Source organism: Methylophaga sp. UBA3192, from assembly GCA_002363955.1.
Taxonomy (GTDB): domain Bacteria; phylum Pseudomonadota; class Gammaproteobacteria; order Nitrosococcales; family Methylophagaceae; genus Methylophaga.
In genome coordinates this window covers 1-56499 of sequence record DEXE01000008.1, presented here as the reverse complement: position 1 = coordinate 56499, position 56499 = coordinate 1, and the positions used below count along the sequence as shown (strand labels likewise).

Annotated in this window: 61 protein-coding genes and 1 tRNA gene (1 of these 62 only partly in view); 24 read left to right on the top strand and 38 right to left on the bottom strand. The window is 44.3% G+C overall.

The genetic code is table 11. The annotated features are described in order from the left end of the window. The 6 genes from B2337_RS13500 to B2337_RS13475 all read right to left on the bottom strand — a co-directional run. Window positions 1–677, bottom strand: the start of a protein-coding gene (locus B2337_RS13500; protein WP_292413845.1) for a sodium:solute symporter family protein. It extends 709 nt beyond the left edge of the window; only the first 677 of its 1386 coding nucleotides appear in the window; the start codon lies at window positions 675–677; the stop codon falls past the left edge of the window. A 128-nt stretch (window positions 678–805) separates the two neighbouring features. After that, entirely contained in the window at window positions 806–997 is a 192-nt protein-coding gene (locus tag B2337_RS13495; RefSeq protein ID WP_292360957.1) for a hypothetical protein, read from the bottom strand. 38 nt (window positions 998–1035) lie between these two features. Beyond that, window positions 1036–1392 carry a hypothetical protein gene (locus B2337_RS13490; protein ID WP_292360959.1) on the bottom strand — a complete coding sequence of 119 codons (357 nt, stop codon included), beginning with the start codon at window positions 1390–1392 and terminating at the stop codon, window positions 1036–1038. Window positions 1393–1470: 78 nt separating this feature from the next. Beyond that, window positions 1471–1905, bottom strand: coding sequence for a phage holin family protein (locus B2337_RS13485; RefSeq protein WP_292360961.1), 435 nt, complete (start codon window positions 1903–1905; stop codon window positions 1471–1473). A 43-nt stretch (window positions 1906–1948) separates the two neighbouring features. After that, window positions 1949–2221 (bottom strand): DUF883 family protein, encoded by a 273-nt coding sequence (locus B2337_RS13480; protein ID WP_292360963.1) that lies wholly within the window; start codon window positions 2219–2221, stop codon window positions 1949–1951. Window positions 2222–2309: 88 nt separating this feature from the next. After that, a complete protein-coding gene (locus B2337_RS13475) occupies window positions 2310–2495 on the bottom strand; it encodes a hypothetical protein (protein WP_292360965.1) in 186 nt (61 codons plus the stop codon). A gap of 215 nt (window positions 2496–2710) precedes the next feature. On the opposite strand from B2337_RS13475, the gene B2337_RS13470 reads away from it, so the two are divergent. Further along, window positions 2711–2875 (top strand): DUF1328 domain-containing protein, encoded by a 165-nt coding sequence (locus tag B2337_RS13470; protein WP_292360967.1) that lies wholly within the window; start codon window positions 2711–2713, stop codon window positions 2873–2875. A 300-nt stretch (window positions 2876–3175) separates the two neighbouring features. Further along, on the top strand, window positions 3176–3907 hold the full coding sequence (locus B2337_RS13465; protein ID WP_292360969.1) for a Crp/Fnr family transcriptional regulator: 732 nt from the start codon (window positions 3176–3178) through the stop codon (window positions 3905–3907). Here the strand turns inward: B2337_RS13465 and B2337_RS13460 are convergent. The 6 genes from B2337_RS13460 to tpx all read right to left on the bottom strand — a co-directional run bounded on the left by B2337_RS13460 (window position 3904) and on the right by tpx (window position 9722). Next, a complete protein-coding gene (locus B2337_RS13460) occupies window positions 3904–4521 on the bottom strand; it encodes a nucleotidyltransferase family protein (RefSeq protein ID WP_292360971.1) in 618 nt (205 codons plus the stop codon). The genes B2337_RS13465 and B2337_RS13460 overlap by 4 nt on opposite strands. Before the next feature lie 11 nt (window positions 4522–4532). Next, on the bottom strand, window positions 4533–5525 hold the full coding sequence (locus tag B2337_RS13455; protein WP_292360973.1) for an XdhC family protein: 993 nt from the start codon (window positions 5523–5525) through the stop codon (window positions 4533–4535). A gap of 2 nt (window positions 5526–5527) precedes the next feature. Further along, complete coding sequence (locus tag B2337_RS13450; RefSeq protein WP_292413844.1) at window positions 5528–7846, bottom strand: xanthine dehydrogenase family protein molybdopterin-binding subunit; 2319 nt, start codon at window positions 7844–7846, stop codon at window positions 5528–5530. Then, window positions 7843–8307 (bottom strand): (2Fe-2S)-binding protein, encoded by a 465-nt coding sequence (locus B2337_RS13445; protein ID WP_292413843.1) that lies wholly within the window; start codon window positions 8305–8307, stop codon window positions 7843–7845. The genes B2337_RS13450 and B2337_RS13445 overlap by 4 nt, the downstream gene beginning before the upstream one ends. A gap of 140 nt (window positions 8308–8447) precedes the next feature. After that, on the bottom strand, window positions 8448–9095 hold the full coding sequence (locus tag B2337_RS13440) for a hypothetical protein (RefSeq protein WP_292413842.1): 648 nt from the start codon (window positions 9093–9095) through the stop codon (window positions 8448–8450). Window positions 9096–9227: 132 nt separating this feature from the next. Then, window positions 9228–9722 (bottom strand): thiol peroxidase, encoded by a 495-nt coding sequence (tpx, locus tag B2337_RS13435; RefSeq protein ID WP_292413841.1) that lies wholly within the window; start codon window positions 9720–9722, stop codon window positions 9228–9230. Window positions 9723–10406: 684 nt separating this feature from the next. Here tpx and B2337_RS13430 point away from each other — a divergent pair. Further along, window positions 10407–12530, top strand: a complete 2124-nt coding sequence (locus B2337_RS13430; RefSeq protein WP_292413839.1) for a molybdopterin-containing oxidoreductase family protein — start codon at window positions 10407–10409, stop codon at window positions 12528–12530. Window positions 12531–12581: 51 nt separating this feature from the next. Here B2337_RS13430 and B2337_RS13425 read toward each other — a convergent pair whose 3' ends face one another. From B2337_RS13425 to B2337_RS13415, 3 genes are read right to left on the bottom strand one after another with little or no spacing between them, the layout of a single operon-like run. Beyond that, window positions 12582–13928 carry a TolC family outer membrane protein gene (locus B2337_RS13425; protein WP_292413837.1) on the bottom strand — a complete coding sequence of 449 codons (1347 nt, stop codon included), beginning with the start codon at window positions 13926–13928 and terminating at the stop codon, window positions 12582–12584. A 15-nt stretch (window positions 13929–13943) separates the two neighbouring features. Further along, window positions 13944–14510, bottom strand: a complete 567-nt coding sequence (locus B2337_RS13420) for an OmpA family protein (RefSeq protein WP_292413835.1) — start codon at window positions 14508–14510, stop codon at window positions 13944–13946. Then, window positions 14507–14971, bottom strand: coding sequence for an iron dicitrate transport regulator FecR (locus B2337_RS13415; RefSeq protein WP_292413833.1), 465 nt, complete (start codon window positions 14969–14971; stop codon window positions 14507–14509). Before B2337_RS13415 ends, B2337_RS13420 begins: the two co-directional genes overlap by 4 nt. A gap of 426 nt (window positions 14972–15397) precedes the next feature. Between B2337_RS13415 and B2337_RS13410 the strand changes: the two genes are divergently transcribed. After that, complete coding sequence (locus tag B2337_RS13410; protein ID WP_292360989.1) at window positions 15398–15538, top strand: entericidin A/B family lipoprotein; 141 nt, start codon at window positions 15398–15400, stop codon at window positions 15536–15538. Window positions 15539–15603: 65 nt separating this feature from the next. On the opposite strand, the gene B2337_RS13405 is transcribed toward B2337_RS13410, so the two are convergent. Then, window positions 15604–15777, bottom strand: coding sequence for a YqaE/Pmp3 family membrane protein (locus B2337_RS13405; protein WP_014705602.1), 174 nt, complete (start codon window positions 15775–15777; stop codon window positions 15604–15606). A 172-nt stretch (window positions 15778–15949) separates the two neighbouring features. On the opposite strand from B2337_RS13405, the gene B2337_RS13400 reads away from it, so the two are divergent. The 6 genes from B2337_RS13400 (at window position 15950) to B2337_RS13375 (ending at window position 21687) form a co-directional block, all read left to right on the top strand. Continuing rightward, window positions 15950–16471, top strand: coding sequence for an ankyrin repeat domain-containing protein (locus tag B2337_RS13400; RefSeq protein ID WP_292413831.1), 522 nt, complete (start codon window positions 15950–15952; stop codon window positions 16469–16471). A 184-nt stretch (window positions 16472–16655) separates the two neighbouring features. Next, window positions 16656–17726: a class II fructose-bisphosphate aldolase gene (gene fba, locus B2337_RS13395; protein WP_292413829.1), complete on the top strand. Its 1071-nt coding sequence runs from the start codon at window positions 16656–16658 to the stop codon at window positions 17724–17726. An 80-nt stretch (window positions 17727–17806) separates the two neighbouring features. Further along, a complete protein-coding gene (locus tag B2337_RS13390; RefSeq protein ID WP_292360995.1) occupies window positions 17807–18811 on the top strand; it encodes a class 1 fructose-bisphosphatase in 1005 nt (334 codons plus the stop codon). Between the two features lie 44 nt (window positions 18812–18855). Continuing rightward, window positions 18856–19713 (top strand): triose-phosphate isomerase, encoded by an 858-nt coding sequence (gene tpiA / locus B2337_RS13385; RefSeq protein ID WP_292360997.1) that lies wholly within the window; start codon window positions 18856–18858, stop codon window positions 19711–19713. Window positions 19714–20039: 326 nt separating this feature from the next. Next, complete coding sequence (locus B2337_RS13380) at window positions 20040–21269, top strand: tyrosine-type recombinase/integrase (protein ID WP_292413827.1); 1230 nt, start codon at window positions 20040–20042, stop codon at window positions 21267–21269. Next, window positions 21259–21687, top strand: a complete 429-nt coding sequence (locus tag B2337_RS13375) for a hypothetical protein (protein WP_292413825.1) — start codon at window positions 21259–21261, stop codon at window positions 21685–21687. The genes B2337_RS13380 and B2337_RS13375 overlap by 11 nt, the downstream gene beginning before the upstream one ends. Window positions 21688–21710: 23 nt before the next feature. Here B2337_RS13375 and B2337_RS13370 read toward each other — a convergent pair whose 3' ends face one another. Beyond that, window positions 21711–22598 (bottom strand): GIY-YIG nuclease family protein, encoded by an 888-nt coding sequence (locus tag B2337_RS13370; protein WP_292361002.1) that lies wholly within the window; start codon window positions 22596–22598, stop codon window positions 21711–21713. A 203-nt stretch (window positions 22599–22801) separates the two neighbouring features. Here B2337_RS13370 and B2337_RS13365 point away from each other — a divergent pair, with 203 nt between their 5' ends. Together B2337_RS13365 and B2337_RS13360 are read left to right on the top strand one after the other, a co-directional pair. Further along, the gene (locus tag B2337_RS13365) at window positions 22802–23008 is read left to right on the top strand and encodes a helix-turn-helix transcriptional regulator (protein WP_292361004.1); all 207 of its coding nucleotides are present in this window, start codon (window positions 22802–22804) and stop codon (window positions 23006–23008) included. A gap of 144 nt (window positions 23009–23152) precedes the next feature. Then, the gene (locus B2337_RS13360) at window positions 23153–24718 is read left to right on the top strand and encodes a YfjI family protein (RefSeq protein WP_292413824.1); all 1566 of its coding nucleotides are present in this window, start codon (window positions 23153–23155) and stop codon (window positions 24716–24718) included. A gap of 68 nt (window positions 24719–24786) precedes the next feature. Here the strand turns inward: B2337_RS13360 and B2337_RS13355 are convergent, their stop codons facing one another. The 7 genes from B2337_RS13355 to rpsU form a co-directional block, all read right to left on the bottom strand. Continuing rightward, the gene (locus B2337_RS13355) at window positions 24787–25608 is read right to left on the bottom strand and encodes an HNH endonuclease (protein WP_292413822.1); all 822 of its coding nucleotides are present in this window, start codon (window positions 25606–25608) and stop codon (window positions 24787–24789) included. A 91-nt stretch (window positions 25609–25699) separates the two neighbouring features. Further along, window positions 25700–28705 carry a DEAD/DEAH box helicase gene (locus B2337_RS13350; RefSeq protein ID WP_292413820.1) on the bottom strand — a complete coding sequence of 1002 codons (3006 nt, stop codon included), beginning with the start codon at window positions 28703–28705 and terminating at the stop codon, window positions 25700–25702. Between the two features lie 197 nt (window positions 28706–28902). After that, window positions 28903–28979: transfer RNA gene (locus B2337_RS13345), tRNA-Ile, on the bottom strand. Window positions 28980–28989: 10 nt separating this feature from the next. Continuing rightward, complete coding sequence (rpoD, locus tag B2337_RS13340; protein ID WP_292413818.1) at window positions 28990–30828, bottom strand: RNA polymerase sigma factor RpoD; 1839 nt, start codon at window positions 30826–30828, stop codon at window positions 28990–28992. Between the two features lie 95 nt (window positions 30829–30923). Then, window positions 30924–32648 carry a DNA primase gene (gene dnaG, locus B2337_RS13335; protein ID WP_292361015.1) on the bottom strand — a complete coding sequence of 575 codons (1725 nt, stop codon included), beginning with the start codon at window positions 32646–32648 and terminating at the stop codon, window positions 30924–30926. A 68-nt stretch (window positions 32649–32716) separates the two neighbouring features. Further along, a complete protein-coding gene (locus B2337_RS13330) occupies window positions 32717–33178 on the bottom strand; it encodes a GatB/YqeY domain-containing protein (RefSeq protein WP_292358689.1) in 462 nt (153 codons plus the stop codon). Window positions 33179–33201: 23 nt separating this feature from the next. Then, window positions 33202–33417 (bottom strand): 30S ribosomal protein S21, encoded by a 216-nt coding sequence (rpsU, locus tag B2337_RS13325; protein WP_014705573.1) that lies wholly within the window; start codon window positions 33415–33417, stop codon window positions 33202–33204. A 152-nt stretch (window positions 33418–33569) separates the two neighbouring features. Here rpsU and tsaD point away from each other — a divergent pair, with 152 nt between their 5' ends. Beyond that, window positions 33570–34586, top strand: coding sequence for a tRNA (adenosine(37)-N6)-threonylcarbamoyltransferase complex transferase subunit TsaD (gene tsaD / locus B2337_RS13320; protein ID WP_292413816.1), 1017 nt, complete (start codon window positions 33570–33572; stop codon window positions 34584–34586). Here tsaD and plsY read toward each other — a convergent pair. Beyond that, the gene (plsY, locus tag B2337_RS13315; RefSeq protein WP_292361018.1) at window positions 34578–35174 is read right to left on the bottom strand and encodes a glycerol-3-phosphate 1-O-acyltransferase PlsY; all 597 of its coding nucleotides are present in this window, start codon (window positions 35172–35174) and stop codon (window positions 34578–34580) included. The genes tsaD and plsY overlap by 9 nt on opposite strands. Before the next feature lie 76 nt (window positions 35175–35250). On the opposite strand from plsY, the gene folB reads away from it, so the two are divergent. Both folB and folK read left to right on the top strand, forming a co-directional pair. Further along, window positions 35251–35604, top strand: a complete 354-nt coding sequence (gene folB, locus B2337_RS13310; RefSeq protein ID WP_292361019.1) for a dihydroneopterin aldolase — start codon at window positions 35251–35253, stop codon at window positions 35602–35604. Then, on the top strand, window positions 35601–36128 hold the full coding sequence (folK, locus tag B2337_RS13305) for a 2-amino-4-hydroxy-6-hydroxymethyldihydropteridine diphosphokinase (protein ID WP_292361020.1): 528 nt from the start codon (window positions 35601–35603) through the stop codon (window positions 36126–36128). Before folB ends, folK begins: the two co-directional genes overlap by 4 nt. On the opposite strand, the gene B2337_RS13300 is transcribed toward folK, so the two are convergent. Further along, entirely contained in the window at window positions 36060–36779 is a 720-nt protein-coding gene (locus B2337_RS13300; RefSeq protein WP_292413814.1) for an SDR family oxidoreductase, read from the bottom strand. The genes folK and B2337_RS13300 overlap by 69 nt on opposite strands. Before the next feature lie 16 nt (window positions 36780–36795). On the opposite strand from B2337_RS13300, the gene B2337_RS13295 reads away from it, so the two are divergent. Further along, a complete protein-coding gene (locus tag B2337_RS13295) occupies window positions 36796–37959 on the top strand; it encodes a class I SAM-dependent methyltransferase (RefSeq protein ID WP_292413811.1) in 1164 nt (387 codons plus the stop codon). Window positions 37960–38037: 78 nt separating this feature from the next. Here the strand turns inward: B2337_RS13295 and B2337_RS13290 are convergent, their stop codons facing one another. Genes B2337_RS13290 through B2337_RS13265 form a run of 6 tightly spaced genes read right to left on the bottom strand, consistent with a single transcriptional unit; the run spans window position 38038 to window position 41506 of the window. Further along, window positions 38038–38910: a hypothetical protein gene (locus B2337_RS13290; RefSeq protein ID WP_292361031.1), complete on the bottom strand. Its 873-nt coding sequence runs from the start codon at window positions 38908–38910 to the stop codon at window positions 38038–38040. A gap of 30 nt (window positions 38911–38940) precedes the next feature. Further along, window positions 38941–39963 (bottom strand): NAD(P)H-dependent glycerol-3-phosphate dehydrogenase, encoded by a 1023-nt coding sequence (locus tag B2337_RS13285; protein WP_292361033.1) that lies wholly within the window; start codon window positions 39961–39963, stop codon window positions 38941–38943. 17 nt (window positions 39964–39980) lie between these two features. Then, on the bottom strand, window positions 39981–40463 hold the full coding sequence (secB, locus tag B2337_RS13280; RefSeq protein ID WP_292361035.1) for a protein-export chaperone SecB: 483 nt from the start codon (window positions 40461–40463) through the stop codon (window positions 39981–39983). 21 nt (window positions 40464–40484) lie between these two features. Continuing rightward, on the bottom strand, window positions 40485–40742 hold the full coding sequence (gene grxC, locus B2337_RS13275; protein WP_292361037.1) for a glutaredoxin 3: 258 nt from the start codon (window positions 40740–40742) through the stop codon (window positions 40485–40487). Between the two features lie 19 nt (window positions 40743–40761). Continuing rightward, a complete protein-coding gene (locus tag B2337_RS13270; RefSeq protein WP_292361039.1) occupies window positions 40762–41181 on the bottom strand; it encodes a rhodanese-like domain-containing protein in 420 nt (139 codons plus the stop codon). Between the two features lie 34 nt (window positions 41182–41215). Next, window positions 41216–41506, bottom strand: a complete 291-nt coding sequence (locus B2337_RS13265) for an ArsR/SmtB family transcription factor (protein ID WP_292361041.1) — start codon at window positions 41504–41506, stop codon at window positions 41216–41218. Between the two features lie 158 nt (window positions 41507–41664). Between B2337_RS13265 and gpmI the strand changes: the two genes are divergently transcribed. The 5 genes from gpmI to B2337_RS13240 are packed head-to-tail and all read left to right on the top strand — an operon-like array spanning window position 41665 to window position 47078. Then, window positions 41665–43197 carry a 2,3-bisphosphoglycerate-independent phosphoglycerate mutase gene (gpmI, locus tag B2337_RS13260; RefSeq protein WP_292413808.1) on the top strand — a complete coding sequence of 511 codons (1533 nt, stop codon included), beginning with the start codon at window positions 41665–41667 and terminating at the stop codon, window positions 43195–43197. A gap of 47 nt (window positions 43198–43244) precedes the next feature. Beyond that, entirely contained in the window at window positions 43245–44354 is a 1110-nt protein-coding gene (locus B2337_RS13255) for a murein hydrolase activator EnvC family protein (RefSeq protein ID WP_292413807.1), read from the top strand. Window positions 44355–44378: 24 nt separating this feature from the next. Then, on the top strand, window positions 44379–45692 hold the full coding sequence (locus tag B2337_RS13250) for a S41 family peptidase (protein WP_292361047.1): 1314 nt from the start codon (window positions 44379–44381) through the stop codon (window positions 45690–45692). Between the two features lie 15 nt (window positions 45693–45707). Next, entirely contained in the window at window positions 45708–46262 is a 555-nt protein-coding gene (locus B2337_RS13245) for a DJ-1 family glyoxalase III (protein ID WP_292413805.1), read from the top strand. A gap of 12 nt (window positions 46263–46274) precedes the next feature. Beyond that, the gene (locus B2337_RS13240; protein ID WP_292361051.1) at window positions 46275–47078 is read left to right on the top strand and encodes a response regulator; all 804 of its coding nucleotides are present in this window, start codon (window positions 46275–46277) and stop codon (window positions 47076–47078) included. 3 nt (window positions 47079–47081) lie between these two features. Here the strand turns inward: B2337_RS13240 and B2337_RS13235 are convergent, their stop codons facing one another. Further along, window positions 47082–47981: a LysR family transcriptional regulator gene (locus B2337_RS13235; RefSeq protein ID WP_292413802.1), complete on the bottom strand. Its 900-nt coding sequence runs from the start codon at window positions 47979–47981 to the stop codon at window positions 47082–47084. A gap of 100 nt (window positions 47982–48081) precedes the next feature. Between B2337_RS13235 and metE the strand changes: the two genes are divergently transcribed. After that, window positions 48082–50361, top strand: a complete 2280-nt coding sequence (metE, locus tag B2337_RS13230) for a 5-methyltetrahydropteroyltriglutamate--homocysteine S-methyltransferase (protein ID WP_292413799.1) — start codon at window positions 48082–48084, stop codon at window positions 50359–50361. 32 nt (window positions 50362–50393) lie between these two features. Here metE and B2337_RS13225 read toward each other — a convergent pair whose 3' ends face one another. After that, on the bottom strand, window positions 50394–51326 hold the full coding sequence (locus B2337_RS13225) for a LysR family transcriptional regulator (protein WP_292413796.1): 933 nt from the start codon (window positions 51324–51326) through the stop codon (window positions 50394–50396). Window positions 51327–51455: 129 nt separating this feature from the next. Here B2337_RS13225 and B2337_RS13220 point away from each other — a divergent pair, with 129 nt between their 5' ends. After that, complete coding sequence (locus tag B2337_RS13220) at window positions 51456–51734, top strand: DUF2798 domain-containing protein (RefSeq protein WP_292361057.1); 279 nt, start codon at window positions 51456–51458, stop codon at window positions 51732–51734. Here the strand turns inward: B2337_RS13220 and B2337_RS13215 are convergent. Genes B2337_RS13215 through B2337_RS13200 form a run of 4 tightly spaced genes read right to left on the bottom strand, consistent with a single transcriptional unit; the run spans window position 51731 to window position 55012 of the window. Further along, entirely contained in the window at window positions 51731–52435 is a 705-nt protein-coding gene (locus B2337_RS13215; protein ID WP_292413793.1) for a (5-formylfuran-3-yl)methyl phosphate synthase, read from the bottom strand. The genes B2337_RS13220 and B2337_RS13215 overlap by 4 nt on opposite strands. Further along, entirely contained in the window at window positions 52428–53012 is a 585-nt protein-coding gene (locus B2337_RS13210) for a DUF447 domain-containing protein (RefSeq protein WP_292413792.1), read from the bottom strand. The genes B2337_RS13215 and B2337_RS13210 overlap by 8 nt, the downstream gene beginning before the upstream one ends. Then, window positions 52984–54459 (bottom strand): DUF6513 domain-containing protein, encoded by a 1476-nt coding sequence (locus tag B2337_RS13205; RefSeq protein WP_292413790.1) that lies wholly within the window; start codon window positions 54457–54459, stop codon window positions 52984–52986. Before B2337_RS13205 ends, B2337_RS13210 begins: the two co-directional genes overlap by 29 nt. After that, window positions 54452–55012, bottom strand: a complete 561-nt coding sequence (locus tag B2337_RS13200) for a flavoprotein (protein ID WP_292413788.1) — start codon at window positions 55010–55012, stop codon at window positions 54452–54454. Before B2337_RS13200 ends, B2337_RS13205 begins: the two co-directional genes overlap by 8 nt. 138 nt (window positions 55013–55150) lie before the next feature. On the opposite strand from B2337_RS13200, the gene B2337_RS13195 reads away from it, so the two are divergent. Continuing rightward, the gene (locus tag B2337_RS13195; RefSeq protein WP_292361066.1) at window positions 55151–56464 is read left to right on the top strand and encodes an NAD(P)/FAD-dependent oxidoreductase; all 1314 of its coding nucleotides are present in this window, start codon (window positions 55151–55153) and stop codon (window positions 56462–56464) included. The last annotated feature ends 35 nt before the right edge of the window (window positions 56465–56499 follow it).

Sequence of the window (56499 nt, the reverse complement as noted above, 5' to 3'; positions counted from 1 at the left end):
GATAATAACGCGATAATCGCTAATGGCTCCGTCGGCAGCGTCAGATGCGCTTCGGGTAAATTAGTTTGCATGGCCTGCCAGCCACCGACATGCTGCAAACCAAAATACAGTGTCATCGGAATGCCGACGGCAAGCACAATAAACTGAATAATATCGGTCCAGACCACCGAGCGCATACCGCCGACTGTTGCATACGCAATAACAATACCGCAGCCAATCAACACTCCCCAGACACGATCTACATCGAGAAACAGATTAAACACATAGCCCATCGCACCGATTTGTGCGCCGAGAATACCTGCGCATAAGGCCAGAGAAAATACGCCACTGAACAGACGTGCTCCCTTGCCATAATGCTCATCCATAATGTCACCGACCGAAATGGCATTGGGATAACGCATCATTTGTGGCGCAATATATTTTGCAACCAATATTTCTTTTACGCTGAAACCCCATAAGGCCACAATATTACTGATACCGACCAGAAATACTTTTTCGGCATTACCCATTGAAAATCCACCGCCGATAAATGAGGCTGATAACGTGGCAAAAATCACCAGTGTGCCGAAGGATTTACCAGCCAGAGCATAATCACGCATGTTTTTTATGCCACGTCCCGCCCATAAACCAATAAGCAAAACAAAAAACAGGTAGACAATTACAACCAAAGTTTCCATATTCAGTTTGTTCCATTGAGTGAGGTCTGGAATGAAGCTTACGTGGTTTTCAGGCATTAAAAAACCACCCGAGCACATTGGACTGGAGTGGTTTGAATGATTCTTCCGTAAAAGCGTTAATTAAGCCATTAAACTTTTACATTAACGATGTTACCCAAGTTGCCCTGTGGCATCGGAACAGCATCGAGTAGCTTTAATACTGCCTGGCCCTGAGCTTCAATCTGATCATTGCTTAATTTAAGCGTTGCGACCATTTGTTGCTGGGCAGATTGCTGTACGGACAACTGGGTTGCCATTGCAGCAACGTTCGTTGTTTCCATAATCGACTCCCTTGTGAACTAAAACTGTTATCGGCAGCTTACTTCAAAACTTTATCGGCAACTTGTTCAATAACAAATCCCAATGTCTGCCGTATTTCGTTTCTCGGTTGCTCTTCAAATTCAGCAATTTCAGCAGCAGAATGACCTTCAGACCAATGCTGTCGCGCGATACGCATTTGATCTATCGTTAATGAACTGAGGACTTCGGCTGTCATTTTATCTTCAATAAACTCAGGATCAACTTCGCTTATTTCCAATTCAAACGGCGCTGGCACTCTTTCCTGCTGCCCCCATCTTTCAAGCAATAGCCCTGCTTTTGTGAGCCGTTCCTTACGTTGATTTTGTAAGGTTTCTATCCGCATTTTACCTGCGGTACGGTTCAGTTTTTTCCCCACAGCACACCTACCTGATATCAACGAACTGAAAGCGAATGTTAATTCACGACAAACTATTATGCTGGATATCAAAAAGCTTTATTTTTCGTCAAAAAAACGTTTAAAAACGTTCTTTGCAGCATTACGCGTCTCTTCATTGTAACCGACAAACAGCCCGGCAAGTAAAGTAGCCATAACGGATTTTCCTGGATGTTGATGAATCATCTTACTTACCGCTGGGGTTATTACGGCTTGCAGAATATTTTCAATATCATCCACATTCGGTGTTTTATCTTTGGGTATGGCTGGCGAAGCTATTTTGGTTCGATAAACAGCAAATTTCGCTATTAATATCACCAAAATAGCTGCCAAGGCATATCCTCCTGCTGTGATAACTGCAGCGATATTGGGAGGGTAGTGAACCAACAATGCCAGATAAACTGCAAAGCCTGCGAACCCGAGCGCAAATATGCCTAACAGCGTTGCCAATGATAATGCCACGGTATTAATTTGTACTCTAGAACGCCAGCTCATGCTTATCTCCTGCTACTCATTTCCACATATATTTTAAGCCAGCTTAACGATCCAGAATTTTTCCAAGAACCAAACCAATACCAAAAGCAACAGCCATGCTGCTATATGGATGGCTTTCAACTTCACCTTGAACTTTGGTAAAAGACTCTTTTACTTGATCCTGCGCCTGTCCTGCAGCGACTTTGACACGATCCTGACTTTCCTTGGCGTAAGCCGTCGTCATTTCTCGTAATGTTTTTGTCACTTCTGCAAAATCTTTACGCAATGTATCCAGTTGTTCCTGAAGTTCCTGATTAGTAGCTTGAGTTGTTGCCATTGAACTATCTCCTTGTAATAAAGTTATCTGCCACAAAAGAAGGCAGTTACAAATCTGACAGCTTAGTTAAGCTGATTACTTCAATCGATTAATCTGTTGCATCCTCAATAGCATCACCTGCTTCTTCAACACTCTCATCTATCGCTTCACCCGCTTCTTCCGCAGGGCCCTGGTTATCACAAGCCGTAATAAAACCAACACTTGAGAGAGCAAAAGTCATCAGTAAAATTTTAGCTAAAATCCGAAAAGAATTAGAATCCGTATTGTTTAACATAATTATGTTCCTCATTTAATAGCGTTTATGGATGTTATTTTACGGAAACGCTGTTAAATATTAATCAGCGTTTGAAAAATGTATATTTTGTCACTTTGACTAGTGTACTCCCAAGCTAACTTTTTAAGTTAAATTTTGCTTTAACCTGTGTTAAGGAGCTTTTTTTATAATCGTCCTATCGTGTAAATCCATTCAACATTAAACAAGGACATACCATGATTAGTTGGGCGTTAACATTTCTAATTGTTGCAATCATTGCAGGTGCTTTAGGACTATCGGGTGTTGCCGGTACAGCAAGTAGCATTGCCTGGATTTTATTTGTTGTTGGGTTAGTCCTTGCACTGATATTTTTTATAACTGGACGCCGACCTCCTCTCTAAAATAATTCAATCTGAATAAATAAAAATACTAACCCATAAATAACTTTTTCGGGTCTGTTTATAAATTTAACACGTATATTGTTACCAGATTGAAATGAAATAACTGTCACCCCAATCATTTAATATTATTTTGAAACGGGTCCCGTTCAAATTAATTTAAATGATTTCCTTTGACACTGCCCGTTTAATGGGTGGTGTCTTTTTTTTGAATCATGCTTAAACCTATATAGATTGACTTAAGCTGGTTCAGGGGTATATTTCACTTCCATCATAAATTCTTAGTGGATATAAGGGACGCTTATGAGTTCATCTTTGCCTGGCAGTTGTATTGTTCATCAGTTTCAAAAGTTTGCAGATCTTAATGAACACGAAATCAGCTTATTAATGGCATTGGAAAAAGATCCTCGGGAGTTCACCGCTGATCAGCCCATGGCAATTGAAGGAGGCAAAGCAGAACGTTTTTTTACCCTTCAGTCAGGCTGGGCCTGTGCGACACGAACACTTGCAGATGGTCAGCGACAGGTTCTGGATATTTTTCTGCCAGGACAGATCCTTGGCCTGCGTGAAATCAGTTTTGATCGCAATCTTTCCGAGTTTCGGACATTAACCGAAGTAAAAGCCTGCCCGTTTCCTCGCCAGCGTTTAACCGAAATTTTTGATCAGGCGCCTCGTTTAACCGATCTGTTTTTCCTGATTCTTGCCCGTGAACAATCCATGCTGATTGAACGGGTAATCAATATTGGTCGTCGCAGTGCAGTTGAGAGACTGGCGCATTTTATTGTGGAAATGAAAGTCAGGCTGAATGTCGATACCGACCAGTTTGAACTGCCAATGAACCAAACGGTTATCGGTGACACGTTAAGTCTTTCATCAGTACATGTCAGCCGCACATTTAAAGTATTACGGGATGAAGGTTTACTCGAATCCCATAATGGCAATATTCAAATCCTGGATCTGGAAGGCCTCATTGAAATATCCGGTTTTGACCGAAATTACCTGGACAGCCACTCTAACTGGGCCAGACAGGATTAAGATTTACTGAAGCGCTCAATCATACTCACATCATTCACATAATCAATATCAGCTAACACACCCTGATAATCCGTTTTGATTTTGTGAATCTTTTCAATATCCCTTTCTAGCAGTTTTTTGGCACCGGAATCTCCCTTCAGTGCCAACAACTCATCCTTATAACAAGCTTTAAAGCCAACAGGATGGCCTCGCCTATGCTCAAAATAAGGTGCTGTAATATCGGCACCCAATATTAAATTCTGATGAACCTGCGTTAATACCGATCTCGGGATTAATGGCATATCTGCCAGACCAATCACCCAGCCATCAGCATTTACATTAGCTGCAATTGCGGCGCTCAGGCTATGCCCCATGCCCAACGTCGCGGTTTGGCATTCAATCACGTTAATTTCAGTATTATGAAATTCAGCAACGTTCTGAATAGTTTGTCTCAATAACGGTGTATCCGTTCTGATAACAACTGATAATGTATCTAACGCTGAAATCCAGGCTGACAAAGTGTGCTGAATTAAAGGCTGTCGTATACCGGCAATGGTTAACTCATATAACAGTTTGTCTGGGCCAAAACGGGATGACTTTCCGGCGGCTAACAGGATTCCTGAGATTTTCGACATCTAAGGCTCGGTTAACTGCAAACTGATTGTGTTTTCGGCAAAAGCTCTGTGGACTTAGCAGGATGATTCCGTCGCAACGCTATTAGCTCGGCCAAAATGGCAATGGCAATTTCCGGTGGTGTACGACTGCCAATCGGCAAACCCACCGGTCCATGTAAACGTTCAATTTCTGTTGCTGATAAATCAAACATCGCCAGGCGTTTACGGCGGTTGGCATTATTTTTTTTGCTACCCAGCGCTCCAACATAAAAAGCAGCTGATTTGAGGGCTTCGAGTAAGGCCATATCATCAAGCTTCGGATCGTGGGTTAACGCCACAATGGCAGTATGCGCATCAGGTTGCATTGCCAAAACGGCATCATCGGGCATCATATTAAGCAGCACTACATCATCAGTATCCCAACTTTCACACATGGCTTCTCTCGGCTCACAAACGGAGACCTGATAATCCAGCGCCTGTGCCATATTGGCCAGGTAAGCCGAAGTCTGTCCGGCACCAATAATCAACAGCCGCCACCTTGGTCCATACACAACCGAAAGTTGCTTTTCGTTTATTTGTACAACCACATCCGTCGCATTGGCATCAGTACAATGACTCACCAATGTAGAAAGCTGTAAATCACGTTTAATCAAACGATGACTGTTTATCGCATGGCGTACTTGATCGACCCAGAGGGTGTCGGTAACCGGTTCAACAACCAGTTCCAGTGTACCGCCACAGGGTAAATTAAATCGCTGTGCCTCTTCCCGGGTCACACCATAGACCATTAATTCGGCTTGATTGCGAGGTAATTCGCCAGACTGAGCCTTGCTAACCAGATCATCTTCAATACAACCGCCTGATACCGAACCAACTAACACGCCGTCTTCGCGTAAAACCAGCATCGCTCCAGGTTGACGTGGACTGGAACCGAAGGTTTTCACAACGGTCACCAGCCATAGAGTTAAATCGGCTTCCAGCCATTTCTGCATTGCTTTAAAAACCGATAAATCAACACTGTCCATGCTCAGCTTTCCAATTGATAACGGATCGGTAAATCGCGGATGCGCTTACCGGTGGCAGCAAAAATGGCATTACATAAAGCAGGTGCAATTGGCGGCAGTCCCGGCTCTCCAACCCCGCCTAGCGGCGTATTGAAATCTTCGGCCGGTAACAAATGCACATGAACTTCGCGAGGCGACTCATTCATTCTGGAGACTTGATAACTATCAAAATTATCTTGCTGAACCGCACCATCTTTAAAACTGATTTCACCTACCATCGCCAGGCTGATACCCATGATGCAGGCACCTTCCATTTGTGAACGTATTCGCTCCGGATTTACTTGTGGCCCACAATCTACAGCAATATCGATTCGTGGAATGGTTAAGTCGCCATCCTCAGAGACTTCTACTTCAACAATTGCCGCAGTATAGGTGACAAAACTGTAATGGGTCGCCAGTCCAAGGCCTCTGCCTGCAGGTAAATCACGTCCCCAGTTGGCCTTTTCACAAACCGCCTCCACAACACGGCGTAATCTTCCCGTATCCAGCGGATACTCCTCTGGTGATTCGCCGTAGTTCCACTCATCTTTTAATTCAACCGGATCAATTTTTCGAGCAGGGCCAATCAGATCCAATAAAAAGGCTTTATGGTCTTGTCCTAATTCATCAGCCATTTCCGCAATAAACGATTGGATAGCAAAGGCGCGCGGAATATTGGCCACCGATCGGAACCAGCCAATACGGGTATGCGCTTTAGCGGCAGGATTTTCCAGTTGAATATTATCAATGGCAAAGGGAATATTCATCACCCCCATGCCCAGCTCAATGGGCATCTGATGCACGGAAGACGCATCAAAAGTCGAAGAAATTGACGGCGCCACAGTGCGATGTAACCAACCTGTGGTTTTACCATCAGCATTTACTGCCGCTTCAAGATGTTCAATCGAAACCGTGTGCAGGTAGCCATTATGTAAATCATCTTCGCGACTCCAGGTGACCTGTACAGCACGCCCATCCATTGCTTTGGAAAGCAAGGCCGCTTCGACCAGATAATCGGGCTTGGATTTACGGCCAAAACCACCACCCAGCAATGTGACATGAACGGTGACATCATCAGAAGATATATCCAGCCATTTAGCGACTGTGTCTTTACTGGCTTGGGGCGCCTGAGTCGGGGCCCAGACTTCACATTTTCCATTCTGAATTCTTGCAGTGGCAACCGGTGGCTCCATCGGTGCCTGCGATAAATGCGGGATGTAATAATCTGCCTTGAAGGTTTTATCAGCGGTTTCTAATGCTTTGCTCACATCACCACTGCTGCGCAACACTTTGCCGCCGGAAGATGAAGCGGATTTAAGCATCTGCTGACGGTATTCATCAGTGTTATAGCTGGCATTTTCGCCATGTTCCCACTCGATTTTCAGTTTTTCACGGCCCTGCATGGCTGCCCAGGTATTTGCAGCAATGACGGCAATGCCACCAAGAGGATTAAAAACTGCTGGCGGTGGACTGCCTTCCAGTGTCACTACCTTAATAACGCCCGGGACTTTCATCGTCTCAGAGTCATCAAATGACTTTACCTTGCCACCATAGACGGGAGGGCGGGCAATCACCGCATGCACCATACCGTCAACCTGAACATCAATACCGTATATAGCCTTGCCAGTAACAATATCTTCACCGTCAATCAACTTGGTGGATTGCTTACCGATATAGCGAAACTTATCCGCTGGTTTTAACTGCAGTTTTTCACGTTCAGGCACATCCAACGCCGCTGCCGCTTTGGCAAGTTCACCGTAACCGATAGTTTTGCCAGAGGATTGATGTTTGATCTGATGATTTTCAGCAAATACTTCATCTACCCCAACCCCCCAATGTGCGGCGGCGGCAGCTTCCAGCATCATTCTGGCGGCGGCTCCGACATTTCGCATCGGCATAAAGAAGTGTCTGACGCTGCGGGAGCCATCCGTATCCTGATTACCATAGCGTTCCTCATCACCGGGCGCCTGGATGACCTTTACCCGATCCCAGTCGGCTTCCAGTTCATCAGCCACCACCATAGGTAAGCTGGTCCGCACGCCCTGCCCCATTTCTGCACGATGACAGACGATCGTGACCGTACCGTCCTCCGCAATTGCCACAAATACCAAGGGATTATCCACCCAGCCATTTGGCATCGCATCACGACCATATTTGGGCGTTTCTTCATCTTCTGCAAAACCGGCAAAAGGCATACCGACAGCCAGCACAAAGCCTGTCAGGGCAAATCCTTTTAACAGATTGCGACGACTGATATTGGTGATTTCAGTTTGCAGACTTTCGTTTTTAAGTGGCTTGTTCATTGTGCACCTCCGCTTTTTGTGGCGGCTAATTTAATGGCATCACGTATTCGGTTATAGGTGCCACAACGACAGATGTTGCCACTCATCGCATTATCAATATCGTCATCACTGGGGTTGGAATTGTTCTGTAGTAATGCTGTTGCGGAGACCACTTGACCCGACTGACAGTAACCACATTGCGGTACCCCAAGCTCAACCCAGGCCTGTTGAATGGCCCGGCCGATTTTATCTTCACTTACCGCTTCAATGGTAACGATCTGTTTGTCTTTTGCAGCACTGATCGGTGTAGAGCAAGAACGGATGGGCTGGCCATCCAGCATTACTGTACAGGCACCGCATAATGCTTTGCCGCAACCGAATTTAGTACCTGTCATGCCCAGCACATCTCGTAAAGTCCAAAGAATCGGCATTTCTTCAGGCAAATTGACTTCATGACTTGCGCCATTGATCGATAATTTCATGGTGAATTTCCTGTTGTGATCTGAAACTGGAGGTCCTTCGCAGACCATTTATAACTGACAACGCTATCAGCTAAAGATTATCGTTTGATTAAGGACTTTTTCCTGTCTGAAAAAAGACAACAAACACCTGATTTTAATCGTTAAGATTTGTTTACCATCGACTCAACCATCCCATTCACAATCCGGGCCGCTTCATCTGTCTTGGTTCCACGGAACGTTGAAACCAGAAGTTTGGCTTCATTATAGGCAGTATCAATTTCCTGCCGGAACAATTCACGAAAACGTTTTCCGCCCATAATAAAAGAACCCTGCTGCTGAGCAATCTGATCGAAAATCTGGCTTTCTGTGGCATTGTGACTTTGTACAATTAACTGGCCAGCCAGGCGACTGAAAACGGGAACCGCCATAACAAAAGTAATCAGTTTATTCACTTCTCGAGGGTTTCGCTGTTTCCAGTATTGTGCATAGGATGCGATCTTACGAAAGGTTCGCCAATCCACTTCCGTCAGATGCGCTATTGGCCCTGATGGCTGGGCACCATTAAACAAATGCTCCAGATCGACGCAAAATGCGTGATAGTCAGGTAAAGCCGCGGAAGCTAACTGAGTAGCAATATTGGCAATATCAGCCTCAAGCTCTTCGCGTGGTTCTAATGTTCTTTCATAGAAGATAACTGCTGAGTGATATTGCTGGGTTATGCCATCCTGCCAAAAACGAATAGCCTTGAGCTTCGGATGAAATTCAGCAATAACCGCCACGGATGCAAAAAGTTGATCTAACTTGTCCATATCACCCAATCATCGTCAGAGTTAATGTCATCATTATCCTTTGAGACTAATCATGGCAAACAATGTTCAGATTACATATAAAAAATCCCGATGGAAACCACCGGGATTTAAGGAGCTTTCAAGCAGTTTTTTTTAGTTTAAAGCACTTAAGGCGGCTTCATAATCGGGTTCATCCGCGGTTTCTGCAACCTGTTCGGTATAGATGACTTTTCCGTTTTCATCGATAACAACAACAGCACGGGATAACAAACCTTTCAGCGGACCGGTTTTGGCTGTCACACCATAGTCTTCCCCAAAGCTGGAACGAAATGCTGAGCCAACCTCCACATTATCAAGACCTTCAGCACCACAAAAACGGGCAAGAGCAAAAGGCAAATCTTTCGAAATACAAACAACTTTGGTGTTATCAAGCGCTGTGGCTTTTTGATTAAATTGACGCACTGACATCGCACAAGTGTCTGTGTCTATCGATGGAAAAATATTCAGCACAATTCGACCATTCAGATCGGATAAATTCAAATCCGACAGGTCATCTTTTACCACTGAAAAGCCGGGAGCCTTGTCACCCACTTTTGGCAGATTTCCAACGGTTTCAAACGGATTGCCTTTCAAAGTTACGGTTGCCATGTTGTTTCTCCTTTTTTTGTTATCAAACAGATCGGCGAGCCTACACCCAAGCCGAGAGAAGTCAAATTAACTAGGGCTTGTTGATCTTTCATAACCGCCTCTGTTGTGACTGAAAATGCACCAATCAAGGCGCGAGGAGTGTAGTTTGTGAGATACATCCGTGTATCTCACCCCTTCGGGGCTGACGCTCAAAAACGTTTATCTCCATGGATCGAGTATATGCAAAAGCAATGTCTGGAACATTGCTTGTCCCGGCGGTTTTGTAGTCGTTCTAAATAAACGACGAGCAACACAGGCCGGCGCGCGCCTCCCTGGCGCGCCGGCATACAGTCCATCCGTGGACATAAGTGTTGCATTTTCAGCCACAACCCACAGGGCTGGGACTATTTTTTCCGCCCCACGGCGTTGGAAATGAATTATGTAGAACACTACATCGCATCATTTCCGCCTTGTTGGACGGAAAAATAGCCTCCAGCAGTGGTGGCTATGAAAGATCAACAAGCCTTCGGGTGAAGCTAACATATTCCTATGAATGATTGATTAACACAGGATAAAGACCAAAAAACCGAGTATAAACAGTGTTATATATTTTTATATTTTGGCTAAATAGCGGGCAAAATTCCCGTTCCAGACTGGTGTATAGTCATAAAACTTGTTGCAGATGATTTCGGGAGGCAAATTGTTATGGCCAGTGTATTGAAAACCACTCATCACGGCGGTTGTCCACATGATTGCCCTGATACCTGTTCGATGGTCTATGAAGTTGAAAATGGTCAGTTAATCTCTGTCCGGGGTAATGCTGACCATCCAATGACCCGTGGCGGCTTGTGCGTCAAACTCAAAGACTACGAAAAACGTCATTACCATCCCGAACGTGTTTTACATCCCATGCGTCGAACCGGCCCCAAGGGCAGTGGCCAGTTTGAACAAATCAGCTGGGATGAAGCACTCACCGAAATCACCGATCGCTGGAAAGCGATTATTGATGAATATGGGCCTCAGGCCATCATTCCTTATAGTTATCTTGGTAATCAGGGACTGGTTCATGGCCTGAATGGCGGCGATGCTTTCTTTAATAAAATGGGCGCGACCGTTTGTGAACGTACCTTTTGTGGTGAAGGCTCGTGTACCGCCTGGCTGTTAACCGTTGGTCCAACTGCTGGCGTGGATCCGGAAAGCTTTATTCATTCTAAATACATCATTATCTGGGGCTGCAATTCCGTCAGCACTAATCTGCATCACTGGCATATCGTTAAAGATGCTCAGAAACGCGGTGCCAAAGTCATTGTTATTGATCCTTACAAATCCAAAACAGCCAAAGAAGCCGATTGGCATATTGCCCCCAAACCGGGCACTGATGGTGCGCTTGCTATGGCAATGATGCACACCATCATTGAGGAAGGATTAGTCGATCAGGATTATGTAGATAACTATACTGTTGGATATGCCGAACTGGCTGAACGCGCTAAACAACGAACACCAGAATGGGCTGAAGATATTACCGGAGTAAGCGCTCACGATATTCGACAGCTTGCTCGCGAATTTGCCACCACTCAACCTGCAGCCATTCGTCTGGGGGTTGCCTTGGAACGTAATTATGGTGGAGGTCAGGCCATTCGGGCTATCAGCTCCTTACCGGCATTAGTCGGCGCATGGCGACATGTTGGGGGTGGCGCTTTACAATTCCCAGTATGGGAACACCCCTATAAATTTGATGTTATCTGTCGTCCCGATTTAATTCCGGAAGGCACTCGGGTGATTAATGCGATTCAGATTGGCCGGGCCTTAACCAATGAAATGAATCTTGATATTCCGATCAAATCGATGATGTGCTGGAATGCCAATCCTGTTACTCAGGCGGCTGAAACAGACAAAATCGTGGCGGGACTCATGCGGGAAGATTTATTTCTGGTATCGGCGGAACATTTTCTATCTGACACCGCTTCATTTGCCGATATCGTTTTGCCTGCATCAATGGGTGCTGAAATGGAAGATATGGTGTTGTCATGGGGTCATCTCTATCTCACCTACAATGAAAAATGTGTTGATTCGCCCGGTGAAGCCATTCCGAACAATGAAATCTTCCGCCGCCTTGCTGCCAAAATGGGCTATGAAGAAGAAAATTTCAAATGGAACGATAGTGAATGTCTGGAAAACTATGTGGACTGGGACTCTCCAGCCTGTGAAGGCATTGATTTAGCCTATCTGCGTGAACATGGTTTTGCACGACTTAATGTGGGTACCAGAGACAATCGGGCACCACATAAGGCCGGAAATTTTCCAACAGCTTCCGGCAAATGTCATTTCCGTATTGATGATGCCACCAACTTTGTTGCCGGCCCGTTCAGACAGATGTATGACGGCTTTCAACCTGGTGAACCGCTGGATAGCCTACCTGACTACGTGGCTTCAAGAGAAACGCCTCAGTCTAATCCTGAACTGGCTAAACGTTTCCCGCTGAATATCATTTCTCCGAAGAGTCATGGCTTCTTGAATTCCTGTTACGCCAATATGGATAATAAACTCAAAGCACAAGGCGATCAGTTTGTGATGATAAGTGCTGTAGATGCCGATCTGCGGCAGATCCAGCAGGGAGATACTGTTCGGGTATTTAACGACCGGGGTGGTTTTGATGCCAAGGCACAAATCACTGAAGATGTCGGCCCGGGAATTGTTGTAGCAACCCTTGGGTACTGGCGGCAACGAAATAACGGTACGGTAAACTGCGTCAGCTCAGCTGAGTTTGTTGATATGGGGCATGCACCCACCTTTACCGATAACCTGGTGCAGGTAGAGGCAATTAGATAAACCTCACCCTAGAAGTTCAGCGGATGTCCTGATTAGGATATCCGCTTTTATTTATTCTGTATCAGCATCCTGATTGGCTACTGTAATCGCTTCTTCACGTTGTTCGATAGCCATTGTTTCCAGCAGTTTTCCCATTGATTGCATCAGCCAGTAACAGGCATAAATCCGGTCATAATAGACTTCGGTATAGTCAATTCCGGCGCTAAGCAATTCATTCTCACTATCCAATAAATCCAGTAAGGTTCGTTGTCCTACGCGAAATTGAAGCGCATAAGCCTCACGGGTTTTTTCTGCAGCTTCAACACGCTGTTCTAATCCGGGTAACCGGCGTTCCGCGTTTTCAAGTGCATTCCATGCAAGACGAACATCCAGTTCAATTTCCCGTTTTGCCCGGTTAATCAGTTCTTTCTGCTGTTCACTTAAATGTTCAATTTGCTCAACCCGAGCCTTGTCCGCACCACCATTCAGCAAATTATATTGCAGCCGGAACATCGCATAGAGGCCTTTATCCTGGCCAGATACGCCATCAAGATTATTGTCTGCAGAGGCACCCAAGTCCAAATCTATTCGCGGATGAAACGCCGACTTTGCAGCGTTTTCCTGTGCCAGAGAAGCCTCATGATTCGCCAGCGCCGTCCGCAAGGTAGGATGTTGGTTAAAAGCAATATTAACCGCATCATCCAAAGTGGCTGGTGCTTTGTCACAGCAGTCATCACCCGGATTGGTAATATTTTCGGGCATCACGCCAACAACTCGCTGAAAGTTGGTTCTGGCATCTTCGATATTACCAAGCTGTGATTCGAGATTGGACTTTGACAGAGCCAATCGTGCCTGAGCCTGATCAACATCTGCCCGACGGCCTACACCACTCTCGGAACGCTGTTGAATTTGTGAAAAAATCGTTTCATGTGATTGCAGATTGGTTTGCGTCAGTTCCAATAGATCCTGCCGACGCAATACATCCAGATAGGCCCCAATCGCCTGCAAACTGGTTCGTTCGGAAATATCGGTTACCGCAAAACCCGCTGAATCAGCAGAAGCGGTAGTACGGTCAACTTCGCTTTTGGTATAAAACCCATCGTACAACATTTGCTTGGCTGTAATGCCAGCCTCACCACGAGTCAGTGTTTCGCTTCCCGGGCGTGTAGCAGGATTTTTGGTATATTCACGCCCATACCCCAAATTCAGGTCAACTTGCGGAGCGTAACCGGCACGGGCTTGATCAATCGTTTTATCAACACTCAGTCGTCGATTGGCTTCGGCCAGAATTTCCGGATTACTCTGTATCGTCTGCTCAACTGCCTGAACCAAAGTCTGTGCCATAAGTGGCGCGTGAAATACCGTCAAGCCGGTAATGAAGGAAGTACAAAGCGCCAGTAATTTAAAGTTTTTGTTCATTTATCCAACACTCCATCAGCGAACGTCGATTTCAACACGTCGATTCCTTGCCTCAGCAACTTCATCGGCTGTTTCAATGAACAACTCTGATTCGCCCATGCCTTTAGTGGTAATAATATTTTCGGGTATACCCCGACGGATAAGCTCTTGCCGAACTCGTTGCGCGCGACGTTCTGACAAACCTATATTGTATTTTTCAGCGCCCATAGTATCAGTATGTCCGATTACAATCGCCTCAGCAATTTGGCGGGATTTTATTTCATCAAACACTTTTTGAGCAGCTCTTTCTGATTCCGGGGTAAACGTGCTCGTATCAAAAATAAAATATAAACGAGCTCGATATGGTTCTGCGGGTAAGGCCGCCATCGCTGGCGCCATAACAGGATCTGGTTCAACCGGTTTGGCGCAGAAAGGTGATTCTCCCTCTGCCAGCTCCAGTGGCGCTTCAATCTGCTGTCGAATTTCAGAGGTGGGCGTTTCAGGCCCAAATGAATTGACCGCACTACTGTATCCGCTACACCCTGAAATCATTGCGTAAATGAACAGTAAACATAAGGTTCGAAATATATTTGTCAGCATCATGGCGCTTCTTTAATGAGTTGATTAACTTTTACGGATAATGTTGAACATGAAGCCGCCAGCATCGTGGTTGGAGTATGCACTTTAATGGCATCAAGGTTTTTTGCCGTTAATTTCCCTCCCACTAATGCGAGTGTTCCATTTTCTACAGATAAATCTGCCAGTCCCCTTTGGGTGACGTTATCAAACTGATAAACATCAATTGAGAACAGGGTATTTGGACCTGCACCCAAGCGGGTATCGTCGCTAAACAAAATCCCCACACTACTATCGCTGTCTGTTTGCAGTTTGTCAGCAATGTGGATTTCATCGCCCAAAACAACCTTAACCGGTTCACCCGCTCGGATCAGTTGTACGTTTCCCACTAATGTCTTTACGACTCCTACACTTTGCGCGTGCAATGCCGACGAAAATAGCAGTGAGCATGAAAATAGAGTTAACGCTATTTTTTTTGACAACATCATTCTTTAACCATCCATTGGTCAAACCAGTTTGAGTTTTCAGCTAAAGCTTATGGCGAAACAAATCCCATTAATTTTATTGCTCAGCCTTGTATGCGGCCTATGGCTCGAAAGGCTATCGCCAACACTATGTGAACTCTGTCACATTTTTTAAGATTTGAACACATTCTAACAACAAAAATTAGCTTTGGATTTACTTGTTAATGTTGCGGCATCTTCTTATCTAGCAAAAAATAACTCTTTTGATTTGACTGCAACCAAATTGATCGGCATTAATAGACGCAGGGTGAAGAAAATACAATAAACAAATGTAGCTATAACGTTGGGAATGACTGAAAGCGATGTCCCACCGCTCGATCTATACATTAAAGATTGAACTTTGCTTCAGTCTTTTTTCAACTCCATTTCAATTGAATTAAGGAAATATGTATGAAAATTACAGCAGCATTTTTATCGTTATTTTTTATCTTCGGCTTATCGGCCTGCAACACCATCGAAGGTGCAGGTAAAGATGTAGAGGCAGCAGGCAGTGCAGTAGAAGAATCAGCAAGAGAAAATAAAAACTACTAGGTTTTGTATAATGATAAAGCCCGGCTGACACTTAAAGTTAGCCGGGCTTTTTTTATGATTGCTGATTAATGCTTCAGAATAACGTACAGGGCGTGAATAATGCCTGGAATGAACCCCAGCAGTGTGAGCAAGATACTTAACCAGAAATGCCCTTTAAAGCCAACTTCCAGAAATACCCCTAAAGGCGGAAGTAAAATAGCAAACAGAATTTTGATTGGATCGGTCGCGGTAAAAGCCATTGTGTTTCCTTTGATTTGCTTTGTTGATTACTCCATTGGGTTTAATTATAGACACACTTCAGTAATCCACCTTAACCTGTGTTTAATCAAAGCATAAACGACTTCCCACCTGGCTGTTGCTTAACCTATCGTGATCAGATTTGTCTCTGACAAATAAATGAAGGATTACCCCGTGAATGAACCTGAAGAAACACAAAAGCCTTCACTAGATGATGAAACTCTGGCACTGGCGCAACAGCTGTTTGACCTGGCCCGCCAGGGTAATGTCGAAGTATTAAGAAAACCGCTGGAACTGGGCTTGGCTCCCAATATTCGTGACAGAAATGGCAACAGCCTGTTAATGCTGGCCGCCTATAATGGGCATGAAACGATGACCCGACTTTTACTACAACACGGTGCCGATCCGGAACTGGCTAATTTACGTCACCAAACACCGCTGGCAGGTGTCGCTTTTAAAGGATATGTAAATATTGCTCGAATACTGATAGAACATGGTGCTGATGTTAATGCCACCACCCCAGATGGAAAAACATCTCTGATGTTTGCAGCTATGTTCAATCAAACAGCAATGATGGAATTATTACTCTCTCATGGTGCTAATGCTGATTTACAGTCCGCCGATGGCATGACAGCAATGAGTCTGGCGCAATCAATGAATGCTCAGGACAGTATTCGACTATTGTCCAATCGTTAGCCTTGCTCGTTCGTATAACTTTTTCTTATACGCTTCATAAAAACATCTAACTTCTTTTTATCAAAAAAATATGCCTAAACTGCCTATGGTTTATATTCAGGCAAGGTCGATGCTGGCTAAAATCAGTTTCAGCTCGAGTCCTGCTTCAAAAACCCTCTGATTTGCAAAATAAAAAGGTAGGCTTATGGCGTTAATATCAATGCGACAACTGCTGGATTATGCTGCTGAACACCAGTTCGCGATTCCGGCTTTTAATGTCAGCAATATGGAGCAGGTCCAGGCTATTATGCAGGCAGCTGACGCTGTCGACAGTCCTGTTATTCTGCAGGGATCGGCCGGTTCCCGCTCCTATGCCGGTGAACCCTTTCTGCGCCATTTGATTCTTGCTGCGATAGAACAATATCCACATCTGCCTGTGGTGATGCATCAGGATCATGGATCCGAGCCTGCAGTCTGTGCACGCTCTATCCAATCCGGCTTTAGCTCAGTGATGATGGATGGCTCTTTGATGAGCGATATGAAAACACCTTCGTCTTTTGACTATAACGTCGATGTTACCCGAAGAGTGGTTGAAATGGCGCATGCCTGTGGTGTTTCTGTGGAAGGCGAACTTGGCTGTCTGGGTTCCCTGGAAACTGGCATGATGGGTGAAGAAGATGGCCATGGTTCTGATGACAAACTGGATCACAGTCAGTTATTGACTGATCCGGATGAAGCTGTTGAATTCATCAGACAAACGCATGTCGATGCGCTGGCTGTTGCCATCGGTACCAGCCATGGTGCCTATAAATTCAGCAAGCCACCAACAGCTGATGTTTTAGCCATCAGTCATCTGCAAAAGCTTCAACAACGCCTGCCAAATACGCATTTTGTCATGCATGGTTCCAGTTCAGTCCCGCAGGACTGGCTGCAAATCATTAATAATTATGGTGGTGATATTGCTCAAACCTATGGTGTGCCGGTTGAAGAGATCGTCTCAGGCATTAAATTTGGCGTACGCAAAGTCAATATTGATACCGATTTACGTATGGCCACCACTGGTGCAATTCGACAGTATCTGGGCCAGCCGGAATATGCCAGCGATTTTGACCCCCGTAAATTCTATAAAGCCGCTACCACGGCAATGCAGGCTATCTGCCAATCCCGCTATGAAGCTTTCGGTAGTGCCGGGCATGCCAGCAAAATCAAAGTGATTTCACTGGAAAAAATGGTGAAACGTTATGCCTCCGGAGAGCTTTCCCCAAAAGGTATCTGATTTCTCTCGGTAACAAATCTCTGCCTTTTTACTTTGGCATTGGCAGTAAATGGCGTAACCGTTTTTTAAGGATAACAACCATGAAGCCACATATCAGCTTGACCCAATTTATCATTGAGCAACAACGCAGCATTCCCAACGCATCTGGTGATTTCACCATGTTACTGAGTGATATTGCCAGTGCTTGCAAGCGTATTGCACATGCCGTCAGCCGTGGTGCAATGACGGGTCAGCTTGGCAGTGCCGAGAGTGAAAATGTGCAAGGTGAAACTCAAAAACAATTGGACATTATTACCAACGACATCATGGTTGATGCGCTGGAGTGGACCGGCCACCTGAGTGGCATGGTCTCTGAAGAAATCGATGAGCCGATTGCCATACCCGGGCATTTCCCCAAGGGAAAATATCTTGCTCTGTTTGATCCGTTGGATGGATCCTCGAATATTGATATCAACCTGACCGTGGGCACTATCTTTTCAATATTAAAGGGTCGCGAAGGCTGTAATGCCAGCCTGGAAGATTTTCTCCAATCAGGCAGCCAGCAGGTGTGTGCGGGTTTTGTATTATATGGTCCTTCAACCCTGATGATTCTGACTACTGGACATGGCGTTAATGGCTTTACGCTGGATCCGGATATCGGGGAATTCGTGCTGACCCATCGCAATATGACCATTCCCGAAGATTCGCAGGAATTTGCCATCAATATGTCCAACCAGCGTTTCTGGGAAGCATCTGTGCAACGTTACATTGATGAATGCATGCAAGGCCGGCAAGGTCCCCGCGGCAAGGATTTTAATATGCGCTGGGTCGCTTCCATGGTCGCTGAGGCTTATCGAATTCTGACCCGTGGCGGCATCTTCCTTTACCCGCTTGATCAGCGTGAGCCAGATAAAGGCGGCAAATTGCGGTTGATGTATGAAGCCAATCCCATTGGCTTTATTATTGAGCAGGCCGGAGGTCTTTGCTCAACGGGTCGACAACGTATTCTGGATATTCAGCCTGAGAGTATTCATCAACGTGTACCAGTCATTCTCGGCTCAAAAAATGAAGTTGAACGGGTGATTGATTACCATCTGCAAAAGTAAACAGAACCATTGTTCAAAATCGTTTTATCTAAGGTGTAAACATTATGCGTAAACCACTGGTGGCCGGAAATTGGAAAATGAACAATCCAACCGAAAGCCCGCGAACATTACTCCAGAATATTTTACACAGCGCCCATATGCTCGACAGCATCCTGTCCAGCAGTGAGAACGCTTTACCAATAGATATCGCTCTGTTTCCGCCATCGGTGTATCTCAGAGAAGCACAGGAAGTCCTGTCCGGTTCCAGACTTCAATGGGGCACCCAAAATGTCTCAGCCTACGATGAAGGGCCTTATACCGGTGAGATTTCGGCTTCAATGATTAAAGGCTTTGGTTGTCACTACGTTTTAATTGGCCACTCGGAACGTCGTTGCCTGTATGAAAAGTTGGAACTCGATCAGTATGTTTTAGATCAGATCGTCGCTGAAAAGTATGCCCAGGCAATCAACAATGATCTCACCCCGATTATCTGTATTGGCGAAACCGAAGATGACTATGAGTCAGGCAAAACAGAAGAAGTGATTGCTCGCTTACTGGATGTTTTAATTGCTCATAAAGGTCCAAAAGCATTAGCCAATGTTGTGCTGGCCTATGAACCTGTCTGGGCTATCGGCTCCGGCAAATCCGCTACCCCGGAATGGGCTCAGAGTGTACACAGCTTTATGCGCCAACGAATTGCCAGACATGATGTAGCCAGCAGTGAAACTGTTCGAATTATTTATGGTGGTAGCGTTAAAGCCCATAATGCTGCAGCAATCTTCTGCCAAGCAGATGTTGACGGAGGCCTTATCGGTGGCGCCTCACTCGACGCTGAGCAATTTATTCAAATCTGCTTTGCCGCGACTCAATCCTACACTTGCCAGCCCGGCCATATTAGCATCCAATCAATAAAAAAGCCTTAGCGCTAAAATTAACGCTAAGGCTTTGATTTAATTGGTGGGCCCACCAGGACTCGAACCTGGGACCAAGGGATTATGAGAATTATGGGCCTAAACTTGAAATTCTTTGATAGTCTTTTAATATCATTCACTTAACTAATTTTCGCACGTATTCGAGTTTGACATTTTTTGCATAAAATCGCTATTATTTGAGCGCTACTGTCTACATAGTGTCTACATGGGGCCCAAAGGGATTTTTTACAAAGACTAGGATTCAAACAAGTGCAAAAACCTTCATACATAAGCCATATCATATTGTTTTTAAATACAAATATCTCATGTAGACACACATGAGGATCACAAAATCATTTGTAGACAAGACGCTTCCACCCACGCCAAAACCTGGTCAAGTGTCTACACAGAGCTTCTATCGAGACGATTCTATTCCTGGGTTTGCTCTGAGAATTACCAGTAATGGGGCTAAATCCTTCATCATTGAAAAACGCATTAATGGCCGTGTTAAACGCATTACGTTGGGTCGCTACGGTAATTTAACCGTTGAACAAGCACGTACCCAAGCGATGAACATTTTAGGGCAAGTCGCCACAGGCAGAGATCCCCTATCAGAAAAAAGAGAAAAGAATGCTCGTTCAATTACCTTGATAGAAGTCTTTCGAGATTACTTAGCCACTCGTAAAGATCTCAGTGATAGCACTATTCATGATTACACCCGACACATAAATGCATCATTTGCTGATTGGCAGACAAAACCCATTGCTGAAATTACTAAAGATATGGTGGAAAAACGGCATAGAGAGTTAGGCAAAAAAAGCCATGCTAGAGCTGACGGATCTATGAGAGTTTTAAAAGCTTTTATCAACCATGCCAAAAACAAATTTGAAGATGCGAATGGTAACCCGATCATTTTGGTTAATCCGGTTGAACGCCTGAGCCAAATTCGAGCCTGGTACAAAGTTGAGAGACGTAAAACGCTTATTAAAGCTCATCAGCTATCGGCCTGGTATCAAGCCACGCTTCAACTAAACTATGAAACAACCAGAGATTATCTTCATTTTCTGTTGTTTACTGGCCTAAGACGCTCAGAAGCAGCAAAACTACAATGGCATCAAATTGATTTTGAAGACCTGACATTCACCATTGAAGAAACGAAGAATGGAGAAGCTCACACGCTCCCCTTATCTGATTTTTTAGAGGCATTACTTCGAAGAAGATACGAATCCAGACAAGGTTATTATGTATTTCCAAGTGACTCGAAAACTGGTTACATTCAAGATCCGCGTAAGTCTTTACTTCGCGTTTCTGAATTGTCAGGAGTAGACTTTACACTTCACGACCTTAGAAGAACGTTCCTTACGATTGCAGAAAGTATCGATATTCCTGCCTATGCTTTGAAACGATTAGTCAATCATAAAGATCCAAGAGATGTTACAGCAGGCTATATAATCAGTAATGTTGATAGACTAAGAGAGCCAATGCAAAAAATAACTGACTCACTCTTATCATTCATGAATAATAACCAGAATGGAAACCAAAAAAGAGGGATCTCTGATGACTTTTGATATTGCTTTTTACTCACTTCTAATTGGAATTGTTGGTTCGGTATTGGCTAAATATATTTCCCCGCCTATAGAGAAGCTATTGAGTAACCAATTTAAAAAGCTCAGAGGTAGGTTTATTGCTAAAAAGGAATTGAGAACACGACTAATTGAAGAAATTGCTTCTGATGGCACGCTTCTCCAATTGGCAGCCATGCGATCCTACTTCATAGATATGTTTTTTATGCTCGCATTCATCGCATATCTAGCACTCCCTCCGCTTAGTTTGGCTAACATGGTTGGCTCTCTTGGTTTTGGATTTATGGCTATGGCTGCGGCATATAAGGGTGGGAAATTACGCAAATTAGTAAATGAAGCAAAAAAACAATACCAAAAAAACCTTCAGGAAAGTAAGCAAGCTAATACAAATGTACAATCATGAATCCTTCATTAGAAGATCCTTTCCTAAACATTTTGTTCTTCTAAATTTTTGAGTGTTCTTCCAGAATCATCACACCAGTGATTTCGACCATTAATAGAATAGCCAACAATGACTGCCGCAGCTTGTGAAGGGCTAGTAAAAAGTTGATTCGAAGTAAAAATTAGTTTTCCGCCGTGTTCAGTAATTATTCCCGAAGAAACTAGCTCATCTCTAAGTTTTTTATAGCCATTACCAAGACTTTCTCTAGTATTACTGGATAACTGCGACCCTTTTAAGACAACAATTCCCTCATCACTAATTTCTGCGAAAGCTAATATTCCAGAAACATTCAATCTAAGTTTTAAATTCAAAATATCTTGCTCAGGCTTGGGAATAACAACTTGCTGAGCTTCATTTTCATGTCCTGCGGGAGCTTCGAGGACTTTGTGGCCAACCACTCCAAGCAGTGTTCGTAAATTACCGATAAATTCTTCCATCGAATCCCTATCACCACGAGGTAAAACTGGCAGTTGTGGGCCGTTTCCATTTTGAAGCACATATCGATTCGCTGATTTCGCAAGACTAAGCAACCTTGATTCGAGGTATTTCACATGAGCCTTAGTCAGATTTTCATCTTTGCTCGTGAAAAAAACTATTTCGTTCCAGAAGTCTTTATTAAGCGCATGGTTTTGTAGCCTGTCGTATACATTTTCAGCTTCTCCAATATATGCAGCCTGTCTACCTGATTCTTCGTCCACACCGAATAAGAAATAAACACCAGGCTTTTTAGATTCAGGCCACTCACTAAGCGTTTTAATTTGCGTTCTAGGAGATGAAATCGCTTGTCCTGTCCAATTCACAATCTCAGCATGCTTTATCCCCGTGATCGCACCATCGTCCAAATAAATTCTGATAGTACGTCCAATACCCATATTTTCTTCCTAGTGTCGAATTACTGCATATTATGCATTGTGCTAGTAGATCCCATTTTGCGCAAAAACATTTTCAAAATGGTCAAAAATTAACCAAAAATAAAAATAATTCCCTTATAAGAGATTTGAAAAATAACTGTTGGATCTAGTTGTTTTTCGATTGAGGATGTTTCCGTCAGTTTAATTCACACGGAGATAACCAGATGACAAATGAACAACTTTTAAATTCACAACAAGCAGCAGACTATTTAGGTGTTAGTAGAGCATTCTTAGAAAGGGATAGATGGGCAGGAGCAAAAATACCGTTTATTAAAATTGGAAGTAGAGCTGTTAGGTATCGTCAAAGCGATCTTGAAAGCTACGTTGAACAACAAGTTCGTTTATCTACCTCTCATCAAGGAGGTAAATAACTGTGCAGACCATGTTTCTTCATGAAATGAATGAAAGCCTGTTTAAGAAAGCTATAAACAAGCTACTTTGCTCATTTTTTCGAGTTGCTTATAAGCAAAATTTTCTTATAAGGGATTATTCCTCTTTAAAAGGGGGTATTTGTTATGCATTCCTTTAAAGAAAAGTCAGATGAATTTCCTTATATGGACTGGGGTGAACCTAATCCTATAGTGACCACGACACCCAGCGTGATGAGCATGACGGAAGAGCTTATGCCTGACGCTTTGAAAGATTGGTTAGTCGATGTGAGTCACAGAATGCAGACACCTGCAGATTTTTCAACAATATCAGCCCTAGTTATTTTTAGTTCAGTAATTGGTTCCGGCTGCGGCATTAGACCAAAACAAGAGGATGATTGGGAGGTGATCCCAAATCTATGGGGTACATGTATTGGACAGCCTTCTGTTGTGCTCAAAACACCAAGTATGCAAGAAGCCTTGCGGATGCTTGAAAACCTACAAGCTAAACATGGTGAAAAATTTGAAAATGAGAAAGGCTTTTATAAGGCTGAAGAACTACAGAGGGAATTTGAAATAAAAGATATTGAAAAAAGAATTCAGAAGCTTTCTAAGGGAAACGGCGTCACCGGTACGGTAGATGCTGATGCAATGGCTGTATTAAAACATGATTATGCTGAAATTTATAAACAGTCTCAAGAACCACCTAAGAGGCGACTATTTAAGGCAAATGAAACCACCATTCAGGGCATGACCCTTATTCAGAAGCAAAATGAACGCGGTTTATTGGTTTTTAGAGATGAATTAACTGCTCTGCTTGTAAGATGGGATCGCGAAGAGCATGCAGATGAAAGGGCATATTTTCTAGAAGGCTGGAACGGAAATGGCAGTTACACCGACGTGAAAATTTCCAGGGGACTTACTGAGGTAAGCAATATTTGTATTAGCTTACTCGGAGGCATTCAGCCTGACAAACTTAAACGATACCTGTATCAAGCAACCCAAGGGAATAATGATGGGCTTTTACAGCGCCTTCAGCTAGCAGTATGGCCGGAATTACCTAAAACATGGATACTTGTCGATAGAAAACCTTATAAAGCAGCTAAGGATAAAGTACAGGACATTCTTGAAAAACTTTCTGAAATCAATTTTAGAGACCTTGGAGCATGGGCTGACGATGATGAAAGTAGACCGTATTTTCGTTTTGATATAGAGGCACAATCTGTATTTAACAAATGGTTAACTCGCTTACAAACAGAAAAAATTGCTAATGAAGATAATCCTTTAATGCAAGAGCATTTTGGAAAATACCGTTCTTTAATGCCCGCCTTAGCTCTTGTATTTCATTGCATAGATTGCATCGATAAGGGGTTTAAGGGCTCTATCAAATCAGCCACAGCTGAACTTGCTATTAATGTGTGTGAGTATTTAGAAACTCATGCAAGAAAAATATATGCAGTAGCTGAAAAGCCTGAAGTAGCTGCAGCAATTAAGTTGTGTGGCAAGATCAAAGATAAAGCTTTACCCAGCCCATTTACTGCAAAAAATGTATATAACAAAGGTTGGTTTGGATTAAAAGACAGAGAAGAGGTTGAAGGTGCTTGCCAGATATTAATAGAAAATAACTGGATTGCGATTGAAGTTCGTGAAACGAGTCAGCAAGGTGGCAGACGACCTCTACCATATTACAAAATTAATCCTGTATTTTTATAACCGACTCGAACGGGCCATCTAAACCATCAATACTTATTTAGGAGGTTTAGATGGTTTTTTTTGTCATCTTAGAGAATATTTTGTTCGATTTTCTTAACAACTATTTTCAATGAATCATTAAATTCACGAAAATCCTTCGCATGGTGTGCTCTCCTATGACAATTAGGGCAGAGTCCAATGACGTTAATAGGATGATCTGGTCCTCCATCAGCGAGCCTATGCAGGTGATGACATTCAATATATGGACCTTTTTTGGTATGGAAAGGAGATGGCATAGTACACCCTTCACACAAACCATTTGACCTTCTACTGACATACAATTTTAAAGCTTTTGAACGGTAATATGCTGATTGCCGCTTTTCTGATTTACTAGCCGCTTCATATGGTTTTTGTAGTGCTGCATCTCTGAGCTCTTTAAGAGATTTTTCTCTTAGGTCACTCGGGGACCATTCCTTTTTATTTACTACTTTTCTAGGGGTTTCAAAAGGAGTCGAGTCTATATCTAAGTGAAAAATTATGGCTTTTCTATCATGGCCAAATTTATTTGGTCTGGCTTCTTCGTGGTAGCCTAGACACTCTGCTTGTCCTAAATATCTCACATACGCTTTTCTAGTATATTCGAAGACATGTATGACTTTTTTATCTTGTATGTGCGAAAGTATGGCGAGATTAACGCCCTTCATTTGCATATCGCTTACTTGCCCCTCACCGGTATACCAAAAAGTGCCATCAGGCCGGTATTCATCAATGTAGCCGTTCTCTTCGCCCTCAGATGTGAATAAGAATATTAGATTATGCTCTTTAGGCGTTGAAATTCCACCTTGAGATTGCCCTTTGTAAACTCCGTGAATTTCTGACTTACGGTGATACTCTTTGCCAATTATGAACATATTTATCTCATTAAGCTTTGAGGGTTTAGATTTAAAATTTGATCAGTGGTAAGATTTTTCTAAAATAATTAAGTTTTAAAACGGCGTTATTTTAAGAGCTTGAAATTATATTTAAATTTACTCCCGTGGTTTCCTTGATATAAGTCTCGCCGGCCCCAAGAATTGACAATATGCTTTCTGAAAAACTTATAAAAGAAAATGCTGGCTGGACGATTGTTATCTCATAATTAGTTTTTAGCAGTCTAACTTTTTTTCTTAAAAGGACCAGCAGCTCCATGTCACCTTTGTTTATTCTTGATTTTTTCCCTTTTGACAGCCGGTGCTTCTCTCTATCTAGCAATCTCTCAATTAACTTTTCATTTGAATGTATCCACCTAACACTTTTAATTGCTTGTCCTGTTACTTCATAAGCATCTTTAACTCTGGCGCCAGGTGATGCAACACCATCTTTTTTTGGACAGAACTTACAATGGTATAAATGAATAATAATTTCTTCATTTGAATCTTTTATTGCCACGATATCGGCAACCTCACCGGCATCATCATCATCAAAAATCAGATCATAATCGTCCCAAATTTTAGTGATAGTGTAGTTTTGTATAGAATCTTTTCTCCTCTCCTCTCCTTGTGATTCCACTGAGATATCTACCCCGCTCCAATCCCATACTTCTATTTTGTTTTTATCATATGGGTAAAGATAGTTTTCATCACAAAAATGCCTGTAAGCTCCCTCTATTATTGATGTATCACTTAGAAAAATTGAGGGGGGATGATCATTAAAAAACTCGTCAAGATCGATTTCTATATTCTTTATAATGATTTTTACGGATCGAGCACTTTCATTGATGACTTTATATTCACCGTTATTATGGAAATATTGGCAAAACTTGAGTTCTTCATTTTCATTAGTAAGGAAAAAATTTAATGAATTTCCAGATGTTTGATTGCTCTGGATTCTCAACTCAAACTCAATAAAAGGTTGAACAAGGCCATCAACTACAATTTCTAAACGTCCTTCATTAGCTCTTAGAAGTGTGTCAGGCCAATCTATATTTATGATGGGTATTGCAGGGAGTGTTTTTATCGTTTCAGACTGCATTGCAGTTTTCAGAATTTCATTAGTATTTATTGATTCATCTAAGACTTTTTTTCCGATACGTTTACACCATTCAATCCAAACATTTATAGATTTGGATTCCATCGCCCAAACTTTCCCTTTATGTGAACAACCAACAGTCACTAAAGCTCCTCCCTCAAATCCTTTTGCAAAAAGATTAGACTTCCTTGCTCTTCGAGTTTCCAATTGAGAAAGTGCTTCTTTCAAATCCGATCCGCTATACATAACGTATCTGAGCTCTCTTCTATCTCTGTTCAAACCAATATTTTGAAAATTAATCCTTTTTAAACCATGAAAAACTCTAAATACCGAGTCACCTGATATCAGAGTTGCTCCCTTAGCAACTGTACTAATTAGTTTTTTTGTTATCCCATCCTTTGAAGATGAATGTACAAACAACAAATCCTTTTCTTTGTCATGAAATAAGACATAGAGATCTAGTGAAATGTCTTTTAGATCCTGTGAATGAGTCCATGCGACTTGAGCTTTACTTCTTGCTAAGATAATTAAAACATCACGCTTATCATTAAGGGCACTATCCAAAATCTCTGAACTCATTGACACAACTTCGCAAAGCTTTTCAGGTAACCATCTTTCTTTGATATTTTTGTATATGACGGTACTTATTTTTGGGTGCAGACCTATATCAACTAACTTGAGTGAGGATTCATCAAACTGATATCTGAAATCTTGAAAAGACTGGGCGTCGCTTATTTTTCTTGTTCCAATATCTCTTATTAATGTGTTCCAATCAGCATCTTGGTTATAAAGTTCTTCAAGCGCCTCAGAAACTCTGACATCAGCAATATTAGTTATAAATTTTGCATTACCTAAATTCTTTCCACTTGTCCGAGTGAACCTTCCAGCAAATTGTAAGGTTATATTTATACTTTTATGTGTACTGTGAAGAGCGGCTATTTTTAATTCAGGTAGGTCGAATCCTTCCCCAAACATATCTACGCAAACAATTATCTGATGTGCTCCTGCAAGAATACTTTCAAGCACTTCTTTTTTATTTTTCATTGAGCTGTATACAAGAACCGGATTATGTTCAGGATATTCTTGATAAATCTTAAATACTTCCTTCGCTTTTTTAATTGTTCCTGCTCTGGCCATGAGGATATGGGTATATTCTAACTCAAGGTCATTTTTAAGAATTTCAACAGCTTTATCTGCTATGACTTTGTCAGCATTTTCTTCAATAAACTCTTTAACTGGATGAAACTCTATCTCCTTGAAATAACCTTCTTCCTGTGCCCTTTGAATGGGATAGTTGAAAATCATTTTGCCATCCACAGGTTTATTGTCAGACCTGTATGGTGTTGCAGTAAATTGCAATACAGACTTTTCAATAAAACATTCTTTTACCCTATTCCATGTTTTTGCTGTTATGTGATGAGCCTCATCAACAATCAAGTGTGAGCAAGCTCCTGCGATTTCTTGAAGATTTTTTTGAGAAAACTGATCCAGAACTTGTGCTGTAGCGACAATGACGTTCACATCTCTTAAAAAATGTAACCCCAGAACAGCATCAAACCCCTGATTAAGTGATAAAACTTTGGGATTGAGAGTGGTCTCTCCAACTAAACCCAAACTTCTCAACAAACCTAGATTTATGAATTTTTTAGCTGTCTGAGTTCTTAGAGCATCTGAGGGCACAACTACCAAAGTACGTTCAAACTTACCTGCAATAACTATTGATAATATTGTTTCCGTTTTCCCAGTACCTGTCGGCATAACTATGGTTGCAGGCATAGTTCTATCAGAGAATAAATGTCCTAATGTGGCGTGAAGAGCGCCTATCTGTGGAGGCCTAAGACCAAGCTGTCCAGTAATTTTATCTTCTACTAAATATTTAAATGAACTATTTATCCAACTATTAAATATATTTTCGTGTGTCTGCACATGTTCTGGCTCAGCCTCAGTAATTGGTTGGTAATCGATAACGCTTCGGCCAATTTTATTTTGTATCTTGTCCATAAGACTCTTTTCCTTACCAGTAACACTAGAGATTTTGCTTCTATTGTTTAAGAACTTGTATAGAGGGGAGATTATCACTATTGATGAAATAAGTAACCTTACGCAAACCGAATGGTATTTCTGTCTACATAGTGTCTACATGGGATGAAAACAAAAAAGCCTTAGCGCTAAAAATAACGCTAAGGCTTTGATTTAATTGGTGGGCCCACCAGGACTCGAACCTGGGACCAAGGGATTATGAGTCCCCTGCTCTAACCAACTGAGCTATAGGCCCGATTTTGTAATCAGCTATCTGAGTCGAGGAAGCTTCTCAGTTGATCCGAGCGTGATGGGTGACGCAGTTTACGTAACGCCTTGGCTTCGATCTGACGGATACGCTCACGGGTAACATCAAATTGTTTACCGACTTCTTCCAGTGTGTGGTCGGTATTCATATCAATACCAAACCGCATACGCAATACTTTGGCTTCTCGCTCGGTCAGACCGTTCAGAACGCCCTGAGTGGCTTCTCTGAGGCCTTCGATGATAGCGGAGTCTGCTGGTGACATCACGTTGATATCTTCAACGAAATCGCCCAGATGTGAATCTTCATCATCACCAATTGGTGTTTCCATCGAAATCGGTTCTTTGGAGATCTTCAGCACTTTACGGACTTTGTCTTCCGGCATTTCCACGCGTTCTGCCAGCTCATCAGGAGTTGGCTCACGTCCCATTTCCTGCAACATCTGACGGGCAACACGATTGAGTTTGTTGATAGTTTCAATCATGTGTACCGGAATACGAATAGTACGCGCCTGGTCGGCAATAGAACGGGTAATTGCCTGACGAATCCACCATGTTGCATAGGTAGAGAATTTGTAACCACGCTGATATTCAAATTTATCGACTGCTTTCATCAGACCGATATTGCCTTCCTGAATCAAATCGAGGAATTGCAGACCACGGTTAGTGTATTTTTTGGCAATAGAGATAACTAAACGCAAGTTGGCTTCGACCATTTCCTTCTTGGCACGACGCGCTTTGGCTTCAGCAATCGACATTTGACGGCTGATTTCTTTTATCTCTGAAATATCCAAGCCACGTTGTTCTGAAATTTCGGCCAATTTTGTTTGTGCCGCCAGAATTTCATCCAGATTTTTCTTAATGGTGGACGAATAATGTTTTTTGGCGCGAACAAATTTATCTGACCATTCGAGGTTGCTCTCATTACCCTGGAAGGCATCAATGAAATCACGGCGATTCATTCCTGCCTGCTGAACGACGATGTCCATGATAATTTTTTCTTGTTTACGTACTTCGGCAATGGTTTCTGCCATTAAATCGTTCAGGAAAATCAGCGTTTTTGGTGTTAACTTGAATTCCATGAACAGGTTACTGGCCTGTTCACGCGCTTCAATCATGGCATCGCCTTCGGCTACCAGGACATTATTGTAGGCTTCGCGTAACGCGGTAAAACGGGCACGGGCTTCTTCCGGGTCAATTTCACCAGAATCATCTTCGTCATCGCTTACACCATCAACATCATCGTCGTCATCGCTATCACTGTCAGAGTCATCAGTATCTGTGCTGCTGGTCACATCATCGTCATCGTCATCCTCGGCAACGAGTTCGTCAGGAGCCACGAAACCACGAATCAGCTCATTCAGTCGCATTTCGCCCGCTTCTACAGCATCATAAAATTCAAGGAATGATGAAATAACGGGTGGATAGGTGGACAGCATTAACAGGCTTTCGCGCAAGCCAGCTTCAATGCGTTTTGCAATGACAATTTCACCTTCGCGGGTTAATAATTCAACAGAGCCCATTTCGCGCATGTACATGCGTACAGGGTCAGTAGTACGACCAAACTCTCCATCTGAACTTGCCAGAACGGCAGCCGCTTCATCATCAGAGACTTCATCATTTGATGAAACTGCCTCGGCAAGGCGCTCCATCTCATCGGTATCCATGCCATCTTCATGAACCATGATACCCAGATCACTAAACATACTGACGATGTCTTCGACCTGATCCGCATCGACCAAATCTTCTGGAAGGTGGTCATTGATCTCGCCGTAAGTGAGATAACCGCGCTCCTTTCCAAGGGCGATAAGTTCTTTAACGCGTGATTGCTGATCTTTCATTCGGCCTCTTTATGCATGGTGACGCTGTTTTTGGCGGTAACACTATATTATAGTGAAAGCACTTCGTTATTGCATCATTTTTGATTACAGAACACTTACTTAAAGGATTTTACTTCCATTTTTTCGGCCTCAGTTAATTGACTAAGCGGCTTACTCATCAGATAAGTTAAACGTTCATCTCTTGCTTGCTTGTTTAGACGACTCACAATCCCAATGAGTTCATGCTCCAGTTGTTCTGGCGACAAATTCAGCGGTTGCATTGCAAGTTTTTCCAGATATGGGGCTTGTTGAGTTTCTCGCCAACGCTCCAAAAGCTGTGCGGTTTTAAGATGGGGATGCTCACGCATGGTTTCAAGTAGCTGAATTAAAATCGCCAAACCTGGCATATCCAGCTGATGCAAATTATCTGTATCCGGAACAGCCTCATACAACTGTGGATGCTGTAACAGAATCATCACGGCCATACGCACAGGCGTCATATTGGCCATTGCATTTTGCTTGGCGTTTTTTGCTCGTGGTGGTGACGCAGGCTTTTCCAAGTGTTTGTTTAACGTGACAATATTGGTTTTAGCATGGTCTGCCAGCTGCTGCTCCAGCATATCGCGATACAAGCCTGCAGGGATATGTCTTAGATAGGGTTTGGCAATTTCAACCAGCCTGGCGCGGCCATCCATCGATTGACTATCCACCCGGGAAAGCAAGGTGGCAAAGAAAAATTCAGAATAACTTTGTGCCCGATCGACTAACTGATTAAAACCAGCGGCCCCCTGCTCCCTCACCATGGTATCGGGATCCTGCCCTTCAGGCAGAAACATAAATTTCAGCTCAAAATTGCCACCCAGTATTGGCATCGCATTTTCAGCCGCTCGCCAGGCGGCTTCTTTACCGGCACGATCGCCATCAAAACAAAAAACAATTTCCGGCGCGCTGCGCGTCAAAAGTCTTAAATGTTCGGATGTTGTCGCAGTACCTAATGTGGCCACCGCATTGTTAATCCCAAACTGGGCCAGGGCGATAACATCCATATAGCCTTCAACAATCAGGATTTTTTCCAATCGCCGATTGGCTTTGCGAGCCTGATACAAGCCATACAGTTCCTGGCCTTTATGAAAGATGGGCGTTTCGGGTGAGTTCAGATATTTTGGCGTGCCGTCGGCATCAATAACGCGACCACCGAAAGCGATAACGCGGCCCCGACGGTCACGGATAGGAAACATTAGTCGATCACGAAAACGATCGTAAGTACGCCCCTTGTCATTTTTAATCAGCATTCCGGCTTCGAACAGTTGATCCTGGGATTGCTGATTATTGCCAAAAGTGCGTAATACATTGTCCCAGCCGTCTGGTGCCATACCAATGTCAAAAGCGGCTACGGTTTCGGGACTGAGACCACGTTGTTGAATATAGTCCTGAAAGGGTTGGCGCTGCGGATGATTTTGCAGTTGATGAACGTAATAACGACTGACCTTATCCATCAGGTCATAAAGGTTTTGTCTGGCGGGGGTTAGTGCAGCTTGTTGTGTGACCGGGACTTGCATACCAACGGTATCGGCAAGCTCCTGAATGGCTTCCGGAAAGCTGAGTTGATCGTACTCCATCAAAAAGCCAATCGCCGTGCCGTGCGCACCACAGCCAAAACAGTGATAAAACTGTTTATCAGGACTGACTGTAAATGAGGGAGTTTTCTCGTTGTGGAATGGACAGCAGGCGTGCAGATTTTTACCGGCTTTTTTCAGCGGTACACGCGCATCGATAATATCAACGATATCGACTCGTGAGAGCAATTCGTCAATAAACTGTGGAGGGATTTGTCCGGCCATAAATCAATTATGGCCGAAGTCTGTCTTGAATGTTAACCACGTCTGAAAAAAGACCTGGCATTGCTGGCTTAAGAACTGAGCGCGGCCTTAACCTGGCTGCTCACTGCGCCCATATCAGCGCGTCCCTGAACTTTCGGACGCAACACATTCATCACCGCACCCATATCTTTCTGACTGCTAGCACCTGTCTCTTGAATTGCATCAGCGATAGCTGCCTGCAATTCTGCTTCGCTCAAGGCTGTTGGCAAGAATTCTTCAATAATCGCCAATTCAGCTTTTTCGATAACGGCTAAGTCATCACGGCCAGCTTGCTCAAACTGCGATAAGGCATCTTTGCGTTGCTTAGTCATTTTGGTCAGCACAACGATAATGTCATCATCTGACATATCCTGGCGATTATCGACTTCAACTTGCTTGATGGCAGCGGTAATTTGTCGCAATGTGCCAAGACGATCTTTGTCTTTGGCTCGCATTGCGTCTTTTACGCTATCTTGAATTCGAGCTTTGAGTGGACTGGCTTCTTGAGGCATTAGAATAAGATTCTAATCAGCAATTAGTACATGCGAACGCGGCTAGCGTTTTCACGAGACAGTTTCTTCTGGTGACGTTTAACAGCGGCAGCTGCAGCACGTTTGCGAACAGTTGTTGGTTTTTCATAAGCTTCGCGAGCGCGAGCTTCTGCAACCGTACCTGCTTTTTCACAAGCACGTTTGAAACGACGTAAAGCTACGTCAAATGGTTCGTTTTCTTTAACCTTAACAGATGGCATTCAATACATTCCTAAACAGACAATGACGGAAAAGCCCTTAATTGTACGAGATCTATTTCGGAAAGAAAATACTAAATGCGAATTAGTTGGATGAGACCACCCCCGGCAAGGCATAATAATTGGCATTAATTTAATGCAGTCAGAATAAATTTATGCGTGTTTTAGGAATTGAATCATCTTGCGACGAAACCGGTATTGCACTTTATGATACTGAAAAAGGATTGTTAGCTCACGCACTTTTCAGTCAGATAGAAATGCATGCCGAATATGGCGGTGTGGTGCCGGAACTGGCTTCCCGCGATCATATTCAGAAAGCATTGCCCTTGATGCAGCAGGTTTTGGATGAGGCGGGTCTGCACCGTAAAGATATTGATGCAGTGGCTTATACAGCGGGTCCGGGCCTGGTAGGGGCTTTACTGGTGGGCGCGGCAATTGGCCGCAGTCTGGCCTGGGCGTTAAATATTCCAGCCTTGCCAATCAATCATATGGAAGGACACCTTTTATCGCCGTTACTGGAAGCGAATCCACCGGCATTTCCATTTGTATCTTTATTAATTTCCGGCGGCCATACCTTACTGGTTGATGTTAAGGGCGTGGGGGAATATGAATTAATGGGCGAATCCATTGATGATGCGGTGGGTGAAGCGTTTGATAAAACCGCCAAAATGTTGGGGCTGGGTTATCCGGGCGGCCCGGCCTTAGCGGCTTTAGCGGAAAAAGGACAAGAGGGCGCCCATATCTTTCCCAGACCGATGACCAATCGTCCGGGTTTGGATTTCAGTTTCAGTGGTTTGAAAACATTTGCTTTAAACACCTGGCATAACAGTGATCAGAGTGAACAGGCCAAAGCCGATATTGCGCTGGCGTTTCAAACAGCGGCGGTGGAAACCCTGGTGATTAAATGTCGCCGTGCATTAAAACAAAGTGGTCATAAGCGTTTGGTCGTGGCCGGTGGCGTCAGTGCCAATAAATCTTTGCGCGCGGCTTTAGATGCATTACCGAAAGTGCAGGTTTATTACCCGCAATTACAATTCTGTAGCGATAACGGAGCGATGATTGCATTTGCCGGTGCCATGCGCCATCAGGCGATGCTACTTGAAACCGATGCTACGTTTAATGTGCGTTCGCGTTGGCCATTAGATGAGTTAACGCCGCCAGCTTCAGCCTGACTTCTTCTCTTCACCGGCCAGCAAACGCTGGATATTGCTACGATGCCGCCATAGCAACAATAAGGCAATGAACAGAATAACCGTACGTGCAAACACCGTATCAATAAGCCATAAGCTATAAACCGGTGTCATTGCCGCAGCGGCAATGGCGGATAAAGACGAAATCCGGCTAATGGCAAAAACCAGAATCCAAGTCAGTAACGCCGCTCCAGCCAACGCAGGTGACAACGCCAGAAATGCACCTAATGCTGTTGCGACACCTTTGCCACCTTTAAACTGGAAAAAGACAGGGTATAAGTGCCCAAGAAATGCAAAGAAAGCGATTAAAGCCAGGATATCAATATCAAAGCCTAACATTCGTCCGATTAATACCGGGATGACGCCCTTTAATACATCAATAAGCAGAACCAGTGCCGCGAGCTTTTTGCTGCCCATCCGCAACACATTGGTCGCGCCGGGATTGCCTGAGCCCTGAGTTCTGGGGTCAGGTAAACCTGAGACCTTGCAAAGCATGACAGCGCTCGATAATGAGCCTATAAGGTAGGCGCCGAGCAATGCAAGCAGCGCGATGGCAGTTAATTCAGGCATGTTATGATGCGACCTTTGAAAATGTAGCGGTATTATTCAGTACCATTACCACTTTTGCCAACATTGAAGCGACATCATGGATAAAATTTTTCTAAATGATTTGAAAATTGACACGATTATCGGCATCTATGATTGGGAGCGCGAAACACTACAAACATTGCGCTTTGATTTTGAAATGGATTGGGATATCCGTAAAGCCGCTGCATCAGATGATATAACCAATACATTGGATTATGGTGCGGTTGCCAATGTCGTTGTCGAGTTTGTCAGCAATAGTCGATATCTGTTAATTGAAAGCCTGGCTGAAGAGGTCGCGCAACTTTTACTCAAGACCTTTGCCATTCCGCGACTCAAACTCACCTTAACCAAACCTGTTCAATTGCATGGTAAAAACCAGGCACAAATTGTGATTGAGCGCTCCAGCGAATGAAACAGCGACAAGGTTATCTGCTTGGTTTAGGCAGCAACATAAATCCTCAGCAAAATACCGAAAAAATGGTCATTGCGCTGCTGCAAGAGTTTAAAGAACTAAAACTAAGCCGAGTATTAAAAATCCCGCCGGTGGGCATGAATAGTCATCGGGATTTCCTCAATGCCATCGTCTTCGTTGAAACCGATTTGTCCGAGATAGAATTAAAGCGCTTCTGCAATCAAATTGAAATTAGTTTAGGTCGGGATCGGGATGATCCGTTAAGCAAAACCAAAGATCGACCAGCCGATATCGATATTCTGAAAAAGCTGAGTTTGCCAGAAGAAGCTGATATCCCGGTCAGCAGTATTACTGATGAGTATTTTCTTTACCCCATTATTCGAGAGCTGCTCAGTTATCTAACTGACACTGCAGAAGTCACGCCTCCTGCAGGCGTTTTGATACAAACGTCTGACTTACGCTTTGGAGAGACGGCGACCACCATCTACCGGGATAGTCGCACCGGTAATAAAGGGGTTCTCTAGCAAGCTTTTTATGGCGAGATAAACTGGCTCGGCACCACCTTCACGAGCAAGCGGGGTTTCAGACAACATCTTCTGTCTAGCTTCCTGTGTATGTGACTCGGTGAATAAAACGGGTCCCGGAGCCACTGAATTCACCTTGATCTGCGGAGCAAGTTTTTTTGCCGACACCAGCGTCAGGTTATGCAATCCCGCTTTGGTTGTGCCATAAATATCAAAACGCGGGGTAGGGTTTTCAACATTGATATCGGTGATATGAATAATATCGGCCGGATCATTGCCTGGTCCCTTTAACAGCTTTGATAACGCCTGATTGATCAGAAACGGCGCTAACATATGTATGGTAAAAAAATGTTGATATTGCTCCGCAGCCTCAATCAAATCATCTGCTGTCGGTGTAAATGCTGAGGCATTATGCACAATGCCTCGATAAGCCGGACTGAATTGCTGCAGTTTGTCGATAAACCCCATAATGCTGGCAGTATCCTGCAAATCCGCCTGAACAGTCTGGATGCCTAATTGTTTTAGTTTTTGGACATCATCCGTTTCAGTACGGTAATGTGCCAATACCTCATAACCATCCTGCTTTAGCCTGGAAGCGATATGAAATCCGACTCGCTTTCCGGCACCTGTTACTAAAATGGGATTATTCACTGAAATTACCGACTAAATGAAACATACCGCCAAGTTACCTGCACCTGACCCCATTGCGCAACAGCATAGCGATCAACTGTTGCAACTGATTTTTCAGACCATAGAAGACCGTAATGGTTGGCTGAGCTTTGCTGAATTTATGCAGATGGCCTTATACCAACCTGGACTCGGTTATTACAGCAATGGCTTAAGCAAGATCGGCGAAGCTGGGGATTTTATTACAGCACCGGAAATAAGCCCGTTATTTTCTATGGCGCTGGGCAATCATATTGCTGATGTGCTCAGACAAATACCGGCGGCAGATTGCCTGGAATTTGGTGCTGGCAGTGGCCAGATGGCCGTGGATCTGTTGCTCTATCTGAGTGAGATCGACTGCCTGCCAAAACATTACTACATTATTGAAGCAAGCGCTCACTTACGTGAAGTACAGCGTCAAAAAATAAATAAAATTTTTGGTGTCCAGCAAAACCGGGTTGTCTGGCTGGATCAGCTTCCCAACAAGTTTACCGGCGTTATCGTTGCCAATGAAGTCTGTGACGCGATGCCGATACATCAGGTTCTGTTTGAAAAAGATCAGCTGCATGAGATCGGGGTAGGGCTCAAAAATGCAAAGCTTGATTGGCAGACACAACCCTTAACCAATACCTATTTAAAGTCTCGTTGTGAACAAATTCATCCTTTACTGGAACAATTCCCCTATCAGACTGAAATAGCGATGCAAGCAACTGCCTGGCTTGCAACTATTGCCGATATGCTTGAACAGGGTGGCATTTATATAATTGATTATGGTTATGAGGCCAGTGATTATTTTCATCCACTGCGTCATCAGGGCATGTTGCGCTGTCACTACCATCATCAGGCACATAATGATCCGCTGATTTTAGTGGGTTTACAGGATATCACTGCTCATGTTGATTTCACTGCGCTGGCTGAAACTGCTTATGAAAAAGGACTTCAGGTAGAAGGTTATCAAAGACAGAGTGATTTCCTGCTGGCAGGTGATATTCTTAATCTTAGTCAGGATAATGCAAATCCAGCCTTTCATCAGATGCAGCAGGCTGCAGCATTAAAACGCTTATTGTTGCCACAACAGATGGGGGAATTGTTTAAAGTGCTCAGCATGGCAAAAAATGTTGAAATGCCCCGTTCAAAATCCGCTGATCTGCGTTATCGGCTTTAGGGCTTATTGATTTATTCATAGCAGTGTCTTGTCCTGAAATAAGTTGACACTTATTTCAGGACAAGACATCAGGATAGTTTATTCCTTATTTTCTTCCAGTTGCTGTTTGAGCTGTTCAAGTTGCTCAGACATTTCAAACAGGACTTCCTTGATATTGGCTACATCGTCAGTCAGATTATCTGTTTGGCGCTTGGTTCTGGCAATCTCTTCACGCATTTCCGGGGTTAATGCACCCGTATCCTGGCCTTTCCGCTCGGCTGCAGTGGCTAATACGGTTGGAATATCAATTACAACCCAGTCAGACCGTTCCGATCCATCCTCTTGATAATATGACACACCATTATCCAAAGCCACTTTGGTTGCTGGCTGAGAGTCTGATCTACGGTTACCCGGTAATAATGGATTTACCCGGCGATCAATCTCCTGGCCGGTATACTGTTCTTTATCACGGTACTCCTCATGCAGAAGACCAAAAATGATATTCAAACGGCCATTATTATCGACAAATACCCGGCCACTATTGGTTTTGCGTTCTGCCGCAATCGCACCGGCATGAACACCCAAGGTAACAAACGTAATATCTTCGTTGGGCTGGGCACGGTTTAGCCCCTGCGCTAATGTTGAACTTAAAATTTGCAGTTCACCCGGAGAAAACAAGGGGACTTGCTGAGTTCTTAATAATACGCGTTGGTTGACGTAAAGCGATGACAGTACCTCACGCATTTCGTCCTGATTTATTGGCAACGGATGCTGATTGGTACCTGGCTGATCACGCTCTACCAACCGAACGTATTGCAGATTTGATTCCCAAAGTATCGGACCACTTTGTGACATGACAACTTCATCATCATTTGATGATTTTTTACTGAAGGGGTTGCCACAGGCAGACAAGCCGACCGTCATTGCCATACTGAGTGCAATGATGCTGCTGTATTTCACAATGCCTTGCATATAAATTTCCTCAATTAATTCGTATCACGTTTATCCGACTACCGGAGACTCTGCTTTTTGTTCACGACATAATAACGCCTGAACAGATTTGCGCGGATCGTACCCTTCAAACAGGATTTTGCATACCTGCTCAACAATCGGCATTTCAATTCCGGCTTGCTGCGCGCGTAATAAAACTTCTCTGGCAGCATGCATGCCTTCAACTGTTTTACCCACTTTTAACACCGCCTCATCAACTGTCAGTCCGGAACCTATGGCTAAGCCTAGCTGGCGGTTACGGCTCTGATTGTCTGTACAAGTGAGGATCAAATCTCCCATGCCAGACAAGCCAAACATGGTTTCCGGTTCAGCGCCCAACGTACTGGCTAAGCGCATGATTTCAGCCATGCCTCGTGTTAATAAAGCTGCCCTCGCATTGGCACCATACCCCAGGCCATCACAGATCCCTGCGGCGATTGCCAGCACATTTTTAACGGTGCCACCAACTTGCACACCTAACACATCATTGGTGGTATAAGCTCGTAAAGTGCTGCTGTGAAGGGCATTGGCTAATGCATTCGCAAATTCGGTATTCCGGGAAGCTACGGTTAAAGCGGTGGGCAATCCGGCTGCAACTTCTGCTGCAAATGATGGGCCCGATACGACTGCCAGTGAGTGTTTTGCACCAAGTATTTCAATCGCCGTATCGTGCAGAAACTGACCGGTATGCGGCGTTAAACCTTTAGTTGACCAGCTAACAGGAATACCTTGTGGCAAAACAGGTTTGATTCTCAGCAATGTCTCACTAAAAGCCGCGCTAGGCACTGACACCATTACATGTTTGCAGTGGGTGAGCGCCTTTTCCAGATCCATTTCAATTTTTAATGTGTCCGGCAGAATAATTTCCGGCAGATAACGGCTGTTCATCCGTTCTGCCGCTATTCGCGCAAGCTGTTCTTTATCACGGCCCCATAACCAGATTTCATGGCCATTTCTGGCCATAGCAATCGCCAGCGCTGTTCCCCAGGCACCGGCACCAATCACTAAAGTTGGCATTAAAGCAAATGAGGTCATTGCCGTGAATTCAGGTTCTAATGCGTATTCTGTGCTGCTTCAGTTTGCTGGCGTGCCTGGTCAATTTGATGTCTGTAAACTGCATCAAAATTCACTGGTGCCAATACCAACTGCGGGAAACCGCCTTTGATAACGACATCTGAAACGACTTCACGGGCAAAAGGAAAAATCGTATTCGGGCAATAACTGCCAACTAAAGGCCCCATTTCTTCTTTGCTGTAACCCGTTAAAGTGAAAATTCCAGCCTGCTTCACCTCAGCAATAAAGGCAACTTGATCATTCACTTTGGCTGTTACGGTAACAATCAGAATGATTTCATGAGTATCTTCATCGAGACGGGTATATTCATTACCTAACTGCAGATCCAGTTTCGGCTTCCATTCTTCACGAAAGATTGCCGGCGAATTAGGCGTTTCAAATGAAATATCTTTGGTATAGATTTTTTGAATGATGAATTTAGGTTGTTGCTCTTCTGTTGCTGCTGCATTTTCTTCAGCCATGATTTTCCCTCTCGTTAAAATTTAATTTTTTGTCAGTAAAGCATCGAGCTGACCAGAACGATCAATATCAACCAAATCGGTGTAACCACCGACTGCTTTACCATTAATAAATATTTGCGGCACGGTACGACGCTGACTTTTCTGCATCATTTCTTCACGTTTTTCAGGATGCTGATCCACTCGGATTTCATCGTAGCTAATGCCTTTACGATCCAATAATTGCTTTGCCATAACGCAATAAGGGCAATGTGCGGATGAGTAAATGATGACTTTATTCATAACAGTGCGTTCCAAGCTTTTAACTGAACAGCGGCAATTTGGCATCTCGCCAAGCGTGTAAGCCGCCAGACAGCACATGAATATTGGTGTAACCACGAGCCTTAAACTGCTTTGCCGCAGATTTAGCGCGTTGGCCGCTGTCGCAAACCAAGACGATTGGTTGCTCTTTCTTTTTTAATGGCTTCAGGTTCGCATCGATATCTGCCAGCGGCACGTTCACTGAATCAACGATATGTGAGCTTTCGAATGCGGCTTTATCACGCACATCCACAAAACAGCCTTTCTGCTGATTCACCAGATTGACAGCCGTCGTTACATCAACTGTATTAAAACCACTTAGTTTGCGTGTTAAGGAATCGGAAAACACCAACCATAGCAGTACGACAAACAAGCTGGACAGTATCCAATGATTAACAATAAATTCGCCCAGATTTTCCATTAAACAACCCTAAAATTAAGAATATTGATGATATTTATTTCGTGCCAAATAGTTCACACATCATACTGATGAGTCGCAACAGACGATCATCTTTAACGCGGTAAAATATCCGATTTGCATCTCGTCTGGCCGCTAAAATATTTTTTTCTTTTAATTTGGCAAGATGCTGAGACACGTTACTCTGTGTGGTGCCGACATGATCGACGATATCCTGCACTGACAGCTCTTTATCACCTAAGGTACAAAGAATTTTCAAACGCAATGGATTTGACATTGCTTTCAGCGCAAATGCGGCGCGTTCAATATCTTCATCTAAAGCATGCATTTGCGAGTTTCCAGTATGTGAAATGATGTCAGTCAATGCGATTGCAACTGTAATTGATTACAAAAGCCCATATAATACACAGCATTGTTGTTGATTTGCAGTGTTCACTGTTTTTGACAACCGCAAGCCTTCTCAACCCGTGATATAAGGATAAATCCATGAGCCACATGCACCGCCCACTTGCGCTGATAATTCTGGATGGCTGGGGTTATAGTGAGGAAGCAAAGCATAATGCCATCATGGCAGCCAACACCCCTGTCTGGGATCATCTTTGGAATGATTACCCGCACACCCTGATCAACGCCTCCGGTGCAGGCGTCGGCCTGCCAGGCGAACAAATGGGGAACTCTGAAGTAGGCCATCTCAACATTGGGGCCGGCCGAGTTGTTTATCAGGAATTCACCCGTATCAGTCGCGCCATCCGCACCGGATCATTTTTTACGAACCAAACATTGACTGATGTTGTGGATGATGTTTTCCGTAACGACAAGGCACTGCACATCCTTGGTTTACTGTCTGATGGCGGAGTGCACAGCCACGAAAGCCATATTCAGGCGATGGTAAAGCTTGCGGCTGAGCGTGGTGCCAATAAAATCTATCTGCATGCCTTTCTGGATGGTCGAGATACCTCACCTAAATCTGCACAGAAATTCATTGAAAATATGCACGCCAGTTTCAATGCGTCCGGTAAGGGCCGTTTTGCCAGTATTATCGGGCGGTATTATGCGATGGATCGTGATAAACGCTGGGACAGAGTTCAGCAAGCCTATGATTTAATCACCAATGCCCAAGCAAACTATCAGGCTGACAATGCTATTAACGCTTTGGAACAGGCTTATGCTCGGGGGGAGTCGGATGAGTTTGTCAAAGCAACCTTAATCGGTGAGAAAGCCCCCATCGAAGATGGTGATGCCATTGTTTTTATGAACTTTCGTGCTGATAGGGCTCGAGAGTTGACTCAGACATTTATTGAACCTGAGTTTAATGAATTCCCTAAACAACGCTCACCCAGGCTGTCACAATTTGTCACGTTAACTGAATATAAAAAAGATTTTAATGTTCCGGTAGCCTTTCCACCTGAAAAGCTTAATAACCTGCTGGGTGAATGTATTTCAGCCGTTGGCTTAAGACAGTTACGCATTGCCGAAACTGAAAAATACGCCCATGTCACTTTCTTTTTTAATGGTGGGCGTGACGCCCCCTATGAAGGAGAGGATCGGATTCTGGTGCCTTCCCCTAAAGTTGATACATACGATCTGCAACCTGAAATGAATGCACCAGAGGTGGCTGAAAGATTAGTCAAAGCCATTCATAGTAATCAATATGATGTGATCATCTGTAACTTCGCCAATGCGGATATGGTCGGACATACCGGTAATTTTAATGCCACAGTCAAAGCTATTGAGGCATTGGATAATTGTCTGGGTAAAATCTGGTCTGCACTGAAGGAAAGCGGAGGCGAAATGCTGGTCACGGCAGATCATGGCAATGCTGAAAAGATGCTTGATGACGAAAAGGGACAGGCGCATACCGCCCATACCAGCAATCTTGTCCCTTTCATTTATGCTGGACGGCCAGCAACATGTGCAGAGCAGGGTGGCTTGTCTGATATTGCCCCCACCATGCTGCACCTGATAGGCCAGCCCATCCCGCCCGAAATGAACAATCACCTGTTGGTAAAATTACCCTGAACACGTACCCTTTTATGCGCTGTTTACTTTTATTCTTATGGCTTGTGATGCCTTTATCCATTGCCGCTGAACCTTCATCAGCAAAAAAGCTGGAAGCAGTACGCGGCGAAATATCTGAATTGGATAAGACCCTTAATCTCAATAAAAAAACCCAGGCGGAACTGCAACAGCAATTAAAGAAACAAAGTCTTAAGGTTTCAGAAATCAACCGTGAGTTAAACCAGATAAAACAGTCAATCGCTGTCAAAGATGACGAATTACTCAATCTGCAGCAACAGCAGGGACTTAACCAGCAGCAACAGGAAAAACAACTGGCAGCGCTGAATGAACAGATTCGCTCAGCCTTTATGAATGCTCAACCAAGCTACCTGAAGATATTATTGTCAGAACAATCACCAGAACATGTCAGTCGCAGTAATACGTATTACCGTTATTTTCATACCGCTCGTCAGGAGCAGATTGACGCCCTGCAAGCCACATTACAGAATTTAACTGAACAGGAAAAAGCCATTTATGCTGTTAAAAAAAATCTTGGCGAACTTGAACAGCAACAACTGTCGCAACAGGAAGCTTTAAAACAACAAACCGCTGAACGGGAAAGAACGCTTGCGGCACTGAATAAGAAAATCTCCGGGCAAGATGCTCAACTCTCAGCATTAAAAGAAGAAGAAAAAAATTTACAGTCTTTATTAGACACTCTTGCCAAAAAGGCGGCCAAAAGGCCTCCACCTGCAGCGCCAGTGAAACCAAGTGAACGTTTCTCGAGTCTGAGTGGAAAGTTACAGTGGCCTTTGACGGGGAAAATTCTGGCGAGCTATGGTAGTCAACGTAATCTTGATAAACTCAGTTGGAAGGGCATACTGATAGCTTCTGAGAAAGGTTCATCAGTAAAGGCCAGCGCGGATGGAAGAGTCGTGTTTGCCGACTGGATGAAAGGCTTTGGCTTGTTAATCATTATCGACCATGGCGAACAATTCATGACACTTTATGGCAACAATGACAGTCTCCTTAAAAACACGGGTGATGTTGTGAAAGCCGGTCAGGTAATTGCACAGAGTGGCGACCAAGGTGTCAGACAAACCGCTGGATTATATTTTGAAGTACGTCATAAAGGCAGTCCAACCAATCCGATACAATGGCTGCGCAAGCAGGGTTAATTAGAAATAAGGAATAAAGTTCATATGCGCTTTTTGAAACGAGATTTTGCGCTGGTAACAGCGGGTGTCATTATCGGCATCACATTGATTTTTGGCCAAATGGTGTTAGCCGATAAAAACCCTGTCGCCAAACCTGACTTGCCGATTGATGATTTAAGGGCTTTCTCTGAAATTTTCGGCCGTATAAAAAGCAGTTATGTTGAGCCGGTGGAAGACAAAACTTTGCTGGAAAATGCCATTCGCGGCATGTTATCCGGGCTCGACCCCCACTCAGCCTATTTGGACTTAGGTGAATTCAAAGATTTACGTGAAGGAACCTCCGGTGAATTTGGCGGCCTGGGTATTGAAGTCTCAATGGAAGATGGCTTCGTTAAAGTAGTAGCGCCTATTGATGAAACCCCAGCTGCAGAAGCTGGTGTCAAATCAGGTGATTTAATTATTCGTCTGGATGATACTCCGGTCAAAGGATTAAGCCTGGCTGAAGCAGTTGAAATTATGCGCGGCGAACCGGGTAGTAAAATTATGCTGACAATTATCCGTGAAGGTGCTGATAAACCGCTTAAGCTTGAATTGACTCGCGCCATCATCAAAGTGAAAAGCGTCCGTACAGAAACTTTAGAATCAGGTTATGGCTATGTCCGCATAAGTACCTTTCAATCTCCAACGGGAGAAAGCCTGCGCGAGGCCATAAATCAACTAAAAACTGACAATGGTGGAAAATTAAAAGGCCTGGTTTTGGATTTACGTAATAATCCGGGTGGCGTATTAGATGCAGCGGTTGAAGTTTCTGACGCTTTCCTTAACAAAGGCATGATTGTTTACACTGAAGGCCGCATTCAGGATTCAGATCAAAAATTCCACGCCAAACCGGGCGATATGCTGAATGGGGCGCCGATTGTGGTGCTGGTCAACGGTGGTTCGGCTTCTGCTTCCGAAATCGTGGCTGGCGCCCTGCAGGACCATCAGCGAGCGGTTATTCTTGGCACTAAAACCTTTGGCAAAGGATCCGTTCAAACGGTTATGCCACTGACCAATGATACGGCAGTGAAAATGACAACTGCACGTTATTACACGCCATCCGGCCGTTCCATACAGGCGGATGGTATTGAACCGGATATCAAGCTTGATGCTCTGCAAATCAGTGCAGCCGAAGATAACGGCTTTCAACCATTACGTGAGGCGGATCTGAGTCGTCATCTGGAAAATGGCATGCTGGAAGAGCTGGGCGAAAAACCGTCTGCAGATGAAGAGGAAAAACAACCTTTAGCGCTGCGTGATTATCCGCTGTCTCAAGCATTAAACCTGTTGAAAGGCATGAGCCTCATGAGCAAACGTTAAAACGTTATTCACATCATGAAAACTGTATTAATACCGCTTGCAGAAGGCTTTGAAGAGCTCGAAGCCGTGACTGTGATAGATATTCTCAGAAGGGCGGAAATAAACGTTGTTACTGCCAGCTTAACCAGGCATCAACAAATCACTGCCAGTCGTGGTGTCCGGTTAGTTGCGGACACCACTCTGGATGAAGTTATTAATGATGATTTTGATATGCTGATTTTGCCGGGAGGACAACCCGGCACTAATAATCTTGATGTCGATCCTCGCATTCATGCGCTGATTAAACGTTTGCATCAAGGCGACAAATGGATTGGAGCAATATGTGCGGCACCGATGGTGTTAGCGCATTCCGGCTTACTGAAGGGACTCAAGGTCAGCTGTTACCCTGGCGCACTTGAGGCTGTTGAGTGGCCTGAAATCCAACTCAGTAATGAAGCTGTCGTTTGTGACAATAACGTCATTACTTCACGAGGTCCGGGGACGGCAATCAGTTTTGCCTTGATGATTATCGAAAAATTGATCAATAAAACTACCCGCCAGCAAGTCGAAACGGGTCTTGTCATTCGCTAAAACGGAAGTCGCATGTATTCACTGAATGAATCAGAACTCTCAATATTATTGGTTGAACCATCTTCCGTTCAGCTGAAAATTATTATGCGCGAATTGCAACAGGCGGGGGTCACTAAAATCGACGGTGTTCATGACGGGGCCCAAGCCATTGAAGCCATGCAAAAATATCCTCCTGACCTCGTTATCAGCGCAATGTATCTGCCTGATATGACTGCCACCGAACTACTTTCCTCGATACGCAGCATAGATAATCTGGAAAATACGCATTTTATGCTGATCTCCAGCGAATCAAATATTGATGCCCTGGAACCATTACGACAATCCGGAGTGGTCGCCATCCTGCCAAAACCTTTTGATCACGCGAACCTGCAAAGAGCTATACGTACAACACTACAGCACATTGATCCAACTGAAATCGAATTGCAGAATTATGAAGTCGATCAACTGGAAGTGTTACTGGTTGATGACAGTCTGGTCTCACGAAATCACCTTTGTCGGGTTTTTCAAAGCATGGGAATTAATCAGATTCATCAGGCTGAAAATGGTATTGAAGCCATTGAAATTCTTAAACAGCAAAGCTTTGATTTGGTCGTGACCGATTTGAATATGCCAAAAATGGATGGTCAGGCTCTGGTGGAACACATTCGCAGCGAAATGGGCAATACATTTGTACCGATCTTAGTAGTGACCAGTGAACAAAATCAGACCCGACTGGGTCAGGTTGAACAAGCAGGGGTTTCAGCGATTCTTGATAAGCCTTTTGAACCGCAGTCCATCCGCGAAATCTTGTACCGTGTTCTGGACGATCGTACCTAAGCGTTAGAGCGTAGGGGGTGGTATCCTGGATTGTTTGCCGAGAGTGATAAACCGTTGTAAATAGCTGACCTCTTCATCCGATTCTCTGATAGCCGCAAAAAGTTTTTTAGCCAGGCCTTTTTTGCCAAGACGTATAGCCCTTACCGGCAGGGTTTGACAAAACTCCATCGCCAACCAGTTAGGCAAAACGGTTATACCTCTTTGCAAGGCCACCATTTGTACCATGATATCCATGGATTGCATGGCTTTGCTTCGTGGATGAATTCCCGCAGGCATTAAAAACTGAGTAAAGACATCCAGGCGTTCATGGGCTACCGGAAAGGTCAGCAATAACTCATTCTGTAGAGCTGATGCCTCAATATAACTTTGCCGGGCTAATGGGTGATTTTCTTCCACCAGCAAAACCAGCTCATAATCAAACATCGGTTGATAAAGTACTCCAACCTGATTAACCGCATCCGGTGTCACCAGCAAATCAATATGATGATTTAACAGACCTTCCATTCCGGAAAACTGGAATTGATGCACGATATCCACATCCATCTGCGGCATTTCCCGCAGAAAATCAGCCAGAATTTTTTTCAGCCATTCATAACAGGGATGACATTCCACGCCGATGCGCAGTATTCCTGCACGTCCTTCAGCATATGCCTGCAAGGTTTGCTCGGTCTGCTCTAAAACCGGTAAAACTTGCTGAGCAACCTGCAACATCAATTCACCAGCCTGGGTCAGTCTTAATTTTCGTCCATCGCGCTGCCACAAACTGATTTCCAATTTCTGCTCAAGGTAGCGGATCTGATGAGATAAAGCCGATTGCGTAACAAATAATGCATTCGCTGCCGCCGTTAAACTGCCGTTTTCAGCCAATGCCTGAATAATGCGTAAATGCGCTCGCTCGATCATGTATGAATATATCTCATAAATTTGTTAACAATCATCATTATTACTCATAAATTAAGCTGATTACAATGGGCTGCTTTAAAACCGATTGAGAGGATATCGAATGGTCAGCACACATAATCTTGGTTTTCCACGTATTGGTGAACGACGCGAATTAAAATTTGCATTGGAACGCTACTGGCGGGGCGAAATTAATACCGAGGCATTAGAAGAAACCGGCAAAACATTACGTTTACGGCATTGGGCACTGCAAGGCGAACTGGATCTGTTGCCTGTCGGAGACTTTTCTTTTTACGACCATGTGCTGGACACCAGTCAGATGCTCGGCAATCTGCCGACAAGGGTGGATAAAAATGCCGATGCTTTAATCCAATATTTTCAGGCATCACGTGGTCAGGCTGGTTCGACTTGCTGTGATCATCAAATTGACGCAGCTGAAATGACTAAATGGTTTGATACCAACTATCACTATCTGGTGCCTGAATTTACTGCTGATACCGACTTTTCAGCTCATCCAGATAGATTGCTATCTCAAATTACAGAAGTAAAGACTGCGGGTTACAACGCTAAACCTGTATTGGTTGGTCCAGTCAGCTATTTATGGCTGGGCAAAACCAAAGATGAAAGCGACAAACTGGCTTTATTGGAAAGAATATTACCGGTTTATGCTGAAATTCTGGATGGATTAGCTAAGGCCGGTGTTGAATGGGTACAAATTGATGAACCCATTCTGGTTACTGAGCTCTCTGTTGAGTGGCAGCAGGCTCTGCAAAAAGCCTATTTTTCATTAGCCAAGTCTCAGGTTAAGCTGCTTCTGACCACCTATTTCGGTCAACTAAAACAGAATCTGCAACTGGCATGTGAATTACCAACGGCAGGCTTTCATCTTGATGCGATAAACGCGGCGGATGAAATTATCCGTGTGGTGGATTGGCTGCCATCGCATAAAATTTTATCGCTGGGGGTTATCAATGGTCGAAACATCTGGAAAACCAATTTAAACCAAACACTTAATCTGCTTGAACCGATACACAAACGCCTTGCAAATCGCTTATGGCTGGCACCAAGCTGCTCACTGTTACATGTGCCTATTGATTTGCAATCTGAACAGCATCTGGATGCTGAGGTACATGACTGGTTAGCCTTTGCCGTACAAAAACTGGATGAGCTGCAAGTATTGGCTCGGGCACTTAATGCAGGACGTGATAGCGTAACAACACAACTGGCAGACAATAATCAGGCCATTCAACGCCGCCAGCAATCGACTCGGGTTCACAATCCTGCAGTCAAGCAACGCTGCGAGGCTATCCAGCCCGAGCTGGCACTGCGTCAAAGTAATTACACTGAACGCGCCGCAATCCAACAAGCTGATTTGCAGTTACCGGCATTTCCAACCACCACCATCGGCTCTTTTCCACAAACCAATGTGATTCGTCAGGCACGTAAACAATTTCGTCTGGGCCAACTGGGCAATGCCGAATATCAACAGCAGATGCAGGCAGAAATTCGCTACGCCATTGATAAACAGCTGGAATTGGATCTGGACGTTTTGGTGCACGGTGAAGCAGAACGGAATGACATGGTCGAGTATTTTGGTCAACAACTACAAGGCTTTGCATTTACGGATAATGGCTGGGTGCAGTCCTATGGTTCACGCTGTGTTAAACCACCCATTATTTTTGGTGATGTATCACGGCCGCGTCCAATGACGTTAGAGTGGACCCAATATGCCCAATCTCTTACTGACAAACCGGTTAAGGGCATGTTGACGGGGCCAGTTACGATTCTCAACTGGTCGTTTGTCAGAGATGATCAATCGCGCAGCGAGACTTGTAAGCAAATTTCATTGGCCATTCGTGATGAAGTGATTGATTTGGAAGCCGCAGGTGTGAAAATCATCCAGATTGATGAAGCCGCGTTACGTGAGGGTTTGCCTTTACGACAATCTCAATGGCAGGCGTATCTCGATTGGGCGGTGGAAAGCTTCAAGATCTCAGCCAATGGAGTAGGAGATGAAACACAGATCCATACCCATATGTGTTATTCCGAGTTTAATGACATTATCGAAGCCATCGCCGCAATGGATGCCGATGTGATCACCATTGAAACCTCCCGGTCACAGATGGAATTACTGGATGTATTTCGTGACTTTGACTATCCAAACGCGATTGGACCCGGCGTTTATGATATTCATAGCCCGAACACTCCCTCTGAACAGTCGATGGTCGAGTTATTAAAACTCGCTGCACAGCGTATCGATAAGCAGCAATTATGGGTCAATCCTGACTGCGGTTTGAAAACCCGTCGCTGGGAGGAAGTAGAGCCGGCGCTGAAAGCGATGGTTTCAGCTGCCAGATTGTTGAGAAATCAACTTGCCGCTTAGCTAGAAAAATCGGGTAGGGAGAATCGTTTTCTCTACCCGCTTTTTACATGCCACTTGTCGGGCAAATGCTCATACAAATAATCAAAAAATGCGGCGACTTTAGGTGTTTTGGCATAACGATCTGTCACACAGAAATAAAACTCTAAGGGTTCCGCTTCCGCTTTAACCTCTGACAGATGCTCCGCCCCAAATAATTGATTTAATTGACCTGATGCCAGGTAAGGTTCTGCGACAAATGCTGCCAAACGGGTTATGCCGCCACCTGCTACCGCCATTTTAGCCAACATATCAATATCATCACTTACCGCTGTTGCGTTAATATCAGGCTCATAACGCCGACCTTCCCGAATAAAAGCCCAGCGGAAAATATGACCATCCACCGGGATCCGAAACATCAAACAATCATGATTTAACAAAGCCTGCGGGGTATCCGGATAACCTGCTCGCTGGAGATATTCCGGTGATGCACAAAAGATTAATGGCAATGTCGCAATTCGTCTTGCCACCAATCCATCCTGTAATTGTTGGCGAATACGGATACTGATATCAATACCTTCTTTTAGATGATCAATACGTCGATCTGTAGCCAGTAATTCCAGACTGATTTGTGGATAACGTTGATTGAACCCTGGAATTAATGGCGCCAAAACATGCCGCGAAAAAGCAGCTGAACAGGCAATGGTGAGCTTTCCTCCAACCTCACCCTGCATCGCTGAAACAGCTTGTTTGGCAAGCTCCAGCTCATTCAACAAGCCTTTGACCCGCTGGAAATACACCTCACCATTATCGGTTAAGGCCAGACTACGAGTTGTTCGAGTTAATAAACGCGCTCCCAGCGCGGTTTCCAGTCGAGCAATATTTTGACTGGCTGCCGCGGCGCTGATACCAAGACGGCGTGCAGCGGCTGCAATACTTCCCAATTCAACTGCTCGAACAAATGTTTCCACACCGCGCATTGTATCCATAAGTCATTAATATCAATTGTTTGATAGTTTCGTAAGATTAGCTTATGAGTGTTTATAGTGTCTAGCGGCTACTGATAAGCAATTTCCAGCGGTAAGGTAGCCCCAGCATTCAACGAGCTGGAGACTTAAATGAAAAATAATTCCAACTGTGTCAACGTGGCTAAAAGAACATTTGGCAAACTACCAGCGCGCCTTACACCTTATGTATTTGCCTTTTACATGGCTTCGATTATGGCAGCATTGATGTGTTTGATTATTACCGCAGTACATCAGGGTATTAATGGAAAGCTTCTTTATGATGCATTGGTTGCTTATAAAGTCGCCATGCCAGCAGCATTTGTATGTATTTTGTTCGTACGACCTTTAGTCATGGCTTTGGTTAAACGAACCGTTTCAGCTGGCAATTAACCGGTTTTGGCTTTTGGCATACCTGCATTCATTTGGCTGTGGATCTGTTTAGCTAACTCTGGATCCAGAAAACTGGTGCGGGTCTGCTGATGACATAACGCACTACGAAAACCTAAATAATCGGCTTCCAACGGGCTTAGCTGCTGAATATTTTCGATTGTCAAGGCACCGGCCAAACCGCACAGTAACCCTGCGGATTTGGCTTCAACTACAAATCTCTTTAATGTTCCGATGGATAAATGGTCGAGTAAACCCTGACCGTTCTTTATGGCGGTATCCAGCATTACTCCGGCAAAACCTGCTTTGGCTAACGTCGGAATCATTTTTTGTACTGGCAACTGATCGGCAAACATTACCGCGATAACTGGGGTATGGACGGCTTTGATTGTTGACTCGAGTTGCTCAATGCAACGGCTAAGATCCGGTTCATCGAAGATACCGATTTTGACATAATCAACACCCGTCGCAGCCATGTCTGAAATTGCAGCAGATAAGATATCCGCCTGCATCGTTAAATCTCCCACCGTCGCACTGCACAGACAACGATGATTAACCCAGCGAACAATCTCTGTTACGGTTTGATGCGTTAATGCGCCTAGAGCGCCTTGTGAAGGGTTTTTCATATCCAGGATATCTGGTAGGTGCTCAACCAATGATTGAGCTTCCTCAAGGGACTGTACGCTGGCCAGCCACCTAGTCATGATTTAACTCTATTCTGGCAAGTTTTACTCTTTCCATTAACCAGTTCCATGCTTCCAGTTCTCGTTCACCTGCGGTTTTATCTATTGCAATGGTGAGATAGGCGATCTCCTCACGGATTTTCTGTTCAGATAACATGTCCAGGCGACTCACCAGAATAGCCGCTTCTATCACAGCATTCTGCGCACGATTAAAACCTCTGAACGGTTTGTGATTAACATCGCAAATCACCGCACCGTAAAAACAGGCACGTGGATCGGTGTCCTCCAATCGAACCATCTCCAGTTCGATATGTGATAACGCATCACTGATGTACTCGCCCTCAATCTGCTGACAAGGGGATGTAGGCCAATCCCGGTGGCCGGTTAACGCCCCGGCAAAAATCCGCACATCATCGACAAAATTAATTGAGCATTGGCCATGACGGATCAGGTTGTCATAAGTGCTCGAGGGCTTAAAGGGCTTAATCTGAAAGTGACCATTTACTTCCGATATACCCATTGGTGCTAAATGCGGTTTACCATTTTCAGCTATCGTGACAACGATAACTTCATGTATCCGACTGATCAGCCGTGCCACAGGCGCGCTCCTTTTTATTTGGTTTCTCAGTTTCAGCCGTTCCACAGGCACGCTGTTTACGTTTTCTCATAGTGGTACCTTCCGCTTTTTGCTCGGTCAGATCCTCTGGCTCGGGCTCAACGGCGCAACCCCATTGCAAATCCTCGTCCTGGGTGTAACGTTTGCCAAGTTGCCAGGCTATCTGAGCACGGGCCAACTCCACCCCAAGATAAAAGGCGTGACCTGGATCGTCTTTAACCTGCAATTGCGGATAAAAAGCAAACGGATCGGTATCCTGTATCAAACCATCACGGTTAAAAACATAAATGCCCTGCGGGGCAATCTTAATCCGGTAATTAGGATCTTTTATATTTTCCGAGAGCTGAATAATTTCCTGCTCCGTATCCGTAAATGGCCTGCGTTCGTGACTGACCAGTAAGTCTGCTGTGAAATCACGAGGCAGACTATTATCATCTCGTGCAGCAAACATCATCCGTCTAGCAACGTCTGCTTCTTTAATTGCTCGCCGGGCATGAGGGCTGACTTCGGTAGCCAGCACATTGGTAATTTTTAACTCAGAAATAATGCCAAACAGCAGGGCATTGATTCCGTTGGTATCCGCATCCGTCAGCTCCGTCAGGTTACCAATCCCCATCATCATTGGCGCATCGGGATATTTCTGTCTTAGCGTATGATAACGAACAATGGAGTCGGTCAGGCCAAAGTGAATCGGATCCAGAATCGGATCGGCTATCCAGGGTTTACCGATTTTATCCATGGCTTCCATGGCGCGTTCTAACGATGCCAAGGATCCTGGTTCTGCGGGCACCAGAATAGGGATGGCATCGGTTTCTTTAGCCAGATCGATGGTGTCTTCTGTCAGACTAAGCAGGTAATCTGCCCCAGCTTTAGCCGCTCGTCTCAAGTCATCCATCGATAGTGAGTCCACACTAACTTTAAAGCCATTGTCATGCAGGGCGGCTATGGCTTCTTCCATTAATGGAAATTTTTCTTCCGGCAGGCAACCGATGTCAATCACATTGGCACCCGAGTCCCCATAATAACGGGCTCGTTCCAGAATGCCTTCGATATCTCGTTGCGGCGCATCGACAATCTCAGCAAAAATATTTACATCATAACGACTAAGATCTGGAATTTTTCGGGCTTTGCCAAAAAACACCGGTAGATCTTTAATTTCATCTGGACCGCGAACGACTTCGATACCTAAATTTTTACTCAACTCTGCTAAATCCCCACGACATCGTCCAGGAACGATAATCTGTTTGCATCCAGCGTAGTCTTCCGCTTTCAACCGCCGAGCAATCATTTTATCTGTCATTAATGCCGCCACGGATAAGCCTAGCTGATGCACTCTATAGTCAAACGGCAAAGGCGCCATTTCATTCAACACCTTTTCAACACTCGGTTGAGCAAGTTTTCCGGTGAGAAAAAGAATGGTTTCAGCCATGATCGGCGTTAACTTGTTCCAGACGTTTTTTGAGTGTTTCGTATAACGCTTCTGCGGATTCCACTACGGTTGTCGCCTCAAAGGTGCGCAGTTTTTCGGTATGCCCCAGATCCACAGCTCTGGGCCATAATCGCACCATCCGATCGGGAGCAGGGGTATCAACTTCAGGAATAGCATCACAGGCTAATACAATACTTGGTACACGGCATTTTCCTGCTTGCGCATAAACATTGGTAACCAACGTATCAGATAAGCCCATTACCATTTTGGCCACGGTGTTTGACGTTGCCGGTGCAACTACCAGGGTGTGGTAATCGCCTCGATAAAATAACCCGACAGGCGGTGAGCTGGCAGCTCTATCCCGATAGACATGTCCCCCATTGTTCAACGCCTTAGGATCGTGACCGTACATACGGATAACTTCTTCCCCGGCTCTGCTGTAAAACAAGTCGACATCAGGTAAATCGCGGATTATTTCCAGACATTCGTCCAGATAATGCCCCGACCCTGTGATTGCCCAGGCCAGTTTTGGCTTTTCAGGCCGTGATTGCATTGTTCGTTCTCACTTGATGTTAAGCCTTGAATTTTGCCAGACTCTGACCTAGTAGTAAAAATTAGATAGGTTACGGCTTTACAGATAAGTTAAAATTAACCACATAATTTGCAACGGATTGATGGGAGTCGCATATCTATGTCTGAAGAAGTGCCAAAAATTGTAGTTGTCGGTGGTGGAGCAGGTGGCCTGGAACTGGTTACCAAACTGGGGAAAAAACTTGGTAAGAAAAAGAAAGCCCAAGTTACTCTGGTGAGTAGTACTCACACGCATATCTGGAAACCCCTTTTACATGAAGTTGCTGCCGGAACTCTTGACTCTCATGAAGACGAAATTGAATATTTGAGTCAGGCCATGTGCAGTGGTTTTCGTTTTCGTCTCGGTAGAATGGAAGGCCTTGATCGTCAAAATAAACAAATAACCGTTGCGCCAACCTTCAACGAAGACGGTGTTGAAATTATTCCGCGTCGTAGTTTTGATTATGACTATCTCATTATTTCTGTTGGCAGTGTCAGTCATGACTTTGGTATCAAAGGAGTTAGCGATCATTGTCTGTTCCTGGATACCACTAAACAAGCCGAATATTTCCAGAATCAGTTATTAGAATCTTATCTGCGTGCCCATACGCAAGGTCGCCCTCTTGATGAGGGGCAGTTAAATATTGCCATTGTCGGTGCTGGTGCTACTGGCGTCGAGTTATGCGCGCAGCTCTACGAAGTCTCACATCTGTTAAATGCTTATGGACTGGATGAAGTTAAACCACAAGATGTAAAGCTTACTTTAATCGAAGCTGCTGATCGTATTTTGCCTGGGTTGCCCGAGAATATTTCTGCCGCGGCTCAACAGGAGCTGAATGAACTTGGCGTAGAAATCCTTACTGGTGAGCGTGTCATAGAAGTGACTGATACTGAGATCAAAACGCAAAGTGGCCGTAATATCCCTGCCGCAATCAAGGTCTGGGCTGCTGGCATTAAAGCGCCTGAGTTTCTCAAAGATATTGACGGGCTTGAAACCAACTGGATGAACCAATTAGTCGTAAAACAGACGCTTCAAACCACATTTGACGATGATATTTATGCGATAGGTGACTGCTGTGCCTGTAAATGGATAGGACAGGATCAGAATGTTCCCCCGCGTGCCCAGGCCGCGCACCAAATGGCCTCGCTGGTTTACAAGTCTATTGTCAATCGGATGAAAGACAAGGAACTGCCGGAATATCACTACCATGACTATGGTTCACTGGTTTCTTTAGGACGCTATGGTACGGTCGGTAATCTGATGGGTAATTTAAGCAAGGGCAGTATGAAGGTTGAAGGACTGATGGCACGCATGATGTATTTGTCTTTATACAAAATGCATCAGGTTGCTTTATTTGGCCCATTTCGTGTGCTGATGCTTTCGTTATCACATCTGTTCCGCCGGAGTGTTCATCCCAAGATTAAATTGCATTAATCCACGATGCGTATTGTCTTGTCCTGAAATAAGTT

Bases quoted from the DNA above. Each gene is read 5' to 3' on its own strand.
- B2337_RS13495 (WP_292360957.1), bottom strand. From the start codon at position 997: ATGGAAACAACGAACGTTGCTGCAATGGCAACCCAGTTGTCCGTACAG.
- B2337_RS13485 (WP_292360961.1), bottom strand. From the start codon at position 1,905: ATGAGCTGGCGTTCTAGAGTACAAATTAATACCGTGGCATTATCATTG.
- B2337_RS13480 (WP_292360963.1), bottom strand. From the start codon at position 2,221: ATGGCAACAACTCAAGCTACTAATCAGGAACTTCAGGAACAACTGGAT.
- B2337_RS13475 (WP_292360965.1), bottom strand. From the start codon at position 2,495: ATGTTAAACAATACGGATTCTAATTCTTTTCGGATTTTAGCTAAAATT.
- B2337_RS13470 (WP_292360967.1), top strand. From the start codon at position 2,711: ATGATTAGTTGGGCGTTAACATTTCTAATTGTTGCAATCATTGCAGGT.
- B2337_RS13465 (WP_292360969.1), top strand. From the start codon at position 3,176: ATGAGTTCATCTTTGCCTGGCAGTTGTATTGTTCATCAGTTTCAAAAG.
- B2337_RS13460 (WP_292360971.1), bottom strand. From the start codon at position 4,521: ATGTCGAAAATCTCAGGAATCCTGTTAGCCGCCGGAAAGTCATCCCGT.
- B2337_RS13455 (WP_292360973.1), bottom strand. From the start codon at position 5,525: ATGGACAGTGTTGATTTATCGGTTTTTAAAGCAATGCAGAAATGGCTG.
- B2337_RS13450 (WP_292413844.1), bottom strand. From the start codon at position 7,846: ATGAACAAGCCACTTAAAAACGAAAGTCTGCAAACTGAAATCACCAAT.
- B2337_RS13445 (WP_292413843.1), bottom strand. From the start codon at position 8,307: ATGAAATTATCGATCAATGGCGCAAGTCATGAAGTCAATTTGCCTGAA.
- B2337_RS13440 (WP_292413842.1), bottom strand. From the start codon at position 9,095: ATGGACAAGTTAGATCAACTTTTTGCATCCGTGGCGGTTATTGCTGAA.
- tpx (WP_292413841.1), bottom strand. From the start codon at position 9,722: ATGGCAACCGTAACTTTGAAAGGCAATCCGTTTGAAACCGTTGGAAAT.
- B2337_RS13430 (WP_292413839.1), top strand. From the start codon at position 10,407: ATGGCCAGTGTATTGAAAACCACTCATCACGGCGGTTGTCCACATGAT.
- B2337_RS13425 (WP_292413837.1), bottom strand. From the start codon at position 13,928: ATGAACAAAAACTTTAAATTACTGGCGCTTTGTACTTCCTTCATTACC.
- B2337_RS13420 (WP_292413835.1), bottom strand. From the start codon at position 14,510: ATGATGCTGACAAATATATTTCGAACCTTATGTTTACTGTTCATTTAC.
- B2337_RS13415 (WP_292413833.1), bottom strand. From the start codon at position 14,971: ATGATGTTGTCAAAAAAAATAGCGTTAACTCTATTTTCATGCTCACTG.
- B2337_RS13410 (WP_292360989.1), top strand. From the start codon at position 15,398: ATGAAAATTACAGCAGCATTTTTATCGTTATTTTTTATCTTCGGCTTA.
- B2337_RS13405 (WP_014705602.1), bottom strand. From the start codon at position 15,777: ATGGCTTTTACCGCGACCGATCCAATCAAAATTCTGTTTGCTATTTTA.
- fba (WP_292413829.1), top strand. From the start codon at position 16,656: ATGGCGTTAATATCAATGCGACAACTGCTGGATTATGCTGCTGAACAC.
- B2337_RS13390 (WP_292360995.1), top strand. From the start codon at position 17,807: ATGAAGCCACATATCAGCTTGACCCAATTTATCATTGAGCAACAACGC.
- tpiA (WP_292360997.1), top strand. From the start codon at position 18,856: ATGCGTAAACCACTGGTGGCCGGAAATTGGAAAATGAACAATCCAACC.
- B2337_RS13380 (WP_292413827.1), top strand. From the start codon at position 20,040: ATGAGGATCACAAAATCATTTGTAGACAAGACGCTTCCACCCACGCCA.
- B2337_RS13375 (WP_292413825.1), top strand. From the start codon at position 21,259: ATGACTTTTGATATTGCTTTTTACTCACTTCTAATTGGAATTGTTGGT.
- B2337_RS13370 (WP_292361002.1), bottom strand. From the start codon at position 22,598: ATGGGTATTGGACGTACTATCAGAATTTATTTGGACGATGGTGCGATC.
- B2337_RS13365 (WP_292361004.1), top strand. From the start codon at position 22,802: ATGACAAATGAACAACTTTTAAATTCACAACAAGCAGCAGACTATTTA.
- B2337_RS13360 (WP_292413824.1), top strand. From the start codon at position 23,153: ATGCATTCCTTTAAAGAAAAGTCAGATGAATTTCCTTATATGGACTGG.
- B2337_RS13355 (WP_292413822.1), bottom strand. From the start codon at position 25,608: ATGTTCATAATTGGCAAAGAGTATCACCGTAAGTCAGAAATTCACGGA.
- B2337_RS13350 (WP_292413820.1), bottom strand. From the start codon at position 28,705: ATGGACAAGATACAAAATAAAATTGGCCGAAGCGTTATCGATTACCAA.
- rpoD (WP_292413818.1), bottom strand. From the start codon at position 30,828: ATGAAAGATCAGCAATCACGCGTTAAAGAACTTATCGCCCTTGGAAAG.
- dnaG (WP_292361015.1), bottom strand. From the start codon at position 32,648: ATGGCCGGACAAATCCCTCCACAGTTTATTGACGAATTGCTCTCACGA.
- B2337_RS13330 (WP_292358689.1), bottom strand. From the start codon at position 33,178: ATGCCTCAAGAAGCCAGTCCACTCAAAGCTCGAATTCAAGATAGCGTA.
- rpsU (WP_014705573.1), bottom strand. From the start codon at position 33,417: ATGCCATCTGTTAAGGTTAAAGAAAACGAACCATTTGACGTAGCTTTA.
- tsaD (WP_292413816.1), top strand. From the start codon at position 33,570: ATGCGTGTTTTAGGAATTGAATCATCTTGCGACGAAACCGGTATTGCA.
- plsY (WP_292361018.1), bottom strand. From the start codon at position 35,174: ATGCCTGAATTAACTGCCATCGCGCTGCTTGCATTGCTCGGCGCCTAC.
- folB (WP_292361019.1), top strand. From the start codon at position 35,251: ATGGATAAAATTTTTCTAAATGATTTGAAAATTGACACGATTATCGGC.
- folK (WP_292361020.1), top strand. From the start codon at position 35,601: ATGAAACAGCGACAAGGTTATCTGCTTGGTTTAGGCAGCAACATAAAT.
- B2337_RS13295 (WP_292413811.1), top strand. From the start codon at position 36,796: ATGAAACATACCGCCAAGTTACCTGCACCTGACCCCATTGCGCAACAG.
- B2337_RS13290 (WP_292361031.1), bottom strand. From the start codon at position 38,910: ATGCAAGGCATTGTGAAATACAGCAGCATCATTGCACTCAGTATGGCA.
- B2337_RS13285 (WP_292361033.1), bottom strand. From the start codon at position 39,963: ATGACCTCATTTGCTTTAATGCCAACTTTAGTGATTGGTGCCGGTGCC.
- secB (WP_292361035.1), bottom strand. From the start codon at position 40,463: ATGGCTGAAGAAAATGCAGCAGCAACAGAAGAGCAACAACCTAAATTC.
- grxC (WP_292361037.1), bottom strand. From the start codon at position 40,742: ATGAATAAAGTCATCATTTACTCATCCGCACATTGCCCTTATTGCGTT.
- B2337_RS13270 (WP_292361039.1), bottom strand. From the start codon at position 41,181: ATGGAAAATCTGGGCGAATTTATTGTTAATCATTGGATACTGTCCAGC.
- B2337_RS13265 (WP_292361041.1), bottom strand. From the start codon at position 41,506: ATGCATGCTTTAGATGAAGATATTGAACGCGCCGCATTTGCGCTGAAA.
- gpmI (WP_292413808.1), top strand. From the start codon at position 41,665: ATGAGCCACATGCACCGCCCACTTGCGCTGATAATTCTGGATGGCTGG.
- B2337_RS13255 (WP_292413807.1), top strand. From the start codon at position 43,245: ATGCCTTTATCCATTGCCGCTGAACCTTCATCAGCAAAAAAGCTGGAA.
- B2337_RS13250 (WP_292361047.1), top strand. From the start codon at position 44,379: ATGCGCTTTTTGAAACGAGATTTTGCGCTGGTAACAGCGGGTGTCATT.
- B2337_RS13245 (WP_292413805.1), top strand. From the start codon at position 45,708: ATGAAAACTGTATTAATACCGCTTGCAGAAGGCTTTGAAGAGCTCGAA.
- B2337_RS13240 (WP_292361051.1), top strand. From the start codon at position 46,275: ATGTATTCACTGAATGAATCAGAACTCTCAATATTATTGGTTGAACCA.
- B2337_RS13235 (WP_292413802.1), bottom strand. From the start codon at position 47,981: ATGATCGAGCGAGCGCATTTACGCATTATTCAGGCATTGGCTGAAAAC.
- metE (WP_292413799.1), top strand. From the start codon at position 48,082: ATGGTCAGCACACATAATCTTGGTTTTCCACGTATTGGTGAACGACGC.
- B2337_RS13225 (WP_292413796.1), bottom strand. From the start codon at position 51,326: ATGGATACAATGCGCGGTGTGGAAACATTTGTTCGAGCAGTTGAATTG.
- B2337_RS13220 (WP_292361057.1), top strand. From the start codon at position 51,456: ATGAAAAATAATTCCAACTGTGTCAACGTGGCTAAAAGAACATTTGGC.
- B2337_RS13215 (WP_292413793.1), bottom strand. From the start codon at position 52,435: ATGACTAGGTGGCTGGCCAGCGTACAGTCCCTTGAGGAAGCTCAATCA.
- B2337_RS13205 (WP_292413790.1), bottom strand. From the start codon at position 54,459: ATGGCTGAAACCATTCTTTTTCTCACCGGAAAACTTGCTCAACCGAGT.
- B2337_RS13200 (WP_292413788.1), bottom strand. From the start codon at position 55,012: ATGCAATCACGGCCTGAAAAGCCAAAACTGGCCTGGGCAATCACAGGG.
- B2337_RS13195 (WP_292361066.1), top strand. From the start codon at position 55,151: ATGTCTGAAGAAGTGCCAAAAATTGTAGTTGTCGGTGGTGGAGCAGGT.